The sequence below is a fragment of the Actinosynnema sp. NPDC002837 genome (genome assembly GCF_040295345.1).
GTDB lineage: Bacteria > Actinomycetota > Actinomycetes > Mycobacteriales > Pseudonocardiaceae > Actinosynnema.
The window spans coordinates 1-55,904 of sequence record NZ_JBEOVG010000013.1 but is presented as its reverse complement, the minus strand read 5'-3'; the positions used below and the strand labels follow the sequence as shown (position 1 = coordinate 55,904).

Sequence of the window (55,904 nt, the reverse complement as noted above, 5' to 3'; positions counted from 1 at the left end):
CGGTGGGGGACTTCCGGTTCGACGACGTGCGCATGTACTTGCCGCTGGGCCACCGCGAGGGCGTCGTGCTGCACGGCTCGGCCGCGGGTGGTCTCGGCTCGTCACCGGTGCGTGCCGCGGTCGGCGGTTAGTCCCGACACACCGACGGCCCGGACACCGCTGGGGCGTCCGGGCCGTCGGCACGGGTCAGCTCAGAGGTTCGGGAACCAGAGCTTGATCTCGCGCTCGGCCGACTCCGGCGAGTCCGAGCCGTGGACCAGGTTGAACTGGACCTCCAGGCCGAAGTCGCCGCGGATCGTGCCGGGGGTGGCCTTCTCGACCGGGTCGGTGCCGCCGGCCAGCTGGCGGAACGCCGCGATCGCCCGCGTGCCCTCCACCACCATGGCGACCAGCGGGCCGCCGGTGATGAACTCGACCAGGTCGGCGAAGAACGGCTTGCCGTCGTGCTCGGCGTAGTGCTGCTCGGCGGTCGCGCGGTCCACGGTGCGCAGTTCCAGCGCGGCCAGGTGCAGGCCCTTGCGCTCGATGCGGGAGATGACCTCGCCGACCAGGCCGCGGCTGACGCCGTCGGGCTTGACCAGGACCAGGGTGCGCTCGCTCACGGCGGTCGGTACTCCTTCGTGCGGGATTGTGCAACTCGGTCAAGGGTAGCCGGAGCTGCGATAGTGCCGGTCGTGGCCACCGACAAGCCCCACCTGGGCACCGCCCTCACCGGAGCCGCCGTGCTGTTCGTGCTGCTGCGGCTGCTCGCGGTGTCGCACCACGACCGTCGGGCTGTCAGCTCTGGTGGATCAGCCGGTCCGGCGCCGACCCGGTGCTGAGCCAGGTCCTGGCCAGCTTGGTGGCCGCGGCGCGGAACACGCCATCGCGGTTGCCGTCGTCGGGCGAGATCACCTCCGACCGCTTGTCCAGCACGAGGTAGCGGTCCGCGCCGCCGTCGGTGTGGAACCGGTAGCGCGCCTCGGCTTCGGTTTCGCTTTCCTTGTCCAGGTACACGAGCATCGCCAACGCGATCACCTCCAAGGCCTGCTGTAGTCCTCATCGGACGCGGGTGGGATCCGGGTCTCCCACCGCGACACTTCGTTGGCCGCCGCGTGAGCGTCCTTGTACGAGGCGTTCGGGTTCTGCTGCCAGTATCGCGCCTCGGCGAGCTCGTGTTCGAGCAGGGCGATGTCCGATGGTTGCGCCCGCCCTGATCGCAACCTCAGCCACGCCTCCGCCATGTCGGGGTTGGGGTCGAAGCGAGCCATCACCGTGCCGCCGTCGACGCCTTCCAACGGGTGCAGGTCCTCGAACACGTGGTTCTTGATCTGCTCGATCTCGGCACGGTCGATGCGGTCGTAGGCGCGCAGGGACCCGTCGTCCACCGGTCGCGCGCCGCGATGCCCGAGCGGACGCTGGTCAAGGCTTACCCGCGGGGCTGCTACTGCCCCTCCGGCAAGTACCGCGGGTGGTGCGTGCCCGATTGCGGCGCGGACGAGATCGCGCCGTGGATGCGCCTCTACGACGGCATCCACGCTTCCCGGTTCACCGATCGGCGCAGCCACCGGTGACGGTTCGGCGGTGAGGTGCTCGGCGCACGGGGCCCGCGCGCCGAGCACCTCGCCGGACTAGCGGGTCAGGATGGTCACCGAGCGCGCGGGCACGGTGATCGAACCGTTGGCGATGGTGGCCTTGTCGGTGGCCAGGGGGTGGTTCTGCCAGTTGCCCGGCACGGAGAGGGACTTCGTGGTCGGGTAGGGGTTGATGATCACCAGGAGGCCGTTCAGGGACGGGTCGGTGTCCGGGCCCGCGGTGTCGTCCAAGAGCGCCGCGACGATGCCCGGGTCGGCGGTCGGGAACGACAGCTTCTGCTGCACGAGTGCCGAGTCGTTCAAGGTGAACAGCGGCGAAGACTTGCGGATGCGGAGGAGTTCCAGGGTGTTGTCCACCGCCGCACGCATGTCATCCGAAGACGGCTTCAGCGCGGTGTCGGCCAGGAGCGGGGCGGCGTAGGGCCACTTGTCCTCGTTGTCCGCGGCCGGTGGGAGGCCGCGGCCGAAGCCGTTGTCCCGCAACGACGGGTCGTAGCGGTTGAACCAGTCGCCGGAGTCGTAGCTGTTGCGGTCCAACGACTTGGAACGCAGGAACTCCGCGCCGGCGTGCATGAACGGTTGGCCTTGGCCCAGCAGGACCGGGGCGAGGGCCACCTTCTGCATCCGCACGCGGTCGGCCATGGACGTGCCCGCGGGCAGCTTGAACGCCTGCGAGTCGAACAACGTCTCGTTGTCGTGCGCGTCCACGTACGTGATCACGTCGGCCGGCGCGCCGGTGTACCCGGCGGGTGAGCCGTTGTACGTCACATCACGCCCCGAGACCACCCCACCACCAGTGGACTGGAACCGGTAGGACGCCATGTTGCCCGCCATGCCCAGCTTCACCAGGTCGGTGTAGTTGGCCAGCCGCGCGGTCACGTCGCCGTTGGCCGGGGAACCGTTCGGGTCGCCCGCGAGCCCGGACGCCAGCCCCTGCACGCGCGGGTCGGCGTCGAACGGCCCGCCGCCGCGCACCGCGTCGCGCAGCCGGTCGCTGAACGTGCCGATGCCCGTCCCGGCCAGGTTCGCCTGCGTGGCCTGCTCGAACCGGGCGTTGCCGGCGACCTCGCCGAAGTCCCAGCCCTCGCCGTAGATCCGGATCTTGCGCCCGTCCACGCCGTCGCGCTCGACGGTCAACGCGTCCAGCGCCGCCCGCACGGCCAGGACGTTCGCCTTCGGGTGGTGCCCCATCAGGTCGAACCGGAACCCGTCCACCTTGTACAGCCGGGCCCAGCGCACGACCGAGTCCACGACGAGCTTGCCCATCATGGCGTTCTCGGTCGCGGTGTTGGCGCAGCACGTCGAATTGGCCACGGCGCCGTCGAGGTCAAGCCGCTGGTAGTACCCCGGCACCACCTTGTCCAGCACGGACGTCGGCGCGTCACCGGCGGCGGCCGTGTGGTTGTAGACCACGTCCACCACCACGCGGTTCCCGTTGTCGTGCAACGACTTCACCATCTCGCGGTACTGCTTGGAGCGCGCCCACCCGGTCTGCGCGTCGTCCGTGGCGTAAGAGCCCTCGGGCACGTCGTAGTGGTACGGGTCGTAGCCCCAGTTGAAGCCGTCCTTCGCAGCGACACCGGCCAGGCACGCCTGCTGCTGCGGCGAGTCCGCGGGCAACGACGCCAGGTCGCACGCCGGCCGCTGCTGGTCCGAGCGCTTCTCCGGGATGGTGGCGATGTCGAACGTCGGCAGCAGGTGCACGGTGTCCAGCCCCGCCGCCGCCAGCTCGCGCAGGTGCGCCATGCCGATCGACGACGAGTGCGTGAACGCCTTGTACGTGCCGCGGTCGGACTCCGGGACGGACGTGTCGCCGATCGAGAAGTCCCGCACGTGCAGCTCGGTGATGCCGTGCTCGGTCGGGTCGCCGTCCAGGCCGCGGGCCACGTGCCCGGCCCAGTCGGCGGGCATGGTGCGCGCGTCGCCGAGGTCGGCGAACTGCGAGTGCGTCGAGTTCACCGCCAACGCCACCGAGTACGGGTCGGTCACGGTCACCGTGCGCCCGGCGACGGTCACCTCGAACAGGTAGAACTTGTCCCGCCACGCGCCGGACGCCGACCACGAGCCGGACGCGTCGTCCCGCGCCAGGTCCACAGTCGTCGCCGGGCCACCGGGCTGGTCGGAGACCCGGAGCTTCACGGAGGACGCCGTGGGCGCCCACAACCGCGCGGTCACGCGGTCGCCGTCGAACGTCGGCCCGTAGGTCAGCGCGGACGCGGCGGCGGCGAACCGGTCGTCCAGCACGCCGGCGATCTGCACGCCCGTGCGGTGCCGCAGGCCGCCGTTCGAGTCGACGTGCACGGCGGACAGCTTGCCGCGCAACGCCTCGTCCAGCCGCTCGCCGTCGCGCACCCGGAACACCGGTTTGCCCCGCAGGTGCGGGAACTTCGCGGGCACGGCGTCCGACGACGGCTCCAGCCGCAGCACCTTGCCGTCGTGCTCCAGCCGGTAGCCGTCCGACGGCACCACGGGCACGTCCCACACGACCAGGTCCTTCGACACCCAGATCGCCTTGGCCTTGGTCAGGTCGTCGTCCACGCCCTCGCCACCGGACGGCGGCAGCACGTAGGAGATGGACCCGTCCGCCTTGGTGGAGCCGGAGACGTACCAGACCTCGTACCCGGTGCCCGTGACGTCGAGGAACTGGTCCGGTCCCGGGTCCTTGGCGTCACCGCGGTGGATGATGTTGTTCAGCCCGGCCGCGCCCGGTTCCAGCGCGACGGACCAGTACACGCCGAACCCGTCGGTCCCGTCCGGCACGCGGGACTGGTTCCAGCCCGGGCTCGGCTCCAGCGATCCCGTCCAGTGGTAGAGAGTCCAGTCGGTGTAGTCGCCGTCAGGCCGGTTGTAGTGGATCACCGCGCGGTTCTGGGCGGCGGCCAGGCTCGCGTGGACCTTGTCGCCGTTCACCCACGCACGTCCCGCCGTGCGACCGGTCGCCTCGACCGTGCCGCCGCGGACCACGGAGAAGTCGACGGGCGCCGTCGCCGGCACGGTCGCCACTCCCCCGCTGAACGGGTAGTCGACACCGCCCGCGCGCACCACGAGCCCCGCCGCGTCACCGGTGTGCGTGATGACGGCCTGGCCGGTCGCGGCGACCTCGCTGGCGTGCACGGCGGCCTGGCCCTGCTCGAGCCACACCTGCGGGGTCGCGCTCGGGTCGATGAACCGGTCGCCGTCGGTGTCCTTCTCGTCGCCGCGGTGGGCGATGACGCCGACCGACCGCGCGCCCGGCTTGAGCTTGACCCACGCGAACCGGCCGTAGGGCGTCTCGCCCGCGAACGGCAGCGGCGCGTCCCACGTCGGCGCGTTCTCGACGTCGCCCCACGCGTGCAGGCCCCACCCGTCGTAGTCGCCGGCCGGGCGGTTGTAGTGCACCACCAGCCAGTCGGACGTCACGGCGGTCGGCGGCTCGACCGCGGGCGCGGCCACCAGGCCGACCTTCGCGCCGTCCGCGCCCAACGCGCCCTTGGCGTCCTTGGCGACCACGCGCAGCTCGACGTCCTTGCCCACGGCCGCGCCCGGCAGCGCCGCCAGGTCGGCGAACACCCGGTACGGCGCGGCGTCGTCGGTGCCGAGCACCTGCCAGTCGCGCTCGCCCTCGACCCGTGCGGCGAACGTGGCCTGCGCGTACGGCGAGGTGACGCCGTCGGCGCGCAGCTCGACCCGGTCGTCCAGCACGGTGCCGGTCGCCGGCACGGCCAACGCGGGCGTCGGCGCGGCGGACGGGATCTTGCCGGTGGACTTGAGCACCAAGGCGGACAACGCGGGCACGGTCACGGTGACCTTGCCGCCCGCGGCGTTGACCTGCGAGCCGGCGGCGGGCCAGATCGGGCGGTAACCCCGGCCCGACGCGGGCACCTCGACGGTCGCGGGCGCGGTGCCGGCGTTGGCCACGACCAGGTGCTCGACCTGCTGGGTGCGGCTCGTGCGGCTGAACGCGAGCACGTCGCCCTGGACGAGCCGGAGCTCCTGGTTGCCCTCACGCCACACCGGGTCGCGGTCCACGAAGTCCGCCAGGTCGCGCAGCTGCCGGTACAGCGGGTGGTCGGTGCGGAAGTTGTCCACCGCGCCGGTGCGGTCGCTGCCGACCAGGTCCTCGGTGGCGTACTCGGGCGTCTTCGAGGCGAACATGTCCTGACGGGCCAGCTTGTCGCCGCCCGTGCCCGCGAAGCCCTGCTCGTCGCCGTAGTAGACGACCGGGTTGCCGCGCCACAGGTACATCAGGGCGTTGCCGAGTTCGAGCCGGTCCAGCAGCTCGGCCTCGGAGATGCCCGGACGGCCGTCCCGGACCATCCACGCGATGCGGCCCATGTCGTGGTTGCCGAGGAACGTCGGCAGCGAGGAGGCGTTGGAGTCCGCGTCGGTGTAGCGGTCGTCCTCGACGAGCACCTCGCCGAGCCGGGCCGCGCCCTGGCCGGACAGGAACCTGGCCGCGCCGCTCTGGAACGGGAAGTCCAGCGTGGCCTGCATCCGGCCGGTGGTCGTGTAGCGGGAGGTGAGGGCCGGGTTGGCGTCGAACACCTCGCCGAAGACGAAGAAGTCCTTCTTGCCGCGCATCGCCGCGTACTGCTTCACGTGCGGCGCGAGGGCCTGCCAGAACTCCATGTTGACGTGCTTGACCGTGTCGACCCGGTAGCCGTCGATGCCCAGCGTGTCGATCCAGCTGGTGAAGATCCGCTTCATGCCCTTGACGACCGTCGGGTGCTCGGTCATCAGGTCGTCGAGGCCGAAGAAGTCGCCGTACTCGTTGGACTCGCCGCTGAACGTCGAGTCGCCGCGGTTGTGGTAGAGCTGCGGGTCGTTGAGCCAGGCCGGGGTCTTCTCGCCCTTGACCACCGGCGTGTACGGCGCGGTGAGCTTCGGGAAGTCCTCCTGGCCCGCGATCTCCGCGATGTCGACCGGGTTGCCCTGCTCGTCCAGGTACGGCTGCGCGCCGGTGCTGACGTAGTCGTACTCGCCCTCGGCGTAGTCGATCAGGTCGGCCGTGTGGTTGGCGACGATGTCGAAGAACACCTTGATGCCGCGGCGGTGCGCGTCCTGGATGAGCCGCCGCATGTCGTTGGTCGTGCCGAAGTGCGGGTCGAGCCTGGTGAAGTCGGTGGTCCAGTAGCCGTGGTAGCCGGCCGAGACGTCGTCGCCGGAGCCCTGCACCCACCGGTTGGCGAACATGGGCGTCATCCAGATCGCGGTGACGCCCAGGTCGTCCAGGTAGTCGATCTTGTCGCGCAGGCCCTTGAGGTCGCCGCCGTGGTAGAAGCCCTTGTCAGCGGGGTCGTAGCCGCTCTTGAGGCGGTCGGTCTCGGCCGTGCCGCCGCGGTCGTTGCGCGGGTCGCCGTTGGCGAACCGGTCGGGCATCACGAAGTAGAACCGCTCGCCGGTCAGGTCGGCCCGGAGCGCGTCCTTGGCCAACGCCCGGTCACCGTCCCGGGCGCCGGGCGCGAGGTCGGTGACGGCGCCGACCGCGAGCCTCTGCCCCACTTCGGGCGCGGCGACGGTGGGTGGTGGCACGAACGGCACAACGGCCAGGGCGATGAGCGCGGCGACGGCCCGACGCATCGCGACCTCCTTGTCGCAAATTCTTGCAACCCCGCCCCGGCGGAGCGCCGGGACGGGGTGCACGAAACCACGACAATCACGGCCGGACAAGGCCCAGACGGCTGCAAGTCCTTGCAGATACTTGCACTAGCCGAGCAGGCTGGTCACCTTTCCGCCGAAGTCCTTGAGCCCGCCGCCGAAGTCCTTGGCGGCTTCCCACCCGGCGTCGAGGACGTCACCTCCCTTGTCCAGCAGGTAACCGCCCGCGTCGAGGAGGTGCGGCGTCGCCCACTCGACCGCGGTACTCGCGCCGAACGCCGCGACAGCGCCGATGGCGATCGGCACGATCACCGGCGCACCCGGCGCGATGACGAGCGCGACCGCGGCGCCCGCCGCCAGCCCGGCCCCGTTGGACAGCACCACTTTGGTCACGTTCTCGGCGCTCGGGCCCTGCCAGATCTCGTACGCGGTCAGCCCCGTCGACACGACGAGGCCCGCGATGGGCAGGGCCTTCACGATGGGCGGCGCGCCGCGCAGGAACGGCAGCCGGTTCTCCAGGTAACCGAAGGTCTCGGCGGCGGCGAACCGGCCGTTGCGCGCCAGTTTCAGCAGCACCGAGGTCCGCCGCGCGCCGTCGCCGCCCCACTTGCCGGCGAAATCGCGCTCGGCCGTCGCCTGGGCCAGGTCGGCGTCCACCTTGGCGAGCGCCGCGTTCGTCCGCAGGAACGGCGCGGCGTGCGGATCGGCGAGCACACCGGCGGCGTGCGTCCTGTGCCAGTCGGCCCGGCCCGTGAGCCTGATGACCGACTGCCTCATCGTGAACAGCTTCTTGGCCAGCACGGCGGCGTACGCGCCCACGGCGACGTCGGCCAACGTGGTCCAGTCGGTGACCTTGTCCCGCAGCACCTGCAACAACGTCGCGTTGGCGTCGGATTCCAGGGCACGGGCCTCCGCGACCGTGCACGCGCACTCGACGTACGCCTTGCACTGCGCCTCGTAGGTGGCGAACGCCCGGATGCTCGCCGACTCCTCCGCGGTGGGGCACCGGTCCTCCGGCGCCTTGAGCGGTCCCGGTGGCGGTGCGACGGGTTCGAGGATGGCCGTGCCGACGACCGCCAGGTTCGCCGCCCTCGCCACCTCCAACGCCTGTCCCATCCGCGAGCGGACGGTGTCGAGGTCGTCTGCGTGCGCATCCATCGCCTCCGCCGATCCGGCGAAGGTGTCCGACAACTCGTCCACCGTCGGCACGGTCCGGCCCATCCGGGCGCGGAAGTCGTCCGCGGCCGCACCGGTCCACTCCGACTCGGATCGCGTGACGACACCGCGTGCCTCCGTCGCCGCGGCCTCGACTGCCCGCGCCATGCCCCGCAACCACTCCGCGCCGGCCCGCAGGCTCGCCGGTTCCCCCTGCACGTGCGTTTCGATCGGCATCCGTCCCCCTCAGTGTCCGAACGTCTGGTCCTGGTCGGTCGTGACGTAGGTCTTGGCGCTGTCCGACACCGCGTCGCCCGCCGACGTGAACGCGGCCACCACCTCGACCACGGACTCGCACAGCACCGCGAACGCCGCGTGCACGGCGTCGGTGACGGCACCCGCCCGCAGTGCGGGGATTTCGGCGCCCGAGTTGTCGAGCGCGTCCCCACTGGCGCGCAGCGTGGACGCGAGCCGCTCCAGCGCCGCCGGTCCCGCCTCGAACCCGGCCATCAGGCCACCTCCGGCAGCGGCTCGTCCCACAGCACGACGTCCGCGCCCGCGTGGTAGCGCACCTCGTGCAGCCCGTCGCCCGAGATGGCGACCCACCCCTGGCGCTCGCCGCAGCACGCGGTCAGCGCCTCCTTCGACGTGTAGACCAGCAATGCGAGCCGGTCGTCCACGAGCGTGCGCAACTCGACGCCGACACCACCGGCGGGCAGCGACGCGGCGGGCAGGTAGAGCACCCGGCCCTCGCCGTACTCCGGCCCGAGCACCGCCGGCGCGACGGCCACGTTCAGCTGATCAGACGGCATGACGAACTCTCCCCTCCACGGGATACTGCGGACGATGTTGATCGGGGCCCCGCACCGAGTATGTGGCGAAAGCCGACCCATCCCAGCAGGAAAGCGCTGGTCAGCGGGGTGGTGGCGGTGGACAACATTGTCCGCGGACAACAGGGGGGACACGTGGGCAGGCCCGGCCGTCCGCAGGGGGACCTGCGAGGGGCCACGCGCGCGCACAACGAGCTCGCGGGCTTCCTGCGCGCGATGACCGCAGAGGCCACGGTCCGCGACCTGGCCGCGCGGTACCGCACCGGCAAGACGCTATGGAGCCAGTACCGGTCCGGCAGCCGGATCGTGCCGCTGCACCTGCTCGAACGGGTGGTGACCGACCGGATCACCGACCAGCGGGGCCGGGAGATCGCCCTGGCCCGCGCGCGGGTGCTGCACGAGCAGGCAGAGGCGTCGACGCCGGAACCGGCCGCGCCGCAGGCACCTGCCGACACCGCGGACAACGCGCTGACCAGCGCGGACAACAACGTGGCCAACGCGGACAACCTGAGGTGGCGCTGGTGGCCGCTGGTGGCGGCGTGCCTCGTCCTCGTCGTCACGGTGGCGGTGGTGCTGTGGTCCGCTGTCGCCGACGAACCGCGCGACCAGGCCGGAGGGCCGGACGCGGCACCTCGCGTGCCGGACGGTCTCTACGCGTTGTCCGCCGACCGCGGGTCGGTGCTGTGGTGGGACGACGAGGCAGGCGAGTGGCTCACCGTGGGCGGACCGACGGAGAGCCTGACCGCCGGGCGCGCGGGCGTGTTCGGGGTCGAACCGGCGTCCGGGCGCCTCTACCGCTACCAGGGCAAGCCGAACGCCTGGGAACCCATCGGCGAGCGTGCCGCGGAACTGGCGGTGGACGGCCACTACCTCTACCGGCTGTCCCCCGAGCGCGACCTGGTGTGGCAGTGGGCACCCGACGCCTCGACCTGGAAGGTGGTCGGCGCCTCCGCCGGCCACCTCTACGCCGGCGGCGACACGATGTACGCGACCGACCCGGTGCGGCACACCATCGTGCGCTACAACGGCCGTCCGGGTAACTGGTCGCAGATCGGCGCCGCCAACGGCCCGCAGGACACCTACGCGGTGGGCCCGGACCGGCTGTACCGCAGGTCCGCAGAGGACGGCGCGGTGTGGGAGTGGTCGAACGCCACCGGGTCGTGGACGCGGATCGGCGGGCCGACGCGCTCGATCCACGCCGGTGGCGCGGGGTTGTTCGCCCTCGACGCGACGACCGGAGCGATCCTCCGCTACGAGGGTGACCCGGACGCGTGGCCGCGCTTCGGTGAGCCCGCGGTGGACGTGGTCGTCACCGACGACGAGGTCTACCGCCTGGCACCGGACCGTTCGGTGGTGTCCCGGTGGAGCGCCCGCACCGGGGAGTGGACGGACCTGGCGGGCCCGGTCGCGGAGATCGCCGCGACCGGGTGAGCCGGCGTCACTCCTGGTACAGCCAGATCCAGTTGCCCGACGGGTCCTTCACCGCCGAGTTGCGCGGCATGCCGACCGAGTCGCGCGGTGCGACGACCTCCACGCCGCCCGCCGCGACGGCACGCGCGTGGTAGGCGTCCAGGTCGGGCACGAGCAGGCCGAACGTGCTCGGCCCGAGCCGGTCGGTGTCCGCGCGGTCCTCCAGCAGGTGCACCAGGAAGAACCCGTCCTCGCCGTACTCGCCGAACACGAACGACGAGTAGTCGTCGTCCTCGGCCCGCCTGGTCACCTCGTACCGCAGGTCGAACGCGGCCTGGTAGAACTCGACGGCCTTCGCCGCGTCGTCGACGGCGATCTTGATCTGAACCGGGCGCACGCCCGTGCCGGGGGTGGACACGGTGATCCCCTCCTCCAGGTAGCGGCCTACGTCGCCGAGCCGGGCGGCGAGGACGTCGCGCTGCCGTTCCAGCCGCTTGCGGTGGCCGGTCAGCACCTCGTCCACCTCACCGCCGTCGACCACCCGCCGGATCTCCTCGATCGGCAGGTCCAGGCAGCGCAGCGCCAGGATCAGCCGGGCGCGGCGCACCTGCTCGCGCCGGTAGCGCCGGTAGCCCGACGCCGGGTCGACGACGTCGGGCGTGAGCAGCCCGACGTCGTCGTAGTGCCGCAGCGCGTGCACGGTCAGCCCGCTGAGGTGGGCGAACCGCCCGATGGTCATCAGCTCGTCCGTCACACCACCACTGTGAGCCCTCGGGTCACCCGAGGGTCAACGGCGGGGCTGGAGGGTCTTGCTCCACAGCGACGCGCCCTTGATGTCGCGCAGCCACACGGTCAGCTCGCCGTCCCGCGACACCTCGACCTCGCCGAAGTGCTGGAAACCGTCCAACGGGGTGGTGTTCGCGGCCGGTGGGGCGTTCACGAACACCGCTTCCGGGCCGAACGTCGGGTCCAGCGCGTTCGGGCCGAACGCACCGGCGTTCAGCGGGCCGGACACGAACTCCCAGAACGGGTCGAAGTCCTGGAACGTCGCGCGCTCCGGCGAGTAGTGGTGCGCGGCCGTGTAGTGCACGTCCGCCGTCAGCCAGACGGTGTTGCGCACCCGCCGCCGCTTCAGCTCGCCCAGCACCCACGCCAGCTCGTGCTCACGCCCGCCCGGCGCGCCCGGCAGGCCGTTGGCGACGCCCTCGATGTCCGTGCCGTCGGGCACGGTGAGGCCGATCGGCAGGTCGGCCGCGATGATCTTCCAGGTGGCCCGGCTCCGGTCGAGCGAGTCCACCAGCCAGCGGGCCTGCCGCTCGCCCAGGACGACGCCGGCGCCGTCGCGCGGCGAGGTGTTCGCGTCCTTGTACGACCGCATGTCCAGCACGAACACCTCGACGTGCGCGCCGTGGCGGAACTTCCGGTACACCCGGCCGTCCACCGCCTGCCGGGGGTCGATCGGCTGCCACTCGTGGAACGCCTGGAACGCGCGTGCGGCCAGCACGTCCACCCGCTTCTCGGTGTAGGCCGGCGAGGTCAGGATCTCGCCCGGGTACCAGTTGTTGGTCACCTCGTGGTCGTCCCACTGCACGATCATCGGCACCTGCGAGGCGAACGCCCGGTACTGCGGGTCGAGCAGGTTGTAGGCGAACTGGCCCCGGTACTCGTCCAGCGTCTCGGCGACCTTCAGCTTCTCCGGGGTGACGACGTTGCGCCACACCCGCCCGTCTGGCAGCGCCACCGACTCCGCCAGCGGACCGTCCGCGTACACCGTGTCACCGCTGTTGATGAAGAAGTCGGGCCGGCGGGCGGCCATCGCGCCGAAGATCGGCATGCCGCCCAGGTCCGGGTTGCTGCCCCAGCCCTGGCCGGCCACGTCACCGGACCAGACGAATCGCACGTCGTCACGGCCGTGGGGCGCGGTGCGGAAGCTGCCCGTGACGGCTTCGCTGCGCGTGCGGCCGTCGAGGTCCTCGGCGACCACGCGGTAGTGCACCTCGCGCCCGTTCGGCAGGCCGCGCAGCCGCACCCGGCCCGTGCCGCCGGTCTCGGGCGTCAGCAACGGTCCGCGCACGGTCCGCGCGTGGCGGAACGACGGGTCCGGGGACACCTGCACCAGCATCCGCGACGGCCGGTCGGCCCGCGTCCACACCAGGCCGCCGTCGAACGTCACGTCACCGGACTGCACGCCGTGCGTGAGGACGGGCCGGTCACCACCCCGCGCCAACGCCACACCGCCGGGCACGAGCGCCGCGGCCGTACCGATCGCACCGGCGCGCAGCAGCGTCCGCCGGTTCACCACACCATCGCTCATGCGCGGGTTTGTAACCGGTGAAGCCGAATTCCGGGTGAACGGGCCGCGAGCACCGGGTGGACTCGACCGGTCGTCAGGACTAGAGCACTCGTCCGATGACACCAACCACGACACCACCGTAATGGCGATCACCACCACGAATAGCGAGGCATTCACACTGGAGCCGTTGAGGTTGATCGAGCAACGTTCACTTTCAAGTCCCATTACCGAGGACGCATCACTTCTTCCTCGTCACGCCACCCTACGTTGCCGGGGTCATGCCTGCGTTACCATCGCCGAGGTCGGTGCGCTGCATTTGAAAGGCAGACTTCGCAGTGATCAAACAGCTCTTATGCTTGGCGAATTCCCGCAAGCACAACGGGCGGTGTGTCGCCGGAATCGAACTGGCGGACGGCTCTCCCAGGTGGATCCGCCCCATCAGCAGTCGTCCGGGTCATGAGGTGTCCGCAGCGGAGCGGCACTACCGCGGCGAAGTGGAACCTCAGGTGCTCGACGTCATTGCCGTGCCTCTCATCCGACACCAACCGACGGGTTACCAGCGGGAGAACTGGCTCCTTGATCCGACGCTCGGCTGGCGGAAGATCCGTCGGGCCAAGTGGGCAGAGCTTCTAATCCTCGAGCAGCGACCCGATCGGCTGTGGATCAATGGTCATCACACTTCCGCCGGAGTCAACGACCGCGTGCCGGTCGAACAGGAAGACGCGGTGGTAGACTCGCTCAAACTCATCCGAGTGGAAAGCGCGACAATCGAAGTGAGAGCGGCCTTCTGGCAAGCGGTGGACCAAGAGCCGAGCGTGCGGGCCAGATTTCGCCACGCAGGTTCCGAGTACGCGCTGAAGGTGACGGACCCGGTGTACGAGGAGAGGTTCCGGTCCGCCGGGATCGGGACGTACCGGCTGGGCGAGTGCTTCCTGACGGTGAGTCTCGGCGAGGCCTTCAACGGCTACCTCTACAAGTTGGTCGCGGGCATCGTTGAGCGCGGTGGACCCGTCCCGGGCAGCAGGCGATGACTTTCGAGACGGTGCTCACGATCGGCCACTCCACGCACGACTTCCGCGACTGGACGAAGTTGCTCCGACAGCACGAGGTCACGGCGGTCGCGGACGTGCGATCGGTCCCGGTCAGCCGGTTCACCCCCTGGTTCAACCAGGCCTCGGTCAAGCGCGGCCTGCACGAGGCCGGGATCAAGTACGCCTTCCTGGGGCGTGAACTCGGAGCCCGTACGGACGACACGAGTTGCTACGTCGACGGGCGGGTCCAGTACGAGCGCCTCGCGAAGACCTCGGCGTTCACCAGCGGCGTCGAACGCCTCACGAGGGGCGCGCAGACCGAGCGGATCGCGATCATGTGCACCGAGGGCGAGCCCTTGGACTGCCACCGCACGATCCTGGTGGCACGGGTGCTCACCGAACGCGGTGTCACGATCGACCACATCCACGGTGACGGACGGGTGGAAAGCCACGCGTCGGCGATGGAACGCCTGCTGCGCGTGTTCGGGCTGGCGGAGGCCGACCTGTTCCGCACCCGTGCCGAGCGCCTCGAAGAGGCGCTGAGCCGACAGGAATCCCGCATCGCTTACGTGAACGAAGAGCTGCGCGACGACGGGACGACCGAGGTATGAGGCTGTACACCATCGGGTTCACGAAGAAGTCCGCCGAGAAGTTCTTCGGCCTGTTGCGCGCGTCCCGGGCGGACAAAGTGGTCGACGTGCGCCTCAACAACGTTTCCCAGCTCGCGGGTTTCGCCAAGCGGGACGACTTGAAGTACTTCGTCCGCGAACTGTGCGGGATGGCTTACACCCACCGACTCGATCTGGCGCCCACCCAGCCCTTGCTCGACGACTACAAGAAGCAGAGCAGCGGCTGGCCGTCGTACGAGACCCGCTTCCTGGGGTTGATGCGGGACCGCCGCATCGAGCACGCCATCCCCCGGCAAGCACTCGACAACGCGGTGCTGCTGTGCAGCGAGGACAAGCCGCACCAGTGCCATCGCCGACTGGTAGCGGAGTACCTGGCAGAGCACTGGGACGGCGTCACGGTGGAGCACCTGACCTGAGGCCGGCAGCAGCGTCAGCCCTGCTGCTGGCTGGGCAGCCGACCCTCGGCCATGCGCTTGGCCACGTCACGCCGAAGCCACAGGAGGTACACCCAGACCAGGCTGAACACCACACCGATGCCGCCGAGCGCGGTCAGGGCGAACCACGACGCCACCATCACCACGTGGATCGCCGCGATCACGTACACGGCCCACGGGCGCTTCAGCAGCGCGCACGTCCCGATCAGCGCGACGATCAGCCCGAGCACCAGGTACCCGACCCCGGTGCCGACGCCGCCGCTCAGCTTCGCCACCACCGGCAGGGCCAAGGCGACGACGATCACCTCGAGGATCAGCGTGCCGGCCATGATGCCGCGGAAGGACTTCATCGGGTCCTTCTTGGGCGCGGGCGCAGGCTGCGCGGCGGGGGAGGTCACGAGGGCTCCTTGCCGAACAGCGCACGCGCGTCGCCCGCCGTGACGACCGAGCCGGTCACCACGACGCCGCCGCCGGACACGACGTCGCCGTCGTCGCTCTCCTCGGCCAGCCGCACGGCCTCCTCGATCGCGTCGTCGAGGTGCGGCCGGACGACCAGCCGGTCGTCGCCGAAGATCGGGATCGCGATCCCGGCGAGCAGGTCGGGGTCCATGGCCCGCGGCGAGGAGTTCGCGGTCACGACGAGCTCCTGGACGACCGGTTCGAGGGCGGTGAGGATGCCGACGGCGTCCTTCTCCTGCATCACGCCGACCACGGCGACCAGCTTGCGGAAGCCGAACTCCTCGTCGAGGGCCTTGGCCAGCGCCTCCGCGCCCTGCGGGTTGTGCGCCGCGTCCACCAGCACGGTGGGCGCGCTGCGGACGCGTTCCAGCCGGCCAGGCGACGTGGCGGTGGCGAACGCCTCGCGCACGGCCTCGATGTCGAGCTGCCGGTCGGGCCCGGCGCCGAAGAACGCCTCCACGGCGGCCAGCGCGAGCGCCGCGTTGGCGGCCTGGTGAGCGCCGTGCAGGGGCAGGAACACCTCGTCGTACACGCCGGCGAGGCCTTGCAGCCGCAGCACCTGGCCGCCGACGGCGACATCGCGCTGGATCACGCCGAACTCGTGCCCCAGCCGCGCGATCGTGGCGTCCACCTCGGCGCACCGCCGCAGCAGCACCTGCTCGACGGCGGGGTCCTGCTTGGCCATCACGGCGACCGCGCCGGGCTTGATGATCCCGGCCTTCTCCTCCGCGATCCCGGCCAGGTCACCGCCCAGGTACTCGACGTGGTCGAGCCCGATCGGCGTGATCACCGCGATCCGGCCGTCGGCGATGTTCGTCGCGTCCCACGACCCGCCCATGCCGACCTCGATCACGGCGACGTCCACGGGCGCGTCGGCGAACGCCGCGAACGCCATGCCGGTGAGCACCTCGAACTTGCTCATCGGCACGTCGCCGCGCGCGTCCACGAGCGACAGGTAGGGCTCGACGTCGCGGTAGATCTCGACGTACCGCTCGGGGCTGATGGGGGCGCCGTCGACGCTGATCCGCTCGGTCGCCAGCTGCAGGTGCGGGCTGGTGTAGCGGCCGGTGCGCAGGCCGATCCGGGTGAGCAGGGCGTCGATCATCCGCGACGTGGACGTCTTGCCGTTCGTCCCGCCGACGTGCACCACGGGGTACGTGCCCTGCGGGTCGCCGAGGATGTCGGCCAGCGCCCGGATCCGGTCGAGGCTCGGCTCGATCTTGGTCTCGGGCCAGCGGGTGTTCAGCTCCGACTCGACCTGCCGCAGCTCCTCCAGCGCGCCCGTCTCGAAGCCGGTCACGAGTTGTCCCGCGGCAGGGTCTCGAGCCGGGCGTGGATGCGGTCGATCTCGGCGTTGGCCGCCGCGAGCCTGGCCTGGATCTTGGCCACGACCTCGGCGGGCGCCTTGTCGAGGAACGCGGCGTTGCCGAGCTTGCCCTCGCACTGGGCGCGTTCCTTCTCGGCCACGCCGAGGTCCTTGGCCAGCCGCTTGCGCTCGGCCACGACGTCGACCGTGCCGGAAAGGTCCAGCTCCACCTTGACCGTGCCGCCGGGCAGGCCGACGTCGAGCGAGGCGCTGACCGAGAAGTCGTCGCCGGGCTCGGTCATCCTGGTCAGCGCCTGGACGGCGGGCACCTGGTCGAGCAGGTCGACGTCGGACGCGCCGCGCACCTTGCCCGCGACCTTCTGGGCGGGCTTGAGGCCCTGGTCGGAGCGGAACCGGCGGATCTCGGTGACCAGCTTCTTCAGGCCTTCGATCCGGGTGGCCGCGACCTCGTCGCGCGCGACGCCGGTCGGCTTGGGCCAGTCCGCGATCACCAGGGACTCGCCGCCGGTGAGCGTGGTCCACAGCGTCTCGGTGATGAACGGCGTCAGCGGGTGCAGCAGCCGCAGCACGACGTCGAGCACGTGCCCGAGCACGGACTGGGTGGCCTCGGCCCGCGCGCCGCCCTCGGCGAGCTGGACCTTGGCCAGCTCCAGGTACCAGTCGCAGAACTCGTCCCAGGTGAAGTGGTAGAGCGCTTCGCTGAGCTTGGCGAACTGGAAGCCCTCGAACTGGCCGTCGACCTCGGTCACGAGCCCGTCGAGCAGGTCGAGGATCCAGCGGTCGGCGTCGGTGAGCTCCTCGCGCGGCGGGAGCGGGCGTTCGACGGTGGCGCCGTTGTTGAGCGCGAACCGGGTGGCGTTCCACAGCTTGGTGGTGAAGTTGCGCGAGCCGGCGGCCCACTCGTCGGCCAGCGCCATGTCCGAGCCGGGGTTGGCGCTGCGCAGCAGCGTGAACCGGGTGGCGTCGGCGCCGTAGGCGTCCATCCAGTCGATGGGGTCGATGCCGTTGCCGCGCGACTTCGACATCTTCTTGCCGTACTGGTCGCGGATGAGGCCGTGCAGGAACACGTGGTCGAACGGCTGCTTGCCGTCCATCGCGTACAGGCCGAACATCATCATCCGGACGACCCAGAAGAACAGGATGTCGTAGCCGGTCGACAGCACGCTGGTCGGGTAGAACTTGGCCAGGTCGTTGGTGGGCGTGGGCCAGCCGAGCGTGGAGAACGGCCACAGGCCGGACGAGAACCACGTGTCGAGCACGTCCTCGTCCTGCACCCAGCCCTCGCCGGGCGCCTCGTCGTCGGGCCCGACGCACATGACCTTGTCGTTCGGGCCGTACCAGACGGGGATGCGGTGGCCCCACCAGAGCTGGCGCGAGATGCACCAGTCGTTGAGGTTGTCGACCCAGTCGAAGTAGCGCTTGGCCAGCTCCGGCGGGTGGATGGTGGTGCGGCCGTCGCGCACCGCGGCGGAGGCCGCCTCGGCGAGCGGGGCGACCTTGACCCACCACTGCATGGACAGGCGCGGCTCGATCACGGTGTCGCAGCGCGAGCAGTGGCCGACGGAGTGCTTGTAGGGGCGCTTCTCGGCCACGATCCGGCCCTGTTCGCGCAGGGCGGCGACGACGGCGGGGCGCGCCTCGAAGCGGTCCATGTCCTGGAACGGTCCGTGCGCGGTGATCACGCCGCGGCCGTCCATGACGGTGAGCGCGGGCAGGTCGTGGCGGCGGCCGATCTCGAAGTCGTTCGGGTCGTGCGCGGGGGTGACCTTCACCGCGCCGGTGCCGAACGCGGGGTCGACGTGCTCGTCGGCGACGACGGGGACGTAACGGCCGGTCAGCGGCACTTCGACCTCGGTGCCGATGAGGTGCCGGTACCGCTCGTCGTCGGGGTGGACGGCCACGGCGGTGTCGCCGAGCATGGTCTCGGCGCGCGTGGTGGCGACCACGATCGAGTGCTCGCCGGAGCCGTAGCGGATGGAGACGAGCTCGCCGTCGTCCTCGGAGTGGTCGACCTCGATGTCGGAGAGCGCGGTCTGGCAGCGCGGGCACCAGTTGATGATGCGTTCGGCGCGGTAGATCAGACCGTCGTCGTAGAGCTTCTTGAAGATGGTCTGGACGGAGCGGGACAGTCCCTCGTCCATGGTGAAGCGGACGCGGGTCCAGTCGACGCCGTCGCCGAGGCGGCGCATCTGGGCGAGGATCTTGCCGCCGACCTCCTCGCGCCACTCCCAGACGCGTTCGACGAACTTCTCGCGGCCCACGTCGTGGCGGGACTTGCCCTCGCCGGCGAGGGCGCGCTCGACGGCGGTCTGGGTGGCGATGCCCGCGTGGTCGGTGCCGGGCAGCCAGAGCACCTCGTAGCCCTGCATGCGGCGGCGGCGGGTGAGCGCGTCCATGACGCTGTGGTTCAGCGCGTGGCCCATGTGCAGGCTGCCGTTGACGTTGGGCGGCGGCAGCACGATGGAGAACGGCGGCTTGTCGCTGGTCGCGTCGGCCGTGAAGTAGCCGCGCTCGACCCACCGCTCGTACAGCCCGGCCTCTACCTCGGCCGGGTTCCAGGCCGGCGGGAGTTCGGAGCGCTGCGGTGCGGTGGGGGTCTCAGTCACGGTCGAAGTCTACGGAGGCTCGGGTATCGACTTCTAATCAGATACCTGCTAGCGGGCGTCGCACCCGTCGCGGCGGTCCCGTATCGACTTCCCGGTCGATTGCTGGTAACGCCTTGGGCAGGAGTTGGCGAGCGGGGGGCGACGTGGACGAGTACCGGATCGAGGACCACCCGGACCTGCGGGACGCCGGGTGGGCGCGGGAGGCCGTGAAGCGGGCCGAGCGCGAGGCCAGGGTGCGGCGGCTGAGGTCGTTGCCGCGCCGGCCGCGGCGGCGGTTCTGGGTCGGGTCGGCGATCGCGGTGGCGGCGGTGCTGCTGGCGTGGGCGGTGGTCGCGTCGGGGTCGGACCCGTACTCGGCGCCGGGCGTGCGCCCGGTCGACCTGGACGAACCGTTCGCGGGCACGTCGGCGGCGGCGTGGGAGGACGGCGCGGCCGGGGTGGTGGCGCCGGAGGCGGTGCAGGTCGGCCCGTACTCGGCGGAGCAGGTCGAGGCGGCCTACGCGCGGGTGCGGGAGGCGGTGGTCGCGGCGCGGCTGGACCGGAGGGTGGTGGTAGAGCACGACCTGGAGCCGTTCTACGGGTTGTTCGCGCCCGACCTGCGCGAGTCGTTGCGGGTGTTGTTCGACGGCCGCAACGACGGCGAGGCGGCCTTGGTGGTGACGCGGGTGGACAAGGGCGCGCGGTTGGCGGAGGTGGAGCCGAAGGCGCGTGGCGAGATGGCGGCGGAGGTGGGGCCGGAGGGCGAGTTGGTGGTGCGGACGGACTACACGTTCGCCTACGCGTTCACGCCGGAGCGGCCGGAGGCGGTGCGGGGTCCGTCGGACGTGGTGGCGTTGACGCGGTTCCAGGCGCGGTACTCGCTGCGCACGGGTGGTCCCGGGGTGGAAGGGCTGTGGGCGGACGCGTCGCTGGGCTCGATGCACTCGATCGGGTGTTCGAGCGCGAAGCGCGGCTTCCTGGCGCCCGCGTTCACGGACCCGTCGTTGCCACCCGGCCTGGACTTCGACCTCGGCGCGCCGTCGTCACCGGCCGACGGGTGCCCGGAATGAGGTCACCCGATCGGACGATTCGCGGCACAGTGGCGCCGATCACAATTGATGGTGATCACCTGGATTCGCGCAGGTGAGGACGCCGGATCCACGGGCCGTTCACAACCCCTTGGGGCCCGTGACAGCGGTCCCGCGTCGTCCTGGCGCGACCGGCGATCGGACGGACCGCCGGCGTGCTCGCGCGGGGTGCGCCGGCGGTGCACCCGGAGCCCGCTCGCGCGGTGGCGCGGCGGCCGCACAATAGGGGTATGGACCGCAACCCGCCCCGGCAGGACATCGACGAGTCGCAGCTCGACGTCAGCGAACCCAAGCGGTGGGCGGCGGGCATCCCCGGTGTCGCGGTGTCGCTCCAGCGCGGCGTCGAGCAGATGGGCGTGGCCCGCACGGCGAGCACGCTGCGGCTGCTCAACCAGCGCGAGGGCTTCGACTGCCCCGGCTGCGCGTGGCCGGAGCCGCAGGGTCACCGCAAGCTGGCCGAGTTCTGCGAGAACGGCGCGAAGGCGGTGGCCGAGGAGGCGACCAGGCGGCGGGTCGGGCCCGCGTTCTTCGCCGCGCACCCGATCGCCGAGCTCGCCGGCAAGACCGACTACTGGCTGGGGCAGCAGGGCCGGATCACCGAGCCGGTGGTGTTGCGCGAAGGCGCGACGCACTACGAGCCGATCCAGTGGCACGACGCGTTCTCGCTGATCGCCTCGCACCTGAACGGGCTGGCGAGCCCGGACGAGGCCGTCTTCTACACGTCGGGCCGCACGAGCAACGAGGCCGCGTTCCTCTACCAGCTGCTGGTGCGCTCGTTCGGCACGAACAACCTGCCGGACTGCTCGAACATGTGCCACGAGTCCTCCGGCGCGGCGTTGTCGGAGACGACCGGCATCGGCAAGGGCTCGGTGAGCATCGACGACTTCGCCCGCGCCGACCTGATCGTGGTGGTGGGCCAGAACCCGGGCACGAACCACCCGCGGATGCTCTCGGCGCTGGAGGAGGCCAAGCGCGGCGGTGCGAAGGTCGTGGCGGTGAACCCGTTGCCGGAGGCGGGGTTGCTGCGGTTCAAGAACCCGCAGAACGTGCGCGGCCTGGTGGGCGCGGGCACGAAGCTGGCCGACGAGTTCCTGCAGATCCGGCTGGGCGGCGACCAGGCGTTGTTCCAGGCGGCGGGCAACCTGCTGCTGTCGTGGGACGCGGTGGACACCGGGTTCGTGGAGGGCTTCACCGAGGGTTTCGCCGAGTACGCCGAGCACGTGCGGCGGCTGGACTGGGACTGCGTCGACGAGGCGACCGGCTTGCCGCGCGCCCAGGTCGAGCGGTTCGCGCGGATGCTCGCCGAGTCCCAGCGCACGATCTTCTGCTGGGCCATGGGCCTGACGCAGCACAAGCACTCGGTGCCGACGATCCGCGAGATCGCGAACGTGGCGCTGCTGCGCGGCATGATCGGCAAGCCCGGCGCGGGCCTGTGCCCGGTACGTGGTCACTCGAACGTGCAAGGCGACCGGACGATGGGCATCTGGGAGAAGATGCCGGAGAAGTTCCTGTCCGCGCTGGAGGCCGAGTTCGGCATCGACGTGCCTCGCGAGCACGGTTTCGACACGGTGGCGTCGATCCGGGCCATGCGCGACGGCGCGGCGAAGGTGTTCTTCGCCGTCGGCGGCAACTTCGTCGCGGCCACCCCGGACACGGCGGTGACCGAGGCGGCCATGCGGAAGCTGGACCTGACCGTGCACGTGTCGACCAAGCTGAACCGGTCGCACGTGGTGCACGGCCGCACGGCGTTGATCCTGCCCACGCTGGGGCGCACCGAGAGCGACCTCCAGCACACCGGCGAGCAGTTCGTCACGGTCGAGGACTCGATGTCGGTGGTGCACCGCTCCCGCGGCCGGCTGGCGCCCGCGAGCGACCGGCTGCTGTCGGAGGTGTCGATCGTGTGCCGGCTGGCGCGGGCCGTGCTGGGTCCGGCGCACCCGGTGCCGTGGGAGGACTTCGAGAAGGACTACGACCTGATCCGGGACCGGATCGCGCGGGTCGTGCCCGGCTGCGACGACTACAACGCGCGGGTGCGCCGGCCGGACGGTTTCGTGCTGCCGCACGCGCCGCGCGACGCCCGCGAGTTCACCGGCACCCGGTCGGGCAAGGCGCACTTCGCGGCCGAGGACCTCACCGTGCTGCGGGTGCCGCAGGGGCGGCTGCTGCTGCAGACCATGCGCAGCCACGACCAGTACAACACCACGATCTACGGCCTGGACGACCGCTACCGCGGCGTGAAGGACGGGCGGCGGGTGGTGTTCGTCAGCCCGGAGGACCTCGACGCGCTCGACCTGCTCGACGGGCAGCACGTCGACCTGGTCAGCGAGTGGCCCGACGACCCGACGGGCGTGACCGAACGGCGTGCCGAGCGGTTCCGGGTGGTGGCCTACCCGACCGCGAAGGGCTGCGCGGCGGCGTACTTCCCGGAGGCGAACTCGTTGGTGCCGCTGGACTCCACGGCCACCGTGTCGGGCACGCCGACGTCGAAGTCGATCGTGGTTCGGCTGGAGAAGGTCGACGCCTGAGGCGTCAGCCCGTGGCCCGGCGCCAGGAGAACCCGACGCTGGCCACCAGCACGCGCTGGTCCCGCACGACCCGCCAGTCGAGCCGCAACCGGCCGGACACGGAGCGCAAGCGCTTGCTCCCGACGAGTCGGCGGCGTGCTGGTCGTCGTGCACCTTTAGCAAGACTTCTTTAGAAAGGTTCCTTGATATGCCAGGGTCCGGGTAACGCGGGCGGCCGTTCGGGCGAACCTACGGACGTGATGAGGACCGTGCCCGCCTTGGCGCTGCTCGCGCTCGCCGCCTGCACGAGCACGCCGCCGAGCACCCCGACCACCGAGCCGCCACCGGCGCCGACCGCGACCGACTCGGCGGGCGTGAACTGCGAGGACGCGCCGGCGGAGGTGGTCGGCGCGGCGTTGGAGCTGCGGCTCAACCACCCGCGCCAGGCGATCGCCGACAACGTCGTGCGCTGCACGTACGACGGCGGCACGACCGAGGTCCGCTTCGAGACGGGCGCGGACGCCGCGTCGTTCGCCGACGGCCGCGCGGAGCACGGCCAGGTCACCGACCTGCCCGGCTTCCACGACGAGGCCTACCGCGCCACCGCCGTCACCGGCGAGGTCGTCCGCACCGCCGTCGTCGCCCGCGCCGGCACGGTCGAGATCACCGTGACGACCGGCGCGACCGCGGAGCAGGCCCAACGGCTGGTCAACGACCTCTTCGCCGGCCTCTGAACCACTTCCGGCCCGCCCTCCGCTCGGCCTCGAGCTCCCGGATCGACTCGCGGGCGGACTCGGCGACGACGGGGTCGTTGGTCTCGTCCAACCGCTCGGCGGCCCGCCGGAGGTGCTCGACGGCCTCGTCCGCGTTCCCGAGTGACCAGAGCGTCAGCCCGATGTTGTAGATCGAGATGGCTTCGCCGTGCGCGTCGCCGATCTCCTGGCAGATCGCCAGGTCCTGCTCGAAGCAGCGCAGCGACTCGACGAGCCTGCCCTGGCCGCGCAGCGTCCGGCCGAGGTTGCCCAGCGCCTGCCCCTCGGCGAGGCGGTTGCCCGCGGCGCGGTAGACCGCGAGCGCGGCCTGGTAGTGGCCCTCCGCCTCGTCCAGCAGGCCGAGGGCGTCGTGCTCGATGCCCAGGCCGTTGAGGCAGTCGCCCTCGCCGTCGCGGTCGCCGACCTGTCGGCGCAGGGCCAGGGCGCGCCGGTAGAACTCGATGGCCTGCACGTGCTCGCCGCTGTCCCCGTGGACCTTGCCCAGGTTGGCCAGGCACCGGGCCTCGCCGTCCAGGTCGCCCGCGCCCCGGTAGGCGGCGGCGCTCAGCTCCATGTGCCGGATCGCGTCCGCGATGCGCCCGGTCACCGCGTAGGTCGAGGCGATGTTGTTGAGGGAGTGGGCCTGGTCGCGCAGCGAGCCGACCTCGCGGAACAACGCCAGCGCGGCCTGGAAGTGGGGCAGCGCCTCGTCGAAGCGCCGCAGCCGGTGGTGCGCGCTGCCCAGGCCGTTGAGGACCCGGCCCTCGCCGGCGCGGTCGCCGAGCGCCCGTGCCGACGCCAGCCCCAGCAGGTCGACCGGCACCCACTCGGGAGGTCGGCGCAGGTTGAAGTACCGGAACGACGCGTGGCCCGCGTCCCGGACGTCCTCGTGCCACCCGTGGCGCGCGGCCAGCTCCAGCACGGGCAGCAGGTTGTGCAGCTCGCCGTCGAACCAGGCCAGCGCCGCCGGCCGATCGGCGAACACCTCCCGTTGCGCCGCACCGGGGTCCAGGTGGCTGTGCACGCCCTTGACGTGCGACACGTAGTGCTCCACGAGCGCGCGCTCGGCCGCTCGTCGGACCTCCACGTCGTCCACGGCCGCGCACCGCTCGGCGGCGTAGATCCGCAGCAGGTCGTGGAACCGGTACTCGTCGACCACCACACCGCTCTGCATCAGGTGCGCACGGCGTAACCGGACCAGCAGCGCCCGCGCGCCTTCGAGCGTCAAGCCGCCCAACGCCGCCGCCGTCGCCGCGGTGACCGTGCGGCCGGGGTGCAGCGCGGCGAGGCGGAACATCCGCGCCTGGTCCGCGGGCAGCCGCACGTACGACGCGTTGAACGCCGTGCGCACGTCGACCGAATCGTCGTAGGCCAGCTCGCCCAACCGGTCGTGCGCCGCCGTGATCGTCTCGGCGAACCGGGACAGGTCCTCGCCGCGCCGATCCGCCACCACCTCGGCGACGATCCGCAGCGCCAGCGGCAGGAACCCGCACGACCGCGCCAACGCCCCCGCCGCCACCGGATCGGCGGTGATCCGGTCGTCGCCCGGGTCGACCGCCCGGACCGCGTCCTCCAGCACCGCCACGGCCTCCGCCGCGCTCAACACGTCCAGCTCGATCCGCCGAGCCCCGGGCACGGGCAAATTGTCCCGACTGGTCAGCACCAACCGGTGCGCCTGCCCGGCGGGCCGCAGCGGCAGCACCTGATCGGCCGACGACGCGTTGTCCACGACCACCAGCACCGGCGGGCGCGCCGCGAGCTGCGACCGGTACAACGCCTCCCGGTCACCCTGGCCCTCCGGGATCGCCTCACCGGGCACGCCGAGCGCCCTCAGCAACGACGCCAGCGCGTCGTCCGCCGCCAGCCGCTGCTCGTCGTTGTAGCCCTGCGCGTCCACGAACAGCACACCGCCGGGGAACCACCCGGCGCCCACCGCCAGGTGCGCGGCCCGGATCACCAGCGCCGACTTGCCCACCCCGGCCAGGCCCACCACCGCCGCCGCGGTCCGCTCGCCGCCCGGCGCCAGGAAGTCCCGCAGCACGGCCAACTCCGCGGCACGGCCCACGAAACCCTCGTCCACCGGCAGGCTCGCCGGCGTCACCGGCGCGGCCGGCTGCACGACGGTGAGCGAGTCGACCCGCCCGACCTGGAGCACCGGGCCGAACACCGTGCCGCTGATCTCGTTGTGGACGTCGCTCACGACGTCACCGCTCCAGCACCGCCATCGCCGCGTTGTGACCGCCGATCCCGCTCACCCCACCGCCGCGGCGGGCGCCCGCGCCGCAGACGAACAGGTTCGCCACGTCGGTCTCCACGCCCCACCGACCGACCTCGTCCTCGGTCTCCGCGAACGGCCAGGCCAGCTCGTCGTGGAAGATGTTGCCGCGCGGCAGCCCCAGCTCCGCCTCCAGGTCCAGCGGCGTGCGGGCCTCGATGCACGGCTCGCCGTTCGCGTCCACGGCCAGGCAGGACTCGATCGGCTCGTCGAGGTGGGCGTTCAACCCGACCAGGTACCGGCCGACCAGCTCGTCCCGCAGCTCGTCGTTGCCCTGCTCGAACAACGCCGCCGGGGTGTGCAGCCCGAACAACGTCAACGTGTGCCGGCCCCGCGCGACCAGCTCCGGCGCGAGGATCGACGGGTCGGTCAACGTGTGGCAGTACATCTCCGCCGGCAGCACCGACGGCACCTTCCCGGCCGCGCTCTCCCGGTACGCCGCCTCCAGCTGCCCGTACGACTCGTCCACGTGCAACGTGCCGGCGAACGCCACCCGCGGGTCCACCCCGCTGCGGAACCGCGGCAGCCGTTCCAGCAGCATGTTCACCTTGACCTGGCAGCCCTCGGCGACGGTCCTCGCGGGCCGACCGCGCAACCGGTCCAAAGTGGACGGAGCGGCGCCGGACAGCACGAACCTCGCGCCCACCGTGCGCCCGTCGTACTCGACCTCGGCCCGCACGCCGTCCGCGTCCACGCGCGTCACCTCGGCGCGGGTCACGATCTCCGCACCCGCCTCGCGCGCCACCCGCAGGAGCTCGCCGGTCACCGCGCCCATGCCGCCGACCGGCACCTTCCACTCACCCGTGCCGTTGCCGATCAGGTGGTAGAGGAAGCACCGGTTCGCCTTCAGGTCGTGCAACGACGCGTGCGTGCCGATCAACCCGTCCGTCGCCACGACACCGCGCACCACGTCGTCGGCGAACAACTCCTCCAACGTCTCGCCGATCGGCCGCTCCACCACCTGGTCCCACAACCGCATCCGCGCCACCGAGTCGACGCGCAGCCGTGCGTGCTCCCGCGACAGCAGCGGCTCCAGCATCGTCGGCGACAACGCCTCGGCGAGCACCTCCAGGTCGTCGTACCACCGGCGCCACCGCTCCCACTCCGCGTCCGACCCGGTGAGCGCCCGGAACGACGCCGCCGTCGCCTCGCCGGGGTCGCGCTCCACCAGCAGGTCGCCCGCCGGGGTGTAGGAAGACGCCGACCGCGACCGCAACGCCACCCGCAGCCCCAGGTCCGCGACGACCTTGTCCGGCAGCAGGCTGACCAGGTACGAGTACCGCGACAGCCGCGCCGGGACGCCCGGGAACACCTGCTCGCTCACCGCCGCGCCACCGACGTGGTCGAGCTTCTCCAGCACCAGCACCGTGCGGCCCGCCCGTGCCAGGTAGGCGGCCGCCACCAGCGCGTTGTGCCCGCCGCCGACCACCACCACGTCGTAGGTATCCACGCGGCCGACTCTAACCAGTGAACAACGCCGTCACCTTGCGGATCAGCTCGACCAACCCGTAGGTCAGCGGCAGGCCCACCCACAGCCACGCGAACACGACCAACCCCCGACCGCTCATCGGACCGCCTCCACTTCCGGCTCGTGGTACTTCGCCGCCACCGGGCGCACCAGCTCGTTCGCCACGAACCCGACCACCAGCAACGCGATCATGATGAACAGCGACGCCGTGTACAGGTCGGGCCCGGACTTCCCGGCCGCCTTCTGCCCGTCCGCGATCGCGTTCACGATCAACGGCCCCAGCACGCCCGCCAACGACCACGCCGTCAGCAGCCGACCGTGGATCGCACCGACCTGGTAGGTGCCGAACAGGTCCTTCAGGTAGGCCGGGATCGTGGCGAACCCGCCGCCGTAGAACGACAGGATCAACATCGCGCACACCACGAACAACGGCTTCGACGCGTTGCCCGCCAGCGCCAGCACCAGGTACGTCAGCGCGCCGACGCCCAGGTACAGCCGGTAGACGTTCTTGCGCCCCACCAGGTCCGACGTCGACGACCACACGATCCGGCCGACCATGTTCGCCAGCGACAGCAGCGCCACGAACCCCGCCGCCGCGCCCGCCGCCACCGGCGTGGACGTCTCGGCGAAGAAGTCCCGGATCATCGGCGACGCCTTCTCCAGGATCCCGATGCCCGCCGTGACGTTGAAGCACAACACCACCCACAGGCACCAGAACTGCGGCGTCCGCAAGGCGTTGCGCGCCGACACGTTGACCGCCGAACGCACCACCTTCCGCTCCTCCACGTCCGCGGGCACCCTCACCAACAGCACGCCCACCGACATGAAGACCGCGTACACGAGCCCGTGCACCAGGAACGTCTGCGCGATCCCGGCGCTGTCGCGACCGAAGGACTCCAGCATCTGCGCCGACCACGGCGACGCGATCAGCGCGCCGCCGCCGAACCCCATGATCGCGATGCCCGTCGCCATCCCCGGCCGGTCCGGGAACCACTTGATCAGCGTCGACACCGGCGAGATGTACCCGATGCCCAACCCGATGCCGCCGACGAACCCGTACCCCACCACCACGAGCCAGTACTGCTGCGTCCAAGCGCCCACCGCCGAGATCAGGAACCCCGACGAGAAGCAGGTGGCGGACACGAACATGGCCCACCGCGGCCCGTTGCGCTCGACCAACGTGCCGCCGAACGCCGCCGACAGGCCCAACATCACGATGCCCAGCTGGAACGGCAGCGCGCTCTGCGTCCCCGTCAGGTCCAGCGAGCTCTCCAACGGCGGTTTGAACACGCTCCACGCGTACACCTGACCGATGGCCAGGTGCACCGACAACGCGGCGGGCGGGATCAACCAGCGGTTCCAGCCCGGTGGGGCGATCGTGCGAGAGCGGTCCAGGAAACCCACTGCCCGACACCTCCGTAACCTGGTGAGTGGCTTGCGAAAAAACTTAGCCAAGAGAAGGAGTTCGCGATGGGGCGAGTCACCGTGCGTCGCCCAGTGGTCACGTATGCGCGACGAACGTCCCGGAAACGGGTCGACGCGCTGGCCGCCGAGGAACCCTTGGAACTGCGGGTAGGCGGCAAGGCACTGACCGTGACGATGCGCACACCCGGGCACGACGTGGAGCTGGCGCACGGTTTCCTGCTCAGCGAAGGCGTCATCGGCGGCCTGGCGGACATCTCGGTCGCCCGGTTCTGCGAAGGCACCGGGCCCGACGGCCTCAACACCTACAACGTGCTCGACGTGACCCTCGCCGACGGCGTGGCGCCGCCCGACCCTGGCGTCGAGCGCAACTTCTACACCACGTCGTCGTGCGGCGTCTGCGGCAAGGCGGCCCTGGACGCGGTCAAGCTGAAGACCAACCACTCCCCCGCCGCCGACGACTGCACCGTCGACGTGGACGTCCTGTCCGCCCTGCCGGACGAGCTGCGCAAGCGCCAGAAGGTCTTCGCCTCCACCGGCGGCCTCCACGCGGCCGGCCTCTTCACCACCACCGGTGAGGCGCTGGTCGTCCGCGAGGACGTGGGCCGGCACAACGCCGTCGACAAGGTCCTCGGCTGGGCCGTGCTCAACAACAAGGTCCCGCTGGCGGGAACCGTGCTTATGGTGTCCGGCCGGGCCTCGTTCGAGCTCGTCCAGAAGGCCGCCATGGCCGGCGTCCCCATCCTCTCGGCCGTCTCCGCGCCGTCCTCCCTGGCCGCCGACCTGGCCGAGGAGCAGGGCCTGACCCTGGTCGGCTTCCTGCGCGACGACTCGATGAACGTCTACACGGGCCACGACCGGATCACCGCATGAGACCGCTGGACGGCGTCACCGTCGTCAGCCTCGAACAAGCCGTGGCCGTGCCCTACGCCACCCGCCTGCTCGCCGACCTGGGCGCCCGGGTGATCAAGGTCGAACGCCCGGACGGCGGCGACTTCGCCCGCCACTACGACACCACGTGCGGCTCGGTGTCGTCCTACTTCGCCTGGACGAACGTCGGCAAGGAATCGGTCACCCTCGACCTCAAGCACCCGGCCGCCCGAGAGGTCCTGCACGACCTCGTCACCACGGCCGACGTCGTCCTGTGCAACCTGTCACCGGCCGCCGCGCGTCGACTGGAGGTGGACTCCTCCTCCTTGCGCCAGGTGAAACCCGACCTGGTGATCGGCGAGCTCTCCGGCTACGGCGAGTCGGGCCCGTACGCCTCCCGCAAGGCGTTCGACGCCCTGGTCCAGTCCGAGACCGGCCTCATCGACCTCACCGGCCAGGACGACGTCACCGCACGCGCGGGCATCTCGGTGGCCGACATCGCCGCGGGCGTGCAGCTCCAGTCCGCCGTCCTGGCCGCCCTCCTCCACCGCTCCCGGACGGGTGAAGGCGCCACGCTCCGGCTCTCGCTCTTCGAAGCCATGGCCGAGTGGATGCACCAGCCCATGCTCTACGCCGCCGGCGCCGGTCAGGCCGCCCCGCGCACCGGCGCGCACCACCCGAGCATCGCGCCCTACGGCCCGTTCCCGTGCGCGGACGGCACCGTGCACCTGGCCGTCCAGAACGACCCCCAGTGGCGCCGCCTGTGCGCCCTCCTGGACCGCCCGGACCTGGCCGACGACCCCCGCTTCACCACCGTCACCTCCCGCGTGGCCCACCGGCCGGCCCTGCACGCCGAACTCGACTTCACCGCCTGGACCACCGCGGACCTGCTCGGCGCGCTCGACGAGGCCGACGTGCCCGCCGCCCTGACCCGCGGCGTCGCCGAGCTGCCCCACCACCCCCAGCTCACGGCGCGCGACCGCCGGACGACGATCCCGGTGCCGGGCGGCGAGGTCACCGCCCTGCGCCCACCGGTCGACTCCACCGCCTGGTCCTGGGACCCGGCGCCCGTGCCCGCGCTCGGCGAGCACACCGACCACGTGCTGCGCGGACTCGGCTACTCGGCGGAGCGGATCGCGGAACTCCGGGCCCGGTCGGCGGTCTGAGGAAACGCGAGCCCGTTTCGCGACGATGTGGTGAGGGGGATCCGGCGTGGGGGAGACACATGGTCAGCAGGCGAACAGCGCTCGCCGCACTGGGCGGCACCGCCCTGGCGGCCGTCGGGGTCACGGCCGCCTGGCACGGCAACGCACCGCTGGGCGAGGCACTGCGCCACGCACTGGGCGTGGCGGGCCCCGTGCCGGCGGTTAAACGCGCCGTGATCACGGTCGACCGCGTCCACTCGCACTACCGGGGCCGCGACGTCGACCTGCTCACCATGACGCCGGCGGGCGTGCCCACGAAGAACCTGCCCATGTCGATCCTCCTGCACGGCCGCCGCGGCGCCGCCCGCACGGCGTCACCGGGCGGCATGTCGGAAGTCCTGGTGGCGGCCGTCAGCCGGGGCCAGGTGCCCCCGTTCGGCTTCGTGGCCGTGGACGGCGGCGACCACTACTGGCACGAGAACGTCCCCGGCGACGACCCGATGGCCATGCTGCTCGAAGAAGTGCCCCGCTGGCTGGCCGAACGGGGCTACGGCGCGCCGTTCGCGTGCACCGGCGTGTCGATGGGCGGCTTCGGCGCGCTCCTCTACGGCCGCAGGCGCCACGAACGCCGTGACCCGGCCAAGGCCATCGCCGTCATCGCACCGGCCCTGCTCACCGACTGGACCGAGATGTCCAAGCGCAACGCCTTCAGCGGCCCCGACCAGTGGGCCTCCCTGGACCCGCTGAAGAACCTCGACAAGCTCGGCACCGCGCCGATCGGCGTCTGGGCGGGCGACCGGGACAACTTCATCACCGGCACGCGCCAGTTCATCGCCAACGCCAAGCCGTCCGTCGCCTCCATCACCCCCGGCGGCCACAACGACGCCCTCTACCGCAAGGTCGTGCCCGACGTGATCCGCTTCCTGGGCAAGCGCATCTGATCACCGGACCCCCACAGGACCTCCACACGACCGTGGTTGCCTGGGTCCATGGCGACGCAGAACCCCACCCCGGACCCGATCACGTACCTGGACCGCGCCGCGGTCGCGGGCCGCGCCTACAAGCAGCGGCTCCTGGACGCCCTGGACCTCCGCCCGGAGCACACCGCGCTCGACATCGGCTGCGGCCCCGGCACCGACCTGCCCGCCATGGCCGAACGCGCGGGCGAGGTCATCGGCGTCGACCTCGACCCCGCCATGGTCGACGAGGCGAGACGGCGCACCACCCACCTGCCGGTGGACGTGCGCCAAGGGGACGTCCACGCCCTGCCCCTGGACGACCGCAGCGTCGACCGCGCCCGGATCGACCGGGTCCTGCACCTGGTCGCCGACCCGGCCGCCGCCCTCTCCGAGCTCCGCCGGGTCCTGCGCCCCGGCGGACGTGCCGCGCTGGCGCAACCCGACTGGGAGACCCTCGCCGTCGACCCGGGCGCGGTGGCCACGAACCTCGCGTTCAACCGCTTCGTGTGCGACCGGGTCGTGCGCAACCCCGTCATCGGCAGGCAGCTGGCGCGGCTCGCGGGCGACGTCGGCCTGACCGTCACCTCGGTCGAGGCCGACGTCCAACTCCTGCACGACTTCGCCGCGGCCGACGAGCTGCTGGGCCTGACCCGCAACGCGCAGCGGGCCGTCGAGGCCGGCCGCATCACCCGACCGGCCGCCGACGCCTGGCTGGCCGACCTCGCCACCGGCCCGTTCCTGGCCGCGTTCACCCTCTTCCGGGTGACGGTCAGCGCGGCGTGAGCGGGGTGCGCCCACTGCGCACCCACTTCAGCACCGCACCCCACGAGCCGTACCCGGCGGCGACGTTGAGGTGCCCGCCACCCACGATCACGTCCAGGTCGACCCGCATCGCCTCGGCCAGCTCCTTGGCCTGCGTGACCGTGCAGTAGGCGTCGCCCTCGCCCACCACCAGCCTGGTCGACACCGCCGCCCGCCGCACCACCGTCGGGTCGAGCACGGGGTGCAGGAACCCGGAGATCAACGGCTCGTCGGCGAAGTCCGGGGCGGGCGGCGCGACCAGCAGCACCCGGTCGACCCGCAGCGCCTCGTCGAACTCGCCGGCCGCGTGGTGCAGCCACAGCAGCACCGCCAACGAGTGCGCGACGACCACCCGTTCGACGGACCCGGCCGCGGGCATCGCGGCGAGGTGCGACCGCAGCTCGTCCAGCCACACCGACAGCTCCGGCTCGTCGGGTGAGCTGAACCGCGGCAGGTCCACGGACCCACCGTGGTGGGCCAGTTCACCTGCCAGCCAGTTCTGCCAGTGCTCCGGCCCGGAACCACCCAGGCCGTGCAGGATCAGCGTGTGCGGGAGGGACAACTCACGCCGACTTCTCGCGACGCTCCCGGCGGGAAGGCTGCCGGGCCACGATCGTCGGGTTGACGTTCTCCTTCACGGTCTGCTCGGTGATGACGACCTTGGCGACGTCCGTGCGGCTCGGGATGTCGTACATCACCGGCAGCAGGACTTCCTCCATGATCGCCCGCAGGCCGCGCGCGCCCGTGCCGCGCAGGATCGCCTGGTCCGCGACCGCCTCCATCGCCGTCCGGGTGAACTCCAGTTCGACCCCGTCCATCTCGAACAGCTTCTGGTACTGCTTGACCAGCGCGTTCTTCGGCTCGGTGAGGATGCGGACGAGCGATTCCTTGTCCAGGTTCGTGACGCTCGCGACCATCGGCAACCGTCCGATGAACTCGGGGATCAGGCCGAACTTGATCAGGTCCTCGGGCATCGAGTCGGCGTAGTAGTCCGCCGCGTCGACCTCGGCCTTGGTCCGCACCTCGGCGCCGAAGCCGAGACCGCGCTTGCCGACCCGGTCCTGGATGATCTTGTCGAGGCCCGCGAACGCGCCCGCCACGATGAACAGCACGTTCGTCGTGTCGATCTGGATGAACTCCTGGTGGGGGTGCTTGCGACCACCCTGCGGCGGCACCGAGGCCGTCGTCCCCTCCAGTATTTTCAGCAGCGCCTGCTGCACACCTTCACCCGACACGTCGCGCGTGATCGACGGATTTTCACTCTTTCGAGCGATCTTGTCGACCTCGTCGATGTAGATGATGCCGGTCTCGGCGCGCTTGACGTCGTAGTCCGCCGCCTGGATGAGCTTGAGGAGGATGTTCTCCACGTCCTCGCCCACGTAGCCCGCCTCGGTCAACGCCGTGGCGTCCGCGATGGCGAACGGCACGTTCAGCATCTTCGCGAGCGTCTGGGCCAGGTAGGTCTTGCCGCACCCCGTGGGACCGAGCATGAGGATGTTCGACTTGGCGAGCTCCACGCCGTCGTCGCGGCCCTCACGCCCGCGGTCACCCGCCTGGATGCGCTTGTAGTGGTTGTAGACCGCCACCGAGAGCGTGCGCTTGGCCTCGTTCTGGCCGATCACGTACTGGTCGAGGAACTCGTGGATCTCGGCGGGCTTGGGCAGCTCGTCGAGCTTGACGTCACCGGCCTCCGCGAGTTCTTCCTCGATGATCTCGTTGCAGAGGTCGATGCACTCATCGCAGATGTAGACACCCGGTCCGGCGATGAGTTTTTTCACCTGCTTCTGGCTCTTGCCGCAGAAAGAGCACTTCAGCAGGTCGCCGCCGTCACCGATACGTGCCATGACCGCTGACCTCTGTCCCCTCCGGCGCACGACCTGGTGAGGTGCGCCTGACTGCTGATGTGGCGAGTGCCCGCTGGATGCGGGGTCCGCCCGTTCCCCTCGACGGTACCTGTCCTACCCGCCTGTGCGGGAGGACCAGCGTGCCCCCGACACGCCTCGCTGAGCAGGACCCCTGGTCAGCTCGGCGTGTCGGGCGCCACGCCGGGGCTACTTCGCCGAGAGCTTCCGGTAGGGCAGGACGCTGTCGATGAGGCCGTAGTCCTTGGCCTCGTCGGCGGTGAGGATCTTGTCGCGCTCGATGTCCAGGCGCACCTGCTCCGGGGTCCGGGTGGTGTGCCGGGCGAGCGTGGTCTCCAGCAACCGGCGGACCCGCTGGATCTCGTTGGACTGGATCTCCAGGTCGGAGACCTGCCCGTAGACGCCCTCGGTGGCCGGCTGGTGGATCAGGATCCGGGCGTTCGGCAGCGCGTGCCGCTTGCCCGGGGTGCCCGCCGCGAGCAGCACCGCCGCCGCCGAGGCCGCCTGGCCCAGGCAGTAGGTCTGGATGTCCGGGCGGACGAACTGCATGGTGTCGTAGATGGCCATCAGCGAGGTGAACGAGCCACCGGGCGAGTTGATGTACATCAGGATGTCGCGGTCGGGGTCCTCCGACTCCAGCACGAGCAGCTGGGCCATCACGTCGTTGGCCGACGCGTCGTCCACCTGCACGCCGAGGAAGATGATGCGCTCCTCGAACAGCTTGTTGTACGGGTTGGACTCCTTGATGCCGTAGCTGGTGCGCTCGACGAACGACGGGAGCACGTACCGGGACTGCGGCGCGTGGAACTGGCTCACTTCAGGTCTCCTGGTGCTCTGCTCGCGGTCAGTTGGTCGACGCCTGGCTGGCGCGGGTGATCACCTTGTCCACGAAGCCGTACTCCAGGGCTTCCTGGGCGTTGAACCACCGGTCGCGGTCCGAGTCGGCGATGATGCGCTCGACCGGCTGGCCGGTGTGCTGCGCGATCAGCTCGGCCATCTCGTGCTTGGTCCGGGTCAGCATGTCCGCCTGGATCGCGATGTCGGCCGCCGTGCCGCCGACGCCCGCCGAGGGCTGGTGCATGAGGATGCGGGCGTGCGGGAGCGCGTGCCGCTTGCCGGGCGTGCCCGCGGAGAGCAGGAACTGCCCCATCGACGCGGCCAGGCCCATCGCGTAGGTCGCCACGTCCGGCTCGATCAGCTGCATCGTGTCGAAGATCGCCATGCCCGCGGTCACCGAGCCACCGGGCGAGTTGATGTAGAAGGTGATGTCCTTCTCCGGGTCCTCGGCGGCGAGCAGGAGGAGCTGCGCCACGATCTGGTTGGCGATGTTCTCCTCGACCTGCGTCCCCAGGACGATGATCCGCTCGCGGAGCAGACGCTCGTAGACCGAGTCGTTGAGGTTCATCCCCGAGGCCGCTCGCATCATGGGCTCCGAGAAAGAGTGCTGCGTCACGTCTGCCTGCCTATCTTTGCGACTGACTAACTGTGCCGAAAGAGTCTCGTAGCAACGACCTTAACGAAGGCGGGCGGCGTCGACGTCCCGACACCGCCCGCGTTCGCTCAGGGCTTCACTCCGCGTTGGCGGGTTCCGGCTCCTCAGTGGACCTGGTCTCGCCGAACAGCTCGTCCAGGTCGAGGGCGTTGCCGGCGGAGTCCGTCACGGTGGCCTGGCGCACGACCGAGGCCAGCGCCTTGCCGCGGCGCACGTCGGCGAAGATCGCGCCGAGCTGGCCGGACTGCTGGGCCCGCTTGACGTACTCGTCCGGGCTGATGCCGAAGCGCTGCGCCTGGTAGATGATCCGCTCGGTCAGCTCGGCGTCGGTGACGTTGAGCTGCTCGGCGTCGGCGATGGCGTCCAGCACGAGCTGGGTCTTGACCGCCTGCTCGGAGGCCTCGCGCACCTCGGTGTCGAACTGCTCCTTGGTCTGGCCCTGCTCGGCCAGCCACTCGGCGAAGCGCGCCTCGTCGTGGTCGAGGGCGTGGATGGCGTCGTGCGCCCGCGCCTCGACCTCGCCCTGGACGACGGCCTCGGGCAGCGGCACCTCGACGCTGGCCAGCAGCGCCTCCAGCACCTTGTCCCGGGCCTGGACGCCCTGCTGCATCTTCTTCACGCGGCCCAGGCGGGTGCGCAGGTCGGCCTTCAGCTCGTCGAGCGTGTCGAACTCGCTGGCCAGCTGGGCGAACTCGTCGTCCAGCTCGGGGAGCTGGCGCTCCTTGACCGAGTTCAGCACCACGGTGACCTCGGCGTCGCGGCCGGCGTGGTCACCGGCGACCAGCGTCGTGGTGAAGTTCTTGGACTCGCCCTCGGAGGCGCCGACCAGGGCGTCGTCGATGCCCTCGACGAGCTGGCCGGAGCCGATCTCGTAGGACAGGCCGGTGGTCTTGGCCTCCTCGACCTCCTCGCCGTCCACGGTCGCCGACAGGTCGACCACGACGAAGTCGCCGGTCTGCGCCGGGCGCTTGACGCCGGTGAGGGTGGCGAAGCGGGCGCGCAGCTCGTCGAGCTGGGTGTCCACGTCCTCGTCGGTGACCTCCTGGTCGTCGACGCTGACGCTCAGCTCGCCGAAGGCGGGGACGGTGATCTCGGGGCGGACGTCGACCTCGGCGGTGAACGCCAGGGACTCGCCGTCCTCGATCTTGGTCACCTCGAAGTCGGGGCGGCCGAGGGTGCGCAGCTCACCGGAGGTGACGGCCTCCAGGTACTTGGCCGGGATCGCCTCCTGGACGACCTCGTCCAGCACGGGCGCGCGGCCGATGCGGCTCTCCAGCACGCGGGCGGGGGCCTTGCCGGGGCGGAAGCCGGGGATGCGGACCTGCTTGGCCAGCTTGCGGTACGCGCGGTCGAAGTCCGACTTGAGCTCGTCGAACGGCACCTCGACGTTGATCCGGACCCGCGTCGGGCTCAGGTGCTCGACGGTGCTCTTCAACGTGGTCTCCTCGTAACGGGCATGACGTGCGGAACACCCCGTGAACGCGTCTGGGCGCGACGGGATTCCGCCTGAGTCTAGGTGGTCGGCCGGCGCGGCGGCGCTAGCACCCCGGGTCGAGGGGCCGCAACCGGCCGCGCGGGGGCCTCGTGACCATTGTCGCGGCAATACCCGCTCGCCGGGAATCCCTTTGCGGCATGCCGCAGGAATTCGCGGCACCGGTGGAATTTCGCCCGTTCGGGCCACGCGACCGTGCCGTCTCGCGGGCGCGCCCGACGTCCGGCGGGACGGCCTCGCGGCGGGCCGGCACGGCGCGGCGGAAATCACAACAGTGGTTCCTAACCCGGCCCCGGCGCATCCGGGCCGCCGCCGCGCCACCGCCGTGCCGCCCGACCCGCGCCCGGCGCGCCGACATCCCCCGACCGGACCCGCGAGACCGCAATTTCGCGGTCTCGCCAGAGGCGGATCGGGGGTACCTATGCGGCTCAACGGCTGATCGACAGGGTCATTCGTTAGGCCATTCGAGTGGCACTGGGAGCCGCGACCACGGCGGAGCGCGTCATCACCGAGCGGGGCCACCGCGGAGTCGTGTAACACGTATGCCGTAGAGCCGACTAACAGTCGGCGACCGCCAGCGAGGGGAGGTTCGCCAGAAAGAGTGAATTGAGGCCGTTTGGAGTAGTGCTCGACAGAAAACTTTCACTTGTCGAGATGACTCCAACCGCCGTAGTCCATTAGTGTGGGTTTCAGGTAGCGTGACGCCCGGATCCGCATGTTGGACCAGCAATAATTCACGTTGCCGGACGTTCTGGGGGGTCAGCAGCGGACGCAACCGGCAACCGGGACCGACAGGAACGAGCGAGACAATGTCATCGAGCTCTTTAACCACCTACCAGACAAGGTGCCGATGACCCGATGAGATCCATTCCGCCGCTGCCGAACACTATCCCAGGACCACTACTGGGCGCCGGCTGCGACTTCGGGGTCCGACGGGCCCCGGGCGCACCTGCCGGCCACCGCGTCCCACCCCTCGCGGTAGCGCGGCGATGTTGATCGACCTCAGGCCACGCGCACGCAGAAGCGCAGCCAGGTCAACTGCCGCCACGCACAAGAGATCACGATGCCGTCCCGCACAGGCCTCATCGTGGACCACTTACACGCACCGTTGGGGAGCTCCATGGAGACGCGTCAGCTTTTGGCGTTCACAACTGTGGTTCAAACGGGCAGTTTCACCAAGGCAGCCGCCACGCTGAATTGCTCGCAACCCACTATAACCACTCGGATCAAGGCACTCGAAGAGACCCTCGGCGTGCCGTTGTTCCGACGACTTCCGCGCGGCATCCAGATGACCTCTGCCGGTGTCGAGCTTTTACCTTTCGCGCGGAACATCATCACCCTGACCGACAAGGCCAGGAAAGCGATCACGATGAACGGCGAGCCGCACGGCAAGCTGGTCATCGGCAGCGCACAGAGTCTGACCGACTACCGTCTGCTACCACTGATCGAGTACATGTGCTGGCGCTACCCGAGCGTCCAGATCTCACTCCACTCGCGCAACACCCAGGCCAACCTGACCTCGGTGCGTGAGGGGCGGCTGGACTGCACCTTCTTCATCGGCTCCGTGGAGCCCCGCGAGGGGCTGGAGACGACGGTGCTGTGCCCGGAGCCGTTGGTCATGGTCGCCGGTCCGACCCACGCCCTGACCAGGCGTTCGGTGATCACCGAGGACGAGCTGCGTGGGAGCACGCTCATCCGGGCCGAGAACGGCGCCAGTTACTACGAGCAGTTCGAGCAGGCCCTGGGCCTGCAGGAAGCCGAGTCGAAGTCGCCGGTGCTGGCGCTCGACTCGATCGACGCCGCCAAGCGGGCGGTCGCCTCGGGTCTGGGGATCTCGCTTGTCCCCGAGGTGACGGTCGCCGCCGAGCTTGACGACGGCAGGCTCCGCCGCCTGCCCTGGGTCCCGCCGTTCCGGGTCTACACCCAGTTCGCGTGGCGCCAGGACAACTCCACCAACCCGTCGGTGACGGCGCTGGTGTCGGCGGCGGCGCAGGTGGTCAGCGAGCAGGTGGCGACTCCGGCATGACACTGGGGAGCCGTTCTTGAGCACCCGGGCGCGGGTGTGCTCAAGAACGGCCCGCGTTTCGCGGGGCGGGTGCCGGGTAGCACGAAGACATGACCGTCAAGGCGAGTGACCTGCGTGAGCTGCTGACGTCCGACCTGCCGGACCCGAACCTCGTCCTGATCGAGGGCAGGCTCGAGGTGATCCCGGTGGACGACCTGGACGCGGACCGCTTCCGCGGCGCCATGCTCCTGCTCTCGAGAGCCGAGCTCCTGGGGCGGGGCGTCGACGAGACCTCGTCGGACGACGACCTGGAACGCCAAGCGGCCACGATCTCCACCGCCGTCAACGAGCTGGGCGGCTGAGAAGAGCCCTGACCAACCACGAGGCCGGCCAGGGCGACCGTCGGGGCGACAGGATTTGAACCTGCGACCCCCCGCTCCCAAAGCGGGTGCGCTACCAAGCTGCGCCACGCCCCGGTCCACCCAAGCCTATCGCGACCGGCTAAGCTGACCACGCGCCCACCCCGGTAGGCGCGATGCGGGTGTAGCTCAATGGTAGAGCCCCAGCCTTCCAAGCTGGTCATGCGGGTTCGATTCCCGTCACCCGCTCTCGACTTCCCCTTGCAGGTCAACAGCGGTGCCACCCATCTCAGGGCAGCACCGCTGTCGCGTCTCTGATCACGTCGTGCGATTAGCGTGCGATTGACTCGCCTTCACCCGCTCGCTGAGCTTGTCGGCGATCTCACGGTCACGCTCGCTGGTCGCGTGCTGGTAGATAAGCGCCGCCCTCATGCTGCCGTGGCCCATCCGATGCATCAGCTCTCGCGTGCTGGCACCGGCCGCAGCAGCCAGGTTGTTGCCCGTGTGGCGCAGGTCGTGGAAGTGGAAGCCCTTCGGGAGTCCGACCTTGGACACCGTCTTGATCCACTTCACGGACCGGTGCCAGTTGCCTCGCTTGAGCGCCGCGCCCTTCTCCCCGGTGAAGATCAGCTCGTCCGGACCGGCCTTCACAAACGCCATCAGGTGACGTCGAAAGTCGTCCACGAGGATCTCGGGCATGGCGACCGTCCGGAAGCCAGCCGCTGACTTCGGTGGCCCTTCCACGAGCTTCCCCGAGTTGAGCTGAGCCAGCCTCCGAGGCACCCGGACTGATGGCGCGTCCAGGTCGACGTCACACCTTCGGAGGGCGATCAGCTCACCCCATCGCAGACCCGTGAGGGCAGCGGCCAGGATCAGCACCCGGAAGCGAGGCGGCACGGTCTCCGACAGGGTGAACACCTGCTCGACGGTCGCCACGGGCCGTTCCGGAGCCTTCTCTTGGTCCACTCCCTTGATGCGGCACGGGTTCCGCTTGATGCGGTTGTCGTCCAGGGCGGTGTTCATGATCGCCCGCAGCAGCCGGTACGCCTTGGCCGTCGTGGTGTCTGAACGGCCGTTGTCGAGCAGGTGCCGCCGCCAGGTCCGCACGGTCTCCGTGGTGATCGAGTTGAGCAGCTTCTCGCCGAGGAACGGCACGACGTGCAGCCGGAACTGCCGCTCGTACTCCTCGCGAGTGCGGACGCCGAGCTGCCGTTCCTTGATCCACCGCTCCCCGTACTCCTTGAGCGCGACCTTGCCGAGCAGCGGGTCGACCCACTCACCGCGGAGTAGGTCGGCCTCGACCGTGGACAGCCAGGCGTTGGCATCGGTCTTGGTCGGGAACGTCTCCGGCGCGTTCCGGCGGAGGCCGTCAGGCCCGAGGTAGCTCGCTTGGTGCCGACCGGACGGCAGCTTGCGGACGTGGCCGAACTGCCGATGGTTCTTCTTGTTCGCCATCAGGCAGCCCTCCAGACCGGTTCGACCCGACCGGCGTTGATGAACTCGTCCACGTCGGCCCGCTTGAGCCGGACGTGCCGCCCGAGGTGGTGGAACGCGATCCGGCGCTCTGAGATGAGCCGGCGGACGAAGCGGACGGTCGTGTTCATGTAGTCCGCCGCTTCCTGAACCGTGAAGTGCTCCTTCATCGTCTTCTCCCCCATTTACGCAGCTTGAGACGTTGCCGAACGGTCTGGCGGACTGGCCGAGGCGAGCAGCGCCGCCGTGTACTCGGCCTTCCATCGACGCCGCTCCGCGACCGCCCGCAGCAGCAGGTGAGGTCTTGGGGGCACGTTCGGGTCACCGGGCTGCACGTTGTTCCAGACGACCCGTTTTGGCTGGTCGTCCCCGGTGATCCCCACGTCGGCAAGCAGTTGCCGAACGAATTCCTTGCGGTCGTGCTTGTGGTCGGCCAGCGACTTTCCGGACCACTTCCGCGACACCAGCACCCGCCGACCGGCGACACCGAGCGTTGAGCGCTTGTGCGCCTTGCCCTTGCACTTGCCCGGCTCCATCGACAGCCGAGCCCCACGAGGCTGGACGCCGTAGAGCAGCCAGACCGGGCACTGCGGCGAGCACGGGGTGACCGCCAGTTCCGCACACAGCCGTTCGGCGTGGTCCTCCTGGCGGCCGGTCTGGGCGTCGAAGCACTCCCCGATGCTCTTGGTTAGGTACTTCGTCAGGTAGCCGATGTGGCGTCCGGCCTCTTCGGTGCCGCCGAGGATGCCCTTCGAGTGCACCTGGACACCGAACCGCGCCACGTGCGCGGGTGCGTCCACCTGGTCGAGGGCTTCCTCCCAGGTCGGCAGCGGTTCGCGGGTAGTCGGGTCAATGAACCCCTTCGCCCGCGAGTCCCACACCGGCCGGTTGTCTCCGCCGTACTTGATCTCGTCATGGTTGGGCCACCACACCTGGTGGTAGGTGGCCTCTGCGACCGCCCGCAGCTCCGCCCGCGAGATCGAACCCCGGATAGCGGCGTGCCAGTGTGGCGCCAGTCGCCGCTGAGGTTCGACGGTCGAGAAGTACTGGACGTCCCAGCCGACGCACCGCCGCAGGTTCTGTACGAACCGGTCCAGCAGGGCCGCGAAGTGCACCGCGTCCCGAGCCGCCCGCCGGTAGTCGTAGGTGTTCGGGTCTACCGGTGTGCCATCCGAGCGCACCTTGCCGTAGCTGTCGAGCGTCAGCGTGAGGAAGGTCGAGGGCTGGTACTTGCCGCCGAACACCCGCCCAACCGTGCGCTTGGCGACCGGCCGCCGAGGCAGGTTCGGCGCGTCCTGCCGCCGCCTGGTCGACCGCTTCCGCACCGCCCGAGGCCGAGCCTCCAGAGCTGGGAGCGAACCGCGGACTCCAAGCTGCCGCAGCTCCGCATCAACCTCGGCGACCTCTTCCCGAACCTCCTCCGCCCCGATCTCGTCGCCCTCCTCGACGGCCTGCCGGTACACCTTCACCAGGTCGGCCCGGTAGGCGGTCAGCGCCCGCTGATCGTCATTGGGCTGATCCGGGGTGAAGTCGGGTTCCTCGGTCAGGTGCCATCCCTCGCGGCACTGCGCCATCCGTAGCCGCCGGTTCTTCTCCGCGCACGTCGGGCACACGCTGGCGACCGTCGAGCCGCACGGCACGGGCACGATGTCCACCCGCCCGGTGTCCAGGTCGACCCGCTCCTTGGCCAGTGGCCTGACGCAGACGCCGTGCTCCTCAGCCACTGCCCGAGCCACATCAAGCGCCGCCGGCTGCTTCATCCGGTCGGCCCGGGTCAGGTACTCGCTCATGCCGCGACCTCCCCACTGCCGTCCGGCCGAGTCGGGAAGTCGTGCACCTTTGCATCGGCCAGGAAGACGCTCAGCTCCACCAGATCCGCATCGGTGACGTGGAAGGCCCGAGCCCTCTCCGGCTCCCGCTGCCCGTCCTCCTTGGCCCAGGCGACGCCGGGTGTGTTCTCGCTGATCTCGTGGGCTGCCGCGCCCCGCTGCCGCACACCGTCGCCAAGGACCATGTCCACCTGTTGCGGCTCGTCCAGGCGCAGCGCCACACGGGTGCTGAACAGGTGCCGGAACCCGACGACCTCCTTACGCGGGTCCTGCACCAAGCCCACCACGGCGTAGCCGGGTGCACGCCCTTGCGAGGTGATCGTCTGGATGGCCCGCACCGCTCGTTCCCTGAGCTGCTTATCCGGCTGGTAGGCGATCAGGTCCGCCAGCTCATCCACCACCAGGACCGTGAACGGCTCCCCCGTCGACCTCGCCCACAACCGCCGCACACCCCGGTACCGCGATGCCCGCTCCTTGACCTCTGCGGCGATTTCCTCAAGCAGCGCAACGGCTGCCTGCCCGTTGTCGTACACGACCCGATCGAAGGCGTCCGGGCACTGCCCGAGTTCCATCCCGCCCTTCGGGTCGATCCCCACCAGCCGCACCAAGCCCGCCCGCACCGCCGGAGCGAGCTGCCACACCAACGACCACAACACCGAGCCCTTGCCCGCACCGGGCACGCCGACCACGAGCACCTGAGACCCGAGCAGACGAAGCCGCCACGGGCTACCGGTCTCGGTCCGGCCGACCACCACCCGCTTGAGATCCACCTCGGTCGAGTCCGTCAGCGCGGGTACCGGCAACGGGCGCAGCAACGGATCGCGGTGGACGAAATCCAGCTCGATCACCCGAGGCCGCAGCACCCGCACCCGACACGACCGAGCCCCGAACGAGTGCGCCAGGCCGTCCCGCCGCAGCTCCCACGCCTCAGGCGACTGAGCAGGCACCATCCCCACCCGTACTCGATCTCGCCATCCCTCGGAGCGGACCCGCCGCAACTTGGGCCGGTACTCGCGGCCCCGGTCCCGCTTGGCCAGGTCAGCCAGCCGCATCACCGACCGCCATTTCGGGACGTACACCGTCGCCCGCCGCCACTCGGTCACCAGCCGGTACCAACCGTGGCGCAGGAACGACCGACGATCGAGCTTCGCCCAGACGGTCAGTACTGCGACCAGCGAGACCAACGCCAGCACCAGCGGCGAGAGCCCGAAGCGCCACCAGCACCAAGCCGCCGACAACGGCACCAGCGTCACCACCGGATACCGGATGACCATGAGCACCAAGCGCACGGCACCGACAACCACCAGCCACACCAGCGCCACCAGTGCCGCAATCCACTTCGCCTTGCCGGGGACGAGCACCCACCACGGCACCCGAGGCCGCACACCCTCGAACGGAGCCGGGTCGACCCACTTCCCGCCGTTCATCGCACACGCCCCACGGGGGCGAAAATCAGCGGCAGCCATCCCAGGCAGCCGCAACAAACGAGCTGGTTCGGGGCGTAGACACCGAACCGCTTGCACGCCCCACAGGGGCGACCGTTGGACAACTTCCACACTGTCGGAGCACCGCGCCGACTTGACGCGCGCACCCCACGTACCGATAGCCTCGACATGACCGGAATCCCTTGTGTGGTAACGAAAGCACGCGAAAGTTCCGGTCGGTGTGTCGCCGGGAAACAGCTTCAGCCCGCCAAGACTCGAACCTGTTTCCCCGCGACCCCACCAACCAGCAATTCAGATCACTTGCCGCACGAGACCGCCCGCACGGTCAATCGCTCGTCTCGACCTCGAACAGGTCCTCGAACTCGAACGGCGCGAGCGCCTTCAACGCCCCACTGATGAACCGCGCACCGGGCCGCAGCTCACCGTTACGGGCACGCTTCACCGTCGACCGGTTGAGCCCCATCGCCTTGGCCAGCGCGTAGTCCGAGTGAAACCCCGCCAACCGCACCGCCTTGGTGAACGCGTCACCGCGCAGCCTGACCGTGTACCTCGGCTCACCCACGCCGAAGCCAACATGGACCACGGCCACCGCCGCGCCCTCGGACCCATTCGACTCGACCGCCTGCCGGCGCTTGCTGCGAACAGCCGCCGCATCGGCGAGGGCTTGGGCGATCTTCTTGCCCTTCTCCCAGTGCTGCTCCGCGAGGAAGACCGCCTCCCTCTGCCGCCCACGATCGGACTCAGCGACCCGCCGATACACCTCAGCCGCCCGGAAGTGGAAATCCCGCCAGTCCGCGCGCGTCGCCTCAATCGAGGGCATCACCTCGACCAACGCGTCATGAGCCCCCCGAAGCGTCGTCGCCGATCCCACCGCCGACCACAACTCCTCCAGAAGATTCACTCCCACTCATCCCCCTCCACACCCAGCGCAACGCCGCCCTGCTTCAACGCCGAACGCAGCCTGTTGACCGAATCCCGCTCGACCACCAGAACGGCAGGGAACGCCTTACCGAAACGAATCTCCACCCGGTCCTCAAACGCCACCGGGTATGCGCGAATCGGAAGATCATCGGTCACGTGGAGCCGCACCATTTCGCCGCCCATGGGGTCACGCAGCCTTGGCAGCGGACTTGACGACGACCGGCTTCATGCCCGAGGCCCTCAGGCTGTACCCGAGCTTCGCCCGACACCTGTGCCGCTCGCCCCCGTGGCTCCCCCGGCACGCCTTGTCGTCAATCCAGGGCGTCACCGTCAGCCCTTCGAAGACCACCGGCCGCACATCCGTCCCCGGGATCGCCTCCGGCGGCACCGGCTGGTGCGGGGCCGCGATCTTCACCGTCACCACGGCGTCCGTCTTCCGCTCCGCCGCTTGGTCGATCACCAGGACTGACCACACCAACAGTCCGGTCTCCTTGTCCGCCTCCTGCTGGACCGGCAACCCCTTCGCCCGCTCCTCGGCCGATTGGAACCTGAGCACCGGCTCGACACCCATCACCAACGCGCCACGGGGAAAGACGAAGTCGTGCGTCGCCGGGAGCCTGCTCCCACCACTGATCGCCACAGCCGATCTCCTGTCATCAGCGTCGGCTGGACCCTTGGTCCAGCACCTTGACACCAACCACTTTCGGCTGATCAGCGGGACGCAAGCACCGCATAGCGGGACTTCTAAGGACGTCCTTGCTAGCTTAAAGACGTCCCAAGTCGTTACAACGGGGGTACACATGGCCAACGAACGACTACGAGAAGCCCTGCTCCGCAACGGCCTGAACCTCGACCACATCGCCCGAGCCACCGGCGTCGACCCCAAGACCGTCGAACGCTGGATCACCAAGGGCCGCGTCCCCTACCCCCGCCACCGCCACACCATCGCCTCGATGGTCCGCGAGACCGAGAACTACCTCTGGCCGGACGCCGTAGCCGCGGACCGCAAGGCCGAGATCGCCGAGTCCGAGGTGGTCAAGGTCTACCCCCACCGCAACAACATCCCCGCGGACCTCTGGGACCGACTCCTCAACGACGCCACCAAGCACATCGAGGTGCTCTCCCTGGCCGCCCTCTTCCTGGTCGAACGCCCCACCTTCGCCAAGGAGCTGCGTCTCAAGGCCGAGCAGGGTGCCAAGATCCGTCTCCTGTTCGGCGACCCCGCAGGCCGTGAAGCAGCGCGCCGCAGCGAGGAAGAGCAGCTAGGAAAGGGCACCGTCGCCGCCCGCATCCGCAACGCCCTAGCGTTCGTCCGCCCGCTGGCCGACGTCCCCGGCATCGAGGTCCGCCTACACAAGACGACCCTCTACAACTCCGTCTTCCGCTTCGACGACGAAATGATCGTCAACACCCACGTCTACGGCTTCCCCGGCGCCCACGCCCCCGCACTCCACCTACGCCGACTCTCCGCAGGCGACCTCTTCGAGACCTACTCCGAAAGCCTGGAGACCGTCTGGACCAGCGCGAAGCGCGCCACCTTCTGACAAGGTCGAACCATGACCCGGACCGACTACCTCAACGACCCCAACGCCCCGAAGCCCAACAGCATCCGGGTAGCCGTCAGCGCCATCGTCCAAGACTCCACCGGCCGCCTCCTGATGATCCGGCGCACCGACAACGACAAGTACGCCATCCCCGGCGGCGGCCAGGACGTAGGCGAAACCCTCGCCCAAGCGGTAGTGCGCGAGGTCGAGGAGGAGACCGGCATCCATGTAGAGGTCACCGGCCTGGTCGGCCTGTACTCCAACCCTAACCACGTCATCGCCTACGACGACGGCGAGGTCCGCCAAGAGTTCTCCATCTGCTTCCGCGCTCAACCCATCGGAGGCGAGCTGCGCACAAGCAGCGAATCCAAGGAAGTCCTCTGGGTAGAACCCGACCGCCTACCCGACCTCGACATACACCCGTCAATCCGCCTACGCATCGACCACGGCCTCAGCAACCGCGCCGAGCCCTACTTCACCTGACCTCAACCCCAGCAGCCCTCAACCGAGCCTCCGTCCGCTCCACCGCCGCCACCAACTCAGGCTCCGCCTGCCGGATGAAAACCGTCACCAGGTCTTCCAGCCCATACCGCGCCTGAATCTCCGCGATCCGCTCACGAACCCCGGTCGTGTCGCCATACGGCCCGGTGGTCATATCCGCCCACCACAGTGCATCCCGCAGCGGCGTCTCCTCATCCACCCAACGCGCCAGCTCAGCCGAGTACCCCCTCAACTCGGCCTCTCGGTAGGCACAGGAGTGATGTGCCACAAGCGCACACAACCGCTCAGAACACCCCTGGTCTTCGAGATACCGAGCCCCATCAAGCGGATGAAACCCAGTCTCGGCAATCTCCGGCGCGTACCCCACATCGTGAAGAACAGCCGCAGCCGTCAACAGCTCGCGCTCCGCTTCCGCGATGACTCCAGCCGCCAGCCCAGCTCTCTTCGCAACACCCTGCACATGCGCCCACCGCCGAGGCAACGACGAGGCAAGCCGACCTTCGGCCACCGAGTAGGCCCGCGCGACCAGATCCACACCCACACCCTAGGCAGGCCGTTCGCACCGCAACACCGCAACAGCCCCCAACCTGCCGCGTTGCCGAATTCCGCTCTACGGGATCAAGGCGCGCCGCCTGCGGCAACGCGCGGCCAGTCCGGCCTCACGTTTTCACCGACTCCCCGCATCGCGGCACGCCGGGCTCCCGCTCCGCTCCGCCCGTCGGCCGCACGCGGAGTCGGCGCACGCGGCCGGATGACTGCACGCGGAGGTGCTGCGTTCGGACGAGAATCGCTCCCAGCGTCCAGGGTTCCGACGATCGCGCAGTCACAGACTTCACAGCGCTGGGCACGGCGATCGGCTGCCGCGGCGGCTCCGCCACCTTGCCACCGTCAGTCTTAATCGACGTCAGGCGCGCCTCGTTGAGGCGCACCAGTAGAGACTATGTGCGAGAATTATGGAACGGAACCGAAAATCTCTCACACTAGCTGAACCTGACCCCAACCTGTATCCTGCCGAGAAGAATACTCCACCTACGCACGGTTAACGCCGTTCAGAGGAGCCATGCAGCACACCGCCGAAACCATCGCGGAGCAGATATCCACTCTCTTGCGAACCAAAGCAGAGAAGACGGGCGAGAATTTTACTTTCAAGATGGACCGCTACGTGTCCTCACCTGTAAGCGAGGACAAGCTAACCGAGATCGCTTCTGAGATCGCCAACTTTAAACGCGGCGAAGGTGTGTCAGTTTCGACACCGAAAACCTTTGAGGCCCTAGTAAAGCGCCACACGAACCGACCAGCACGAGCCCTGCGAGAAGGAATTCAACTGGACGATGTCCAGCAGGGCCTGACATACGAAATCGGACCGCCGACAATACCCTTCCTGTTGCACTTCCTCTCCGACGCTCTCCGGTTGGACGGTGCGAGGATTTTCCGAACCTTCGGACTATTTGTTGGTTTCCGTTATTCCGATGGACCTAAAGACCAGTGGGATGCCTTGGATACCTTACGGAACGTAGGATCGTTTACAACAATCCGCATCATTTCCGACAAGCCTCGACCTGAATCCTACTGGACGCAGCACGCAGAAGCCGTGTACTTCCACCTCGGATACAACCTTGATGTAGCCCTGATGCCGGTATTAAGCGTAGACGAACTCAAGCGATCGTCTGCAATATCGCGCACGAGACGATCACGCGCAAAAGAAATCGACGCCCCACGACGCCACTACGTTAGTGATCTAGTGTTCCACTACCAGCTCGCCGTATCGGCGGAAAGCCCCATGCTGGAATACCTCTCTTACTACCATGTGGCAGAACACTGGTTTGAGAACATCGTGCAGGATGACCTAGTCGAACAGGTGCAGACCATAATCACGTCGCCGAAATTCTCATATCGCCGGAAGCGTGACATCAGAGAGCTCATTAAGAAGGTCAACAAGGCCGTACAGCTCAGAAGCGAAGAAGTGGTTATAAATGAGCAGATTGCCCTCCGACTCACCCTTCAAAAGCACGTCGACCTAGCTCAGATCCTACAAGAGTTGCGCGCCTTCGACCCTGCGCTACCCGAGTACTACAAAAATACGGCAGTTCCCTTCTCCGATGGCGATAAAGTTGACCTTAATTCTGACGATCAGCCGGCGGTCTACCAGGCGCTAAGTCGCAGAATTTATAAGACAAGAAATGCACTTGTGCACAGCAAGGAAGGCGCGAGGAGTCGGTTTACACCCTTCTCGGATGACGTGGCATTGACCCCGGAGCTACCTCTAATGAGATTCGTCGCTGAGCAAATCATTGTGGACACATCCACGCCTCAGGATGGGTAGAGACGCGCACGCAATGGACCTACGTGGCTCGTTGAGGCACGCAACCAGGTGGTTGCTGCGTGCGATTATCGTGCGATTAGCCCAGGTCAGCGACGGTCAACAGCGGTCAACAAGGACAAGAGCAGGTGCTGGCAAGGAGCGGTGAGCTGGGGTTGACGCCGCCCTTCCAAGCTGGTCATGCGGGTTCGATTCCCGTCACCCGCTCCAGACTCTTCTTGCTGGCAGAGCCCTCATAGACCGTCCCACGTGGACGGTCTTTTGCGTTCTGCGGAACGTCCGGACCCCTCGCGTGCCCGCGCCGCCAGGTCGCGTGGCGGTAGCGGCAGGTGGACGGCGCGGTCCTTTGTGGATGGTTGTGCCCCTGGTGGAGATGGGGCCGGTGGGGTGGGCTGGGGTGGGTTTGATAGGTGGTGGTCTGCGGTTAGGTGGGGATTGGTTGGGACCAGTGGGGCGGCGGGCCGGCAGGTTCATGCTGTTGGGGTTCGGTTTGGTTGATGATTGGTTTCCGGTTCGGAGTTAGAGTGGTTCGGGCGAGTTGTTGTCAACCCCCTCGACACGTGCGGGCTCGTCGTGTGGTTGTGGGGAGCGGTCGCGCGAGTTGGGCTGCTTCCCACGACCCGCACGTCCACTTGGCTCATCATGGGCACATGCGTCTGGACCAGATCGTGGTGGATTGCCTGGACCCGGCACGGCTCGTGCGGTTCTGGGCGGGGTTGCTCGGTGGTGAGGTGGTGGAGCGGGAGCACGGGTGGGCGCACGTCGTGCCGCCCGGGTGGCCTCGGATCTCGTTTCAGCCCGTGCCGGAGTCAAAGGCGGTGAAGAACCGGCTTCACCTGGACGTCGACGTCGACGACATCGGCGCGGCGACGGAGAAGGCCGTTGGGCTCGGGGCGACGAAACTGGGTGGCGTGCAGACCGACGAGCAGGGCAGCTTCCAGGTGCTGCTGGACCCGGCGGGCAACGAGTTCTGCTTCGTCAAGGCCGCCCCCTAGGACGTGATGGCGCGGCACAGCGCCTCGCCGAAGCGGATCGCCAGCACCACCATGAGCACGCCGATGGCGAAGGTCACCAGGCATCTCAGGATCACGCGCAGCTTCCTCACGCGCACAGTGTGCCTCCAATTCAGCCCGTAGCAGCGGCAACGGCGGAACGCAGCGCGCGCACGACCGCGACATCCCCCTCCACCGACACGTCCTCCTCCCCGACCCGCCCCCACAACCACAGGTCCACCGCGGACGCGGAGCCGCTGACGACGGCCGCCGGGTCGGCTCGAGGGCAGTAGTCGACGATCCCCTCGTGCAGCGCCACGGTCCACTCACGGCCCGGTACGCGCAGCGTCACGGCTCGCCCTGACGTGTGGACACCGGGTGGCTGGTGGCAGCCCAACCACAGCCGCAGCACCTCGTCGACGCCGTCCGCCGCCAAGCCCGGCTCCAACGGCGCCGCCGAGCCGGTCGCGGCCTGCGCGTCGACCCGGTGCACGGCCGTCTCGTGCGCCATCCGCCGCACCCAGAACCCCACCGTCCCGTCCCACGGGCACCACGTCGCCGCAGGTGCGGCCGCGCGCGCCGGATCCAGCACGGCGATCAGCGCCGCCGCGCCGACCCGGTACCAGTCGACCAGGTCGGCGTCACCGGGCGAGCACTCCCAGTCCGCCGGACGCGCGCCGCGCGCGATCCACTGCGCCACCACGCGGTGGATCGAGCCGACGTGCACGAGCAGGTCACCGATCGTCATCCCGGGACACGCCGGCACGTCACGATCAGGTGGTGCCAAAGTTGCTGCGACCGCCAACGCCTCCGCTTCGACGCGGAGCGCCCTCGCCAACGAATGGGCATCCAACGAATGGGCATCCATCGGCGCAGCATCGCGGAACCGACTGCCTGGGTGCGACCCCTGAATTGGATCGCGCACGACGGCCGACCGGCGTATGAACGTGCCATGGCGCTCAACCTCCGCACCCTCACCGCGGACGACCTCCCGGAGTTCCAGCGGGTCGTCAACTCGGCATTCCTGTTCGACAGCGTCGAGGACCAGCTCGAACGGTGGCGTGGCCTCTTCGAGCCGGACCGGCACCACGCCGTGTTCGACGGTGACGAGCTCATCGGCGGCGGCGGCATCCAGACCCGCGAGATCACCTTGCCCGGAGCCGGCCCGGTACCGGTCGCGGCGGTCACGTCGGTCGGCGTGAAACCGGGCCATCGCCGTCGCGGCGTGCTCACCCGCGTCATGCGCGCCCAGCTGCACGGCATGCACGAGGAGGGCGCCGAGGCGATCGCCGCGCTGTGGGCCTCGGAGGCGGGGATCTACCCCAGGTACGGCTACGGGCTCGCGGCCGAGTTCACCCGGCTCGACGTGCCGCACGGCGCGAAGTTCCGCCCCGGCGTGTCGACCGGCGGCGAACGGGTGCGCGAGGTGCCGCGCGACGAGGCCATGCCGGTGATGAAGGCCGTGTACGAAGACCTGCGGCCGTCCCGGACGGGCTGGCTGAGCCGCACGGACGCCGCGTGGGACCACCACCTCGCCGACACCGAGCGCGACCGCGACGGGCTGAGCGCGTACCGCTACGTGCTGCACCCGCAGGGTTACGCGGTCTACCGGATCAAGGCGGACTGGCAGGTGCGCGGCCCGCGCAACGAGCTGCACGTGCGCGAGCTCGCGGCACGGACCGACGAGGCGTACGCGGCGCTCTACCGCTACCTGCTGGACCTCGACATGGTCGGCGAGCTGAAGTTCTTCACCGCCTCCGACGACCCGGGCGTCCACCTGCTGGAGGACTCGCGGCTCGCGCTGCGCGGCCGGGCCGACTCGCTGTGGGTGCGGATCGTGGACGTCGACCGCGCGCTCCCCCTGCGCCGCTACCTCTCCGACGTGGACGTGGTGCTGGAGCTGTCGGACGAGTTCTGCCCGTGGAACGCGGGCCGGTGGCGGTTCACCGTCAAGGACGGCGCCGCGACCGTGCAGCGGGTGGACGACGACCCGGACGTCGTGCTGGACGTGCAGGCGTTGGGGGCCGCGTACCTCGGTGGAACGAGGTTGGCGACGTTGGCGCGGGCCCAACGGGTGAGTGAGGTCACCGCGGGTTCGCTGAACGCCTTGTCACACGCCCTGTTGGGCGACCGGGAGCCCCACTGCCCGGAGGTGTTCTGACCGTTTCGGGAACCTCCGCCCGGCGTGGGGCGTTTTCCGGACAACAAGCACCGGGAGGGTCGATGACCACCACGATCGTGTTGCTCGTGCTGTTGGCCCTGGTGGGCGTGGTCTGGTACGCCGCCCGCTCCGCGGCCGAGAAGCGCCGCCGGGAGCTGGAGGACGCGCAGGCCGAGGCCCGCCGTTGGGTGGAACGGCTCGGCGGCCAGGTGATGAACCTGACCGGCACGGACGTGGCCTCGCAGCAGGCGATGGCCGACGCGTCCGAGCGGTTCACCGCGGCCGGGTCGCAGATGGAGCAGGCGCGCACGGTGGAGCAGTGCCGCCTGGTCACGCAGACCGCGATGGAAGGCCTGTACTACGTGCGGGCCGCGCGCGTCGCGATGGACCTCGACCCCGGTCCCGAGCTGCCGGACCTCACCGGCCAGAGCCGGGCGGGCAAGGTGTCGGAGGAGCGTGACGTCACGGTGAAGGGTCACCGCTACGTCGCCTCGCCGCGGCCGGGTTCGCAGACGCCGCACTACTACCCCGGCGGCGTGGTGGCGGGTCGCCCGGTGCCGGAGGGCTGGTACTCCGAGCCGTGGTGGAAGCCCGCGCTGGTGGCGGGCGCGTGGGGCTTCGCGTCGATGATGCTGTTCAGCGCGATGTTCACGGGCATGGTCGGCGTGCCGGCGGCCGTGGCGTCGGAGGACCCCGGCGGCGCCGAGGACGGCGGTGACGCCGGTGATGGCGGTGGCGACTACGGCGGGGACTTCGGCGGCGGCGACTTCGGTGGCGGGGACTTCGGCGGGTTCTGAGTCAGGCGGGTTCTTAAGGTCAGGCCGGCTGGCAGGTCGGGCACCAGTAGAGGTTCCGGCCGGCCAGCGAGGCGGCGGCGACGGGCGTGCCGCAGACCAGGCACGGTTGGCCGGTGCGGCGGTAGACGTAGACCTCGCCGCCGTGCCGGTCCTGCCGCGGCGCCCGGCCGGTGACCTCGGGCAGGTGCTCGGGCCGCACGGTGTCGATGCGCCCGACCTTCACGCCGGCGCGCATGAGCACGGTCAGGTCGAGCCACAGGTCGTCCCACAACGCCCGGTCGACCTCGTTGCCGGGCACGAGCGGGTGGACGCCGTGCCGGAACAGCACCTCGGCCCGGTAGACGTTGCCGACGCCCGCGAGCACGGTCTGGTCCATCAGCAGCACGGCGATGGACTGGCGCGACCGGGCGATGCGCGCATGGGCCAGGTCGGGTTTCGCGTCACGGCGCAGCGGGTCCGGGCCGAGGCGGGCGCGCAGCGCGGCCACCTCGACGTCGGTGAGGACCTCGCACCGGTTCGGGCCGCGCAGGTCCGTCCAGTGGGTGGGGCCGGCCAGCCGCATCCGCACCTGGCCGACCGGCTGGGTCACCGGGTGCGGCGACTCGGTGAACGTGCCGTAGAGGCCCAGGTGGACGTGCACGGTGGCGTCCGGGCCGTAGACGTGGAACAGGTGCTTGCCGTGCGCCTCGGCGCGCCGGAACAGCCGACCGTCCACAGCGGACGCGGAGAACTTGCCCTGCGGGCTCGACACCCGGACCGTCGAGCCCGCGTACCGGCGCTGGTGCAGCTTCGCCAGGCGGTGCAGCGTGTGACCTTCGGGCATCAGGGCAGGGCCGGCGCCTCGCCGGTGCGCTCGTACTCGCGGAGGATGTCGATGCGGCGCGCGTGCCGCTCCTGCCCGGAGAACGGGGTGGCCAGGAACGCCTCGACGATCGCGAACGCCTCCTCGGTGGTGTGCATCCGGCCGCCGACGCCGATGAGCTGGGCGTCGTTGTGCTCGCGGGCGAGCTTCGCCGTCTCCACGCTGTAGGCGAGCGCGGCGCGGGCGCCGGGCACCTTGTTCGCGGCGATCTGCTCGCCGTTGCCGGAGCCGCCGATGACGATGCCCAGGCTGCCCTCGTCCGCGACCACGCGGCGGGCGGCCTCGATGCAGAACGGCGGGTAGTCGTCCTCCGCGTCGTACACGGCCGGCCCGACGTCGACCACCTCGTGGCCCGCGTCGGTCAGGTGCTTGACGAGGTGGGTCTTCAGCTCGAAGCCCGCGTGGTCCGATCCCAGGTAAACGCGCACGTCAGCAAGTCTGCCATCCTTGGCCGCGTGTTCGGACAAGAGGGTTGCCGGCTGCGGTTGGAGTGGGGTCCCGAGGGGGTCGCCGCCCTCGGGGAGCAGTGCGCGGTGCTCGTGGTCGTGGACGTGCTGTCGTTCTCCACCGCGGTGGACATCGTCGTGGCACGTGGTGGGGCCGTGCGGCCGGTGCACTGGTCGAAGCGCGCGTCGGCGGCGCGTCCGGCGGACCCGTCGTGGACGTTGCGGCCGTCGTCGCTGGTGTCCGTGCCGCCGGGGACGGAGCTGGAGCTGGCTTCGGCGAACGGCGCCACGTTGTGCTCGTCGGCCGAGGCGACGGGGGCGATCGTGCTGGCGGGGTGCCTGCGCAACGCGCGGGCGGTCGCCGTGGCGGCTCGTCAGTTGGCGGCGGGTGGGCCGATCGGCGTCGTGCCGGGCGGTGAGCGGTGGGGCGTGAACCTGACCGACGAGGCCGACGCCGGACCGTTGCGACCGGCGGTGGAGGACCTGCTCGGCGCGGGCGCGATCATGTCGTCACTGCTGGGCTACGGCTCGGCGTCGGTGGAAGCGGCGTTGGCCGCGGAGATGTACGCGTGGGCGTCGGTGGAGGACGTCCTGAACGGTTGTGTGTCCGGTCGTGAGCTCATCGCCGCGGGCCACGCGGGCGACGTCGCCCTCGCCGCCGAGGTCAACGTGAGCACCGCCGTCCCCCGCCTGACCGACGGCGTCCTCCACGCGCGGGGTTAGCGCCTGTTTCACAAGTCCGTGTTCGCGATAGTCGGGCCTGAGGCGGCTCCCGGGGGCACGGCCGAATGGGCCACATACAACAGCGGTATGCG

At 70.0% G+C, this 55,904-nt stretch carries 54 protein-coding genes and 2 tRNA genes (1 of these 56 running past the window's edge); 23 read left to right on the top strand and 33 right to left on the bottom strand.

Annotated features, from left to right (window positions below):
* Window positions 1-131 carry the 3' end of a GNAT family N-acetyltransferase gene (locus ABTZ99_RS12380; protein ID WP_498778321.1) on the top strand. It extends 460 nt beyond the left edge of the window, so the window shows 131 of its 591 coding nt (coding positions 461-591); the start codon falls outside the window, past its left edge; its stop codon occupies window positions 129-131.
* A 60-nt stretch (window positions 132-191) separates the two neighbouring features.
* On the opposite strand, the gene ndk is transcribed toward ABTZ99_RS12380, so the two are convergent.
* The 3 genes from ndk to ABTZ99_RS12365 form a co-directional block, all read right to left on the bottom strand.
* The gene (gene ndk / locus ABTZ99_RS12375) at window positions 192-602 is read right to left on the bottom strand and encodes a nucleoside-diphosphate kinase (protein WP_366198952.1); all 411 of its coding nucleotides are present in this window, start codon (window positions 600-602) and stop codon (window positions 192-194) included.
* 175 nt (window positions 603-777) lie between these two features.
* The gene (locus ABTZ99_RS12370) at window positions 778-1,008 is read right to left on the bottom strand and encodes a hypothetical protein (protein WP_498778320.1); all 231 of its coding nucleotides are present in this window, start codon (window positions 1,006-1,008) and stop codon (window positions 778-780) included.
* Between the two features lie 5 nt (window positions 1,009-1,013).
* Entirely contained in the window at window positions 1,014-1,367 is a 354-nt protein-coding gene (locus ABTZ99_RS12365; RefSeq protein ID WP_498778319.1) for a hypothetical protein, read from the bottom strand.
* Window positions 1,368-1,382: 15 nt separating this feature from the next.
* On the opposite strand from ABTZ99_RS12365, the gene ABTZ99_RS12360 reads away from it, so the two are divergent.
* Window positions 1,383-1,553, top strand: coding sequence for a hypothetical protein (locus ABTZ99_RS12360; RefSeq protein ID WP_499610905.1), 171 nt, complete (start codon window positions 1,383-1,385; stop codon window positions 1,551-1,553).
* A 57-nt stretch (window positions 1,554-1,610) separates the two neighbouring features.
* Here ABTZ99_RS12360 and pulA read toward each other — a convergent pair whose 3' ends face one another.
* The 4 genes from pulA to ABTZ99_RS12340 all read right to left on the bottom strand — a co-directional run bounded on the left by pulA (window position 1,611) and on the right by ABTZ99_RS12340 (window position 9,118).
* The gene (pulA, locus tag ABTZ99_RS12355; protein WP_499610902.1) at window positions 1,611-7,133 is read right to left on the bottom strand and encodes a pullulanase-type alpha-1,6-glucosidase; all 5,523 of its coding nucleotides are present in this window, start codon (window positions 7,131-7,133) and stop codon (window positions 1,611-1,613) included.
* Window positions 7,134-7,259: 126 nt separating this feature from the next.
* Window positions 7,260-8,543, bottom strand: a complete 1,284-nt coding sequence (locus tag ABTZ99_RS12350; protein ID WP_499610899.1) for a WXG100 family type VII secretion target — start codon at window positions 8,541-8,543, stop codon at window positions 7,260-7,262.
* A 9-nt stretch (window positions 8,544-8,552) separates the two neighbouring features.
* Window positions 8,553-8,816: a hypothetical protein gene (locus ABTZ99_RS12345; protein ID WP_499610897.1), complete on the bottom strand. Its 264-nt coding sequence runs from the start codon at window positions 8,814-8,816 to the stop codon at window positions 8,553-8,555.
* Complete coding sequence (locus tag ABTZ99_RS12340) at window positions 8,816-9,118, bottom strand: SAV_915 family protein (protein ID WP_498778314.1); 303 nt, start codon at window positions 9,116-9,118, stop codon at window positions 8,816-8,818. The genes ABTZ99_RS12345 and ABTZ99_RS12340 overlap by 1 nt, the downstream gene beginning before the upstream one ends.
* A gap of 153 nt (window positions 9,119-9,271) precedes the next feature.
* Here ABTZ99_RS12340 and ABTZ99_RS12335 point away from each other — a divergent pair, with 153 nt between their 5' ends.
* Window positions 9,272-10,567: a hypothetical protein gene (locus ABTZ99_RS12335; RefSeq protein ID WP_499610895.1), complete on the top strand. Its 1,296-nt coding sequence runs from the start codon at window positions 9,272-9,274 to the stop codon at window positions 10,565-10,567.
* 7 nt (window positions 10,568-10,574) lie between these two features.
* Here the strand turns inward: ABTZ99_RS12335 and ABTZ99_RS12330 are convergent, their stop codons facing one another.
* Together ABTZ99_RS12330 and ABTZ99_RS12325 are read right to left on the bottom strand one after the other, a co-directional pair.
* Window positions 10,575-11,300, bottom strand: a complete 726-nt coding sequence (locus ABTZ99_RS12330; protein ID WP_499610892.1) for a MerR family transcriptional regulator — start codon at window positions 11,298-11,300, stop codon at window positions 10,575-10,577.
* Window positions 11,301-11,333: 33 nt separating this feature from the next.
* Window positions 11,334-12,860 (bottom strand): alkaline phosphatase D family protein, encoded by a 1,527-nt coding sequence (locus tag ABTZ99_RS12325; protein WP_499610890.1) that lies wholly within the window; start codon window positions 12,858-12,860, stop codon window positions 11,334-11,336.
* A 314-nt stretch (window positions 12,861-13,174) separates the two neighbouring features.
* On the opposite strand from ABTZ99_RS12325, the gene ABTZ99_RS12320 reads away from it, so the two are divergent.
* Genes ABTZ99_RS12320 through ABTZ99_RS12310 form a run of 3 tightly spaced genes read left to right on the top strand, consistent with a single transcriptional unit; the run spans window position 13,175 to window position 14,915 of the window.
* Window positions 13,175-13,870, top strand: a complete 696-nt coding sequence (locus tag ABTZ99_RS12320; protein WP_498778310.1) for a dual OB domain-containing protein — start codon at window positions 13,175-13,177, stop codon at window positions 13,868-13,870.
* Window positions 13,867-14,481, top strand: a complete 615-nt coding sequence (locus ABTZ99_RS12315; protein ID WP_498778309.1) for a DUF488 domain-containing protein — start codon at window positions 13,867-13,869, stop codon at window positions 14,479-14,481. Before ABTZ99_RS12320 ends, ABTZ99_RS12315 begins: the two co-directional genes overlap by 4 nt.
* Window positions 14,478-14,915 carry a DUF488 domain-containing protein gene (locus tag ABTZ99_RS12310; RefSeq protein WP_499610887.1) on the top strand — a complete coding sequence of 146 codons (438 nt, stop codon included), beginning with the start codon at window positions 14,478-14,480 and terminating at the stop codon, window positions 14,913-14,915. Before ABTZ99_RS12315 ends, ABTZ99_RS12310 begins: the two co-directional genes overlap by 4 nt.
* 14 nt (window positions 14,916-14,929) lie before the next feature.
* Here ABTZ99_RS12310 and ABTZ99_RS12305 read toward each other — a convergent pair whose 3' ends face one another.
* The 3 genes from ABTZ99_RS12305 to ABTZ99_RS12295 are packed head-to-tail and all read right to left on the bottom strand — an operon-like array spanning window position 14,930 to window position 19,325.
* Complete coding sequence (locus ABTZ99_RS12305; RefSeq protein WP_498778307.1) at window positions 14,930-15,331, bottom strand: DUF4233 domain-containing protein; 402 nt, start codon at window positions 15,329-15,331, stop codon at window positions 14,930-14,932.
* Window positions 15,328-16,692 carry a bifunctional tetrahydrofolate synthase/dihydrofolate synthase gene (gene folC, locus ABTZ99_RS12300; protein ID WP_498778306.1) on the bottom strand — a complete coding sequence of 455 codons (1,365 nt, stop codon included), beginning with the start codon at window positions 16,690-16,692 and terminating at the stop codon, window positions 15,328-15,330. The genes ABTZ99_RS12305 and folC overlap by 4 nt, the downstream gene beginning before the upstream one ends.
* The gene (locus tag ABTZ99_RS12295) at window positions 16,689-19,325 is read right to left on the bottom strand and encodes a valine--tRNA ligase (protein ID WP_498778305.1); all 2,637 of its coding nucleotides are present in this window, start codon (window positions 19,323-19,325) and stop codon (window positions 16,689-16,691) included. The genes folC and ABTZ99_RS12295 overlap by 4 nt, the downstream gene beginning before the upstream one ends.
* Window positions 19,326-19,468: 143 nt before the next feature.
* Between ABTZ99_RS12295 and ABTZ99_RS12290 the strand changes: the two genes are divergently transcribed.
* The 3 genes from ABTZ99_RS12290 to ABTZ99_RS12280 all read left to right on the top strand — a co-directional run bounded on the left by ABTZ99_RS12290 (window position 19,469) and on the right by ABTZ99_RS12280 (window position 23,630).
* Window positions 19,469-20,374, top strand: a complete 906-nt coding sequence (locus ABTZ99_RS12290) for a hypothetical protein (RefSeq protein ID WP_498778304.1) — start codon at window positions 19,469-19,471, stop codon at window positions 20,372-20,374.
* Between the two features lie 248 nt (window positions 20,375-20,622).
* Complete coding sequence (locus ABTZ99_RS12285) at window positions 20,623-22,917, top strand: FdhF/YdeP family oxidoreductase (RefSeq protein WP_498778303.1); 2,295 nt, start codon at window positions 20,623-20,625, stop codon at window positions 22,915-22,917.
* A 236-nt stretch (window positions 22,918-23,153) separates the two neighbouring features.
* On the top strand, window positions 23,154-23,630 hold the full coding sequence (locus tag ABTZ99_RS12280; protein ID WP_498778302.1) for a hypothetical protein: 477 nt from the start codon (window positions 23,154-23,156) through the stop codon (window positions 23,628-23,630).
* On the opposite strand, the gene ABTZ99_RS12275 is transcribed toward ABTZ99_RS12280, so the two are convergent.
* The 4 genes from ABTZ99_RS12275 to ABTZ99_RS12260 are packed head-to-tail and all read right to left on the bottom strand — an operon-like array spanning window position 23,605 to window position 28,795.
* On the bottom strand, window positions 23,605-25,848 hold the full coding sequence (locus tag ABTZ99_RS12275; protein WP_499610882.1) for a tetratricopeptide repeat protein: 2,244 nt from the start codon (window positions 25,846-25,848) through the stop codon (window positions 23,605-23,607). The genes ABTZ99_RS12280 and ABTZ99_RS12275 overlap by 26 nt on opposite strands.
* A 4-nt stretch (window positions 25,849-25,852) precedes the next feature.
* Window positions 25,853-27,373, bottom strand: coding sequence for a phytoene desaturase family protein (locus ABTZ99_RS12270; protein WP_499610880.1), 1,521 nt, complete (start codon window positions 27,371-27,373; stop codon window positions 25,853-25,855).
* 10 nt (window positions 27,374-27,383) lie between these two features.
* Window positions 27,384-27,491 (bottom strand): MFS transporter small subunit, encoded by a 108-nt coding sequence (locus tag ABTZ99_RS12265; RefSeq protein WP_498778299.1) that lies wholly within the window; start codon window positions 27,489-27,491, stop codon window positions 27,384-27,386.
* Window positions 27,488-28,795: an OFA family MFS transporter gene (locus ABTZ99_RS12260; protein WP_499610875.1), complete on the bottom strand. Its 1,308-nt coding sequence runs from the start codon at window positions 28,793-28,795 to the stop codon at window positions 27,488-27,490. The genes ABTZ99_RS12265 and ABTZ99_RS12260 overlap by 4 nt, the downstream gene beginning before the upstream one ends.
* Before the next feature lie 66 nt (window positions 28,796-28,861).
* On the opposite strand from ABTZ99_RS12260, the gene fdhD reads away from it, so the two are divergent.
* From fdhD to ABTZ99_RS12240, 4 genes are read left to right on the top strand one after another with little or no spacing between them, the layout of a single operon-like run.
* Complete coding sequence (gene fdhD, locus ABTZ99_RS12255; protein WP_498778297.1) at window positions 28,862-29,686, top strand: formate dehydrogenase accessory sulfurtransferase FdhD; 825 nt, start codon at window positions 28,862-28,864, stop codon at window positions 29,684-29,686.
* Window positions 29,683-30,849 (top strand): CaiB/BaiF CoA transferase family protein, encoded by a 1,167-nt coding sequence (locus ABTZ99_RS12250; RefSeq protein ID WP_498778296.1) that lies wholly within the window; start codon window positions 29,683-29,685, stop codon window positions 30,847-30,849. Before fdhD ends, ABTZ99_RS12250 begins: the two co-directional genes overlap by 4 nt.
* A gap of 59 nt (window positions 30,850-30,908) precedes the next feature.
* Window positions 30,909-31,769: an alpha/beta hydrolase gene (locus ABTZ99_RS12245; protein WP_499610870.1), complete on the top strand. Its 861-nt coding sequence runs from the start codon at window positions 30,909-30,911 to the stop codon at window positions 31,767-31,769.
* A 48-nt stretch (window positions 31,770-31,817) separates the two neighbouring features.
* On the top strand, window positions 31,818-32,570 hold the full coding sequence (locus ABTZ99_RS12240) for a methyltransferase domain-containing protein (protein ID WP_499610867.1): 753 nt from the start codon (window positions 31,818-31,820) through the stop codon (window positions 32,568-32,570).
* On the opposite strand, the gene ABTZ99_RS12235 is transcribed toward ABTZ99_RS12240, so the two are convergent.
* From ABTZ99_RS12235 to tig, 5 genes are all read right to left on the bottom strand, one after another.
* Entirely contained in the window at window positions 32,557-33,150 is a 594-nt protein-coding gene (locus ABTZ99_RS12235; protein ID WP_499610864.1) for an RBBP9/YdeN family alpha/beta hydrolase, read from the bottom strand. The genes ABTZ99_RS12240 and ABTZ99_RS12235 overlap by 14 nt on opposite strands.
* Before the next feature lies 1 nt (window position 33,151).
* The gene (gene clpX, locus ABTZ99_RS12230) at window positions 33,152-34,432 is read right to left on the bottom strand and encodes an ATP-dependent Clp protease ATP-binding subunit ClpX (protein ID WP_106615123.1); all 1,281 of its coding nucleotides are present in this window, start codon (window positions 34,430-34,432) and stop codon (window positions 33,152-33,154) included.
* Between the two features lie 207 nt (window positions 34,433-34,639).
* Complete coding sequence (locus ABTZ99_RS12225; protein WP_498778292.1) at window positions 34,640-35,266, bottom strand: ATP-dependent Clp protease proteolytic subunit; 627 nt, start codon at window positions 35,264-35,266, stop codon at window positions 34,640-34,642.
* Window positions 35,267-35,294: 28 nt separating this feature from the next.
* On the bottom strand, window positions 35,295-35,903 hold the full coding sequence (locus tag ABTZ99_RS12220; protein ID WP_073889459.1) for an ATP-dependent Clp protease proteolytic subunit: 609 nt from the start codon (window positions 35,901-35,903) through the stop codon (window positions 35,295-35,297).
* A gap of 115 nt (window positions 35,904-36,018) precedes the next feature.
* Window positions 36,019-37,377, bottom strand: a complete 1,359-nt coding sequence (tig, locus tag ABTZ99_RS12215) for a trigger factor (RefSeq protein WP_498778291.1) — start codon at window positions 37,375-37,377, stop codon at window positions 36,019-36,021.
* Window positions 37,378-38,554: 1,177 nt separating this feature from the next.
* On the opposite strand from tig, the gene ABTZ99_RS12210 reads away from it, so the two are divergent.
* A complete protein-coding gene (locus ABTZ99_RS12210) occupies window positions 38,555-39,460 on the top strand; it encodes a LysR family transcriptional regulator (protein WP_498778287.1) in 906 nt (301 codons plus the stop codon).
* Window positions 39,461-39,549: 89 nt separating this feature from the next.
* On the top strand, window positions 39,550-39,801 hold the full coding sequence (locus tag ABTZ99_RS12205; protein ID WP_498778283.1) for a hypothetical protein: 252 nt from the start codon (window positions 39,550-39,552) through the stop codon (window positions 39,799-39,801).
* 40 nt (window positions 39,802-39,841) lie between these two features.
* Here ABTZ99_RS12205 and ABTZ99_RS12200 read toward each other — a convergent pair.
* A tRNA-Pro gene (locus tag ABTZ99_RS12200) sits at window positions 39,842-39,915 on the bottom strand.
* A gap of 61 nt (window positions 39,916-39,976) precedes the next feature.
* On the opposite strand from ABTZ99_RS12200, the gene ABTZ99_RS12195 reads away from it, so the two are divergent.
* A tRNA-Gly gene (locus tag ABTZ99_RS12195) sits at window positions 39,977-40,047 on the top strand.
* Window positions 40,048-40,116: 69 nt separating this feature from the next.
* Here ABTZ99_RS12195 and ABTZ99_RS12190 read toward each other — a convergent pair.
* From ABTZ99_RS12190 to ABTZ99_RS12160, 7 genes are all read right to left on the bottom strand, one after another.
* On the bottom strand, window positions 40,117-41,253 hold the full coding sequence (locus ABTZ99_RS12190; protein ID WP_499610858.1) for a tyrosine-type recombinase/integrase: 1,137 nt from the start codon (window positions 41,251-41,253) through the stop codon (window positions 40,117-40,119).
* A complete protein-coding gene (locus ABTZ99_RS12185; protein ID WP_499610855.1) occupies window positions 41,253-41,456 on the bottom strand; it encodes a helix-turn-helix domain-containing protein in 204 nt (67 codons plus the stop codon). The genes ABTZ99_RS12190 and ABTZ99_RS12185 overlap by 1 nt, the downstream gene beginning before the upstream one ends.
* Window positions 41,457-43,061 carry a replication initiator gene (locus ABTZ99_RS12180; protein ID WP_499610852.1) on the bottom strand — a complete coding sequence of 535 codons (1,605 nt, stop codon included), beginning with the start codon at window positions 43,059-43,061 and terminating at the stop codon, window positions 41,457-41,459.
* Entirely contained in the window at window positions 43,058-44,527 is a 1,470-nt protein-coding gene (locus ABTZ99_RS12175; protein WP_499610849.1) for an FtsK/SpoIIIE domain-containing protein, read from the bottom strand. The genes ABTZ99_RS12180 and ABTZ99_RS12175 overlap by 4 nt, the downstream gene beginning before the upstream one ends.
* Window positions 44,528-44,870: 343 nt before the next feature.
* A complete protein-coding gene (locus tag ABTZ99_RS12170) occupies window positions 44,871-45,446 on the bottom strand; it encodes an AMED_5909 family protein (protein WP_499610846.1) in 576 nt (191 codons plus the stop codon).
* On the bottom strand, window positions 45,443-45,649 hold the full coding sequence (locus ABTZ99_RS12165; protein ID WP_233812493.1) for a hypothetical protein: 207 nt from the start codon (window positions 45,647-45,649) through the stop codon (window positions 45,443-45,445). The genes ABTZ99_RS12170 and ABTZ99_RS12165 overlap by 4 nt, the downstream gene beginning before the upstream one ends.
* Window positions 45,650-45,653: 4 nt before the next feature.
* The gene (locus ABTZ99_RS12160) at window positions 45,654-46,106 is read right to left on the bottom strand and encodes a hypothetical protein (RefSeq protein ID WP_499610843.1); all 453 of its coding nucleotides are present in this window, start codon (window positions 46,104-46,106) and stop codon (window positions 45,654-45,656) included.
* 160 nt (window positions 46,107-46,266) lie between these two features.
* Here ABTZ99_RS12160 and ABTZ99_RS12155 point away from each other — a divergent pair, with 160 nt between their 5' ends.
* Together ABTZ99_RS12155 and ABTZ99_RS12150 are read left to right on the top strand one after the other, a co-directional pair.
* Window positions 46,267-47,010 carry a DUF5919 domain-containing protein gene (locus ABTZ99_RS12155; RefSeq protein ID WP_499610841.1) on the top strand — a complete coding sequence of 248 codons (744 nt, stop codon included), beginning with the start codon at window positions 46,267-46,269 and terminating at the stop codon, window positions 47,008-47,010.
* Between the two features lie 12 nt (window positions 47,011-47,022).
* Window positions 47,023-47,493 (top strand): NUDIX hydrolase, encoded by a 471-nt coding sequence (locus ABTZ99_RS12150; protein WP_499610838.1) that lies wholly within the window; start codon window positions 47,023-47,025, stop codon window positions 47,491-47,493.
* Here the strand turns inward: ABTZ99_RS12150 and ABTZ99_RS12145 are convergent.
* On the bottom strand, window positions 47,486-48,046 hold the full coding sequence (locus ABTZ99_RS12145; protein WP_499610836.1) for an HD domain-containing protein: 561 nt from the start codon (window positions 48,044-48,046) through the stop codon (window positions 47,486-47,488). The two genes, ABTZ99_RS12150 and ABTZ99_RS12145, sit on opposite strands and share 8 nt — an antisense overlap.
* A gap of 525 nt (window positions 48,047-48,571) precedes the next feature.
* On the opposite strand from ABTZ99_RS12145, the gene ABTZ99_RS12140 reads away from it, so the two are divergent.
* Both ABTZ99_RS12140 and ABTZ99_RS12135 read left to right on the top strand, forming a co-directional pair.
* Complete coding sequence (locus ABTZ99_RS12140) at window positions 48,572-49,834, top strand: hypothetical protein (protein WP_499610833.1); 1,263 nt, start codon at window positions 48,572-48,574, stop codon at window positions 49,832-49,834.
* A 647-nt stretch (window positions 49,835-50,481) separates the two neighbouring features.
* Window positions 50,482-50,826 (top strand): VOC family protein, encoded by a 345-nt coding sequence (locus ABTZ99_RS12135; protein WP_499610830.1) that lies wholly within the window; start codon window positions 50,482-50,484, stop codon window positions 50,824-50,826.
* Window positions 50,827-50,956: 130 nt separating this feature from the next.
* On the opposite strand, the gene ABTZ99_RS12130 is transcribed toward ABTZ99_RS12135, so the two are convergent.
* Window positions 50,957-51,691, bottom strand: a complete 735-nt coding sequence (locus ABTZ99_RS12130) for a maleylpyruvate isomerase family mycothiol-dependent enzyme (RefSeq protein ID WP_499610827.1) — start codon at window positions 51,689-51,691, stop codon at window positions 50,957-50,959.
* Between the two features lie 84 nt (window positions 51,692-51,775).
* On the opposite strand from ABTZ99_RS12130, the gene ABTZ99_RS12125 reads away from it, so the two are divergent.
* A complete protein-coding gene (locus ABTZ99_RS12125; protein WP_498778218.1) occupies window positions 51,776-52,984 on the top strand; it encodes a GNAT family N-acetyltransferase in 1,209 nt (402 codons plus the stop codon).
* A 62-nt stretch (window positions 52,985-53,046) separates the two neighbouring features.
* Window positions 53,047-53,781 carry a hypothetical protein gene (locus tag ABTZ99_RS12120; RefSeq protein WP_499610824.1) on the top strand — a complete coding sequence of 245 codons (735 nt, stop codon included), beginning with the start codon at window positions 53,047-53,049 and terminating at the stop codon, window positions 53,779-53,781.
* A 19-nt stretch (window positions 53,782-53,800) separates the two neighbouring features.
* Here ABTZ99_RS12120 and ABTZ99_RS12115 read toward each other — a convergent pair whose 3' ends face one another.
* Window positions 53,801-54,604, bottom strand: a complete 804-nt coding sequence (locus ABTZ99_RS12115; protein ID WP_498778213.1) for an Fpg/Nei family DNA glycosylase — start codon at window positions 54,602-54,604, stop codon at window positions 53,801-53,803.
* The gene (locus ABTZ99_RS12110) at window positions 54,604-55,071 is read right to left on the bottom strand and encodes a ribose-5-phosphate isomerase (RefSeq protein WP_498778211.1); all 468 of its coding nucleotides are present in this window, start codon (window positions 55,069-55,071) and stop codon (window positions 54,604-54,606) included. Before ABTZ99_RS12110 ends, ABTZ99_RS12115 begins: the two co-directional genes overlap by 1 nt.
* Before the next feature lie 27 nt (window positions 55,072-55,098).
* Between ABTZ99_RS12110 and ABTZ99_RS12105 the strand changes: the two genes are divergently transcribed.
* Window positions 55,099-55,812, top strand: coding sequence for a 2-phosphosulfolactate phosphatase (locus ABTZ99_RS12105; RefSeq protein ID WP_498778209.1), 714 nt, complete (start codon window positions 55,099-55,101; stop codon window positions 55,810-55,812).
* Window positions 55,813-55,904: the final 92 nt, after the last annotated feature.

What these genes read in the sequence shown, in the direction of transcription:
- ABTZ99_RS12360 (WP_499610905.1), top strand. Translation starts at nt 1,383, where the DNA reads ATGCCCGAGCGGACGCTGGTCAAGGCTTACCCGCGGGGCTGCTACTGC.
- pulA (WP_499610902.1), bottom strand. Translation starts at nt 7,133, where the DNA reads ATGCGTCGGGCCGTCGCCGCGCTCATCGCCCTGGCCGTTGTGCCGTTC.
- ABTZ99_RS12350 (WP_499610899.1), bottom strand. Translation starts at nt 8,543, where the DNA reads ATGCCGATCGAAACGCACGTGCAGGGGGAACCGGCGAGCCTGCGGGCC.
- ABTZ99_RS12345 (WP_499610897.1), bottom strand. Translation starts at nt 8,816, where the DNA reads ATGGCCGGGTTCGAGGCGGGACCGGCGGCGCTGGAGCGGCTCGCGTCC.
- ABTZ99_RS12340 (WP_498778314.1), bottom strand. Translation starts at nt 9,118, where the DNA reads ATGCCGTCTGATCAGCTGAACGTGGCCGTCGCGCCGGCGGTGCTCGGG.
- ABTZ99_RS12325 (WP_499610890.1), bottom strand. Translation starts at nt 12,860, where the DNA reads ATGAGCGATGGTGTGGTGAACCGGCGGACGCTGCTGCGCGCCGGTGCG.
- ABTZ99_RS12315 (WP_498778309.1), top strand. Translation starts at nt 13,867, where the DNA reads ATGACTTTCGAGACGGTGCTCACGATCGGCCACTCCACGCACGACTTC.
- ABTZ99_RS12310 (WP_499610887.1), top strand. Translation starts at nt 14,478, where the DNA reads ATGAGGCTGTACACCATCGGGTTCACGAAGAAGTCCGCCGAGAAGTTC.
- ABTZ99_RS12285 (WP_498778303.1), top strand. Translation starts at nt 20,623, where the DNA reads ATGGACCGCAACCCGCCCCGGCAGGACATCGACGAGTCGCAGCTCGAC.
- ABTZ99_RS12265 (WP_498778299.1), bottom strand. Translation starts at nt 27,491, where the DNA reads ATGAGCGGTCGGGGGTTGGTCGTGTTCGCGTGGCTGTGGGTGGGCCTG.
- fdhD (WP_498778297.1), top strand. Translation starts at nt 28,862, where the DNA reads ATGGGGCGAGTCACCGTGCGTCGCCCAGTGGTCACGTATGCGCGACGA.
- ABTZ99_RS12250 (WP_498778296.1), top strand. Translation starts at nt 29,683, where the DNA reads ATGAGACCGCTGGACGGCGTCACCGTCGTCAGCCTCGAACAAGCCGTG.
- ABTZ99_RS12245 (WP_499610870.1), top strand. Translation starts at nt 30,909, where the DNA reads ATGGTCAGCAGGCGAACAGCGCTCGCCGCACTGGGCGGCACCGCCCTG.
- ABTZ99_RS12240 (WP_499610867.1), top strand. Translation starts at nt 31,818, where the DNA reads ATGGCGACGCAGAACCCCACCCCGGACCCGATCACGTACCTGGACCGC.
- clpX (WP_106615123.1), bottom strand. Translation starts at nt 34,432, where the DNA reads ATGGCACGTATCGGTGACGGCGGCGACCTGCTGAAGTGCTCTTTCTGC.
- ABTZ99_RS12210 (WP_498778287.1), top strand. Translation starts at nt 38,555, where the DNA reads ATGGAGACGCGTCAGCTTTTGGCGTTCACAACTGTGGTTCAAACGGGC.
- ABTZ99_RS12205 (WP_498778283.1), top strand. Translation starts at nt 39,550, where the DNA reads ATGACCGTCAAGGCGAGTGACCTGCGTGAGCTGCTGACGTCCGACCTG.
- ABTZ99_RS12190 (WP_499610858.1), bottom strand. Translation starts at nt 41,253, where the DNA reads ATGGCGAACAAGAAGAACCATCGGCAGTTCGGCCACGTCCGCAAGCTG.
- ABTZ99_RS12185 (WP_499610855.1), bottom strand. Translation starts at nt 41,456, where the DNA reads ATGGGGGAGAAGACGATGAAGGAGCACTTCACGGTTCAGGAAGCGGCG.
- ABTZ99_RS12180 (WP_499610852.1), bottom strand. Translation starts at nt 43,061, where the DNA reads ATGAGCGAGTACCTGACCCGGGCCGACCGGATGAAGCAGCCGGCGGCG.
- ABTZ99_RS12175 (WP_499610849.1), bottom strand. Translation starts at nt 44,527, where the DNA reads ATGAACGGCGGGAAGTGGGTCGACCCGGCTCCGTTCGAGGGTGTGCGG.
- ABTZ99_RS12165 (WP_233812493.1), bottom strand. Translation starts at nt 45,649, where the DNA reads ATGGGCGGCGAAATGGTGCGGCTCCACGTGACCGATGATCTTCCGATT.
- ABTZ99_RS12155 (WP_499610841.1), top strand. Translation starts at nt 46,267, where the DNA reads ATGGCCAACGAACGACTACGAGAAGCCCTGCTCCGCAACGGCCTGAAC.
- ABTZ99_RS12150 (WP_499610838.1), top strand. Translation starts at nt 47,023, where the DNA reads ATGACCCGGACCGACTACCTCAACGACCCCAACGCCCCGAAGCCCAAC.
- ABTZ99_RS12140 (WP_499610833.1), top strand. Translation starts at nt 48,572, where the DNA reads ATGCAGCACACCGCCGAAACCATCGCGGAGCAGATATCCACTCTCTTG.
- ABTZ99_RS12135 (WP_499610830.1), top strand. Translation starts at nt 50,482, where the DNA reads ATGCGTCTGGACCAGATCGTGGTGGATTGCCTGGACCCGGCACGGCTC.
- ABTZ99_RS12130 (WP_499610827.1), bottom strand. Translation starts at nt 51,691, where the DNA reads ATGGATGCCCATTCGTTGGATGCCCATTCGTTGGCGAGGGCGCTCCGC.
- ABTZ99_RS12125 (WP_498778218.1), top strand. Translation starts at nt 51,776, where the DNA reads ATGGCGCTCAACCTCCGCACCCTCACCGCGGACGACCTCCCGGAGTTC.
- ABTZ99_RS12120 (WP_499610824.1), top strand. Translation starts at nt 53,047, where the DNA reads ATGACCACCACGATCGTGTTGCTCGTGCTGTTGGCCCTGGTGGGCGTG.
- ABTZ99_RS12115 (WP_498778213.1), bottom strand. Translation starts at nt 54,604, where the DNA reads ATGCCCGAAGGTCACACGCTGCACCGCCTGGCGAAGCTGCACCAGCGC.